The organism is Rhodococcus sp. NKCM2511, from assembly GCF_014905595.1.
Taxonomy (GTDB): domain Bacteria; phylum Actinomycetota; class Actinomycetes; order Mycobacteriales; family Mycobacteriaceae; genus Rhodococcoides; species Rhodococcoides fascians.
Genome location: NZ_BNHJ02000003.1, coordinates 1 through 56,961, shown reverse-complemented (window position 1 = coordinate 56,961; position 56,961 = coordinate 1). Strand labels below are relative to the sequence as shown.

At 64.0% G+C, this 56,961-nt stretch carries 56 protein-coding genes (1 of these 56 only partly in view); 30 read left to right on the top strand and 26 right to left on the bottom strand.

All coding sequences use genetic code 11. The annotated features are described in order from the left end of the window. Both JLZ96_RS19680 and JLZ96_RS19675 read right to left on the bottom strand, forming a co-directional pair. Positions 1-112, bottom strand: the 5' end (the start) of a protein-coding gene (locus JLZ96_RS19680) for a hypothetical protein (RefSeq protein WP_201011070.1). Its footprint begins 410 nt before the window's first position; 112 of the gene's 522 nt are visible here — the first part of the coding sequence; its start codon is at positions 110-112; its stop codon lies beyond the left edge, outside the window. Further along, entirely contained in the window at positions 109-321 is a 213-nt protein-coding gene (locus JLZ96_RS19675) for a helix-turn-helix transcriptional regulator (protein WP_027498412.1), read from the bottom strand. The genes JLZ96_RS19680 and JLZ96_RS19675 overlap by 4 nt, the downstream gene beginning before the upstream one ends. A gap of 181 nt (positions 322-502) precedes the next feature. Between JLZ96_RS19675 and urtA the strand changes: the two genes are divergently transcribed. The 6 genes from urtA to JLZ96_RS19645 all read left to right on the top strand — a co-directional run bounded on the left by urtA (position 503) and on the right by JLZ96_RS19645 (position 6,017). Continuing rightward, positions 503-1,780, top strand: coding sequence for an urea ABC transporter substrate-binding protein (gene urtA / locus JLZ96_RS19670; protein WP_032369802.1), 1,278 nt, complete (start codon positions 503-505; stop codon positions 1,778-1,780). Positions 1,781-1,852: 72 nt separating this feature from the next. After that, positions 1,853-2,737, top strand: coding sequence for an urea ABC transporter permease subunit UrtB (urtB, locus tag JLZ96_RS19665; protein WP_027498414.1), 885 nt, complete (start codon positions 1,853-1,855; stop codon positions 2,735-2,737). Further along, positions 2,734-3,825 (top strand): urea ABC transporter permease subunit UrtC, encoded by a 1,092-nt coding sequence (gene urtC, locus JLZ96_RS19660; RefSeq protein WP_032389028.1) that lies wholly within the window; start codon positions 2,734-2,736, stop codon positions 3,823-3,825. Before urtB ends, urtC begins: the two co-directional genes overlap by 4 nt. Next, positions 3,822-4,652, top strand: coding sequence for an urea ABC transporter ATP-binding protein UrtD (gene urtD / locus JLZ96_RS19655; RefSeq protein WP_201011069.1), 831 nt, complete (start codon positions 3,822-3,824; stop codon positions 4,650-4,652). Before urtC ends, urtD begins: the two co-directional genes overlap by 4 nt. Further along, on the top strand, positions 4,645-5,337 hold the full coding sequence (gene urtE, locus JLZ96_RS19650) for an urea ABC transporter ATP-binding subunit UrtE (protein ID WP_032373723.1): 693 nt from the start codon (positions 4,645-4,647) through the stop codon (positions 5,335-5,337). Before urtD ends, urtE begins: the two co-directional genes overlap by 8 nt. Before the next feature lie 11 nt (positions 5,338-5,348). Then, on the top strand, positions 5,349-6,017 hold the full coding sequence (locus JLZ96_RS19645; RefSeq protein WP_201011068.1) for a GntR family transcriptional regulator: 669 nt from the start codon (positions 5,349-5,351) through the stop codon (positions 6,015-6,017). 47 nt (positions 6,018-6,064) lie between these two features. Here the strand turns inward: JLZ96_RS19645 and JLZ96_RS19640 are convergent, their stop codons facing one another. Beyond that, positions 6,065-6,988: an ABC transporter substrate-binding protein gene (locus JLZ96_RS19640; protein ID WP_374758059.1), complete on the bottom strand. Its 924-nt coding sequence runs from the start codon at positions 6,986-6,988 to the stop codon at positions 6,065-6,067. 111 nt (positions 6,989-7,099) lie between these two features. Here JLZ96_RS19640 and JLZ96_RS19635 point away from each other — a divergent pair, with 111 nt between their 5' ends. From JLZ96_RS19635 to JLZ96_RS19625, 3 genes are all read left to right on the top strand, one after another. Continuing rightward, positions 7,100-7,660 carry a carboxymuconolactone decarboxylase family protein gene (locus tag JLZ96_RS19635; protein WP_027498420.1) on the top strand — a complete coding sequence of 187 codons (561 nt, stop codon included), beginning with the start codon at positions 7,100-7,102 and terminating at the stop codon, positions 7,658-7,660. Further along, positions 7,657-8,421, top strand: coding sequence for a class I SAM-dependent methyltransferase (locus JLZ96_RS19630; RefSeq protein ID WP_236254172.1), 765 nt, complete (start codon positions 7,657-7,659; stop codon positions 8,419-8,421). Before JLZ96_RS19635 ends, JLZ96_RS19630 begins: the two co-directional genes overlap by 4 nt. A 117-nt stretch (positions 8,422-8,538) precedes the next feature. Then, on the top strand, positions 8,539-9,588 hold the full coding sequence (locus JLZ96_RS19625) for a M48 family metallopeptidase (RefSeq protein WP_032373718.1): 1,050 nt from the start codon (positions 8,539-8,541) through the stop codon (positions 9,586-9,588). Positions 9,589-9,698: 110 nt separating this feature from the next. Here JLZ96_RS19625 and lpdA read toward each other — a convergent pair whose 3' ends face one another. Then, the gene (gene lpdA, locus JLZ96_RS19620) at positions 9,699-11,114 is read right to left on the bottom strand and encodes a dihydrolipoyl dehydrogenase (protein ID WP_032365160.1); all 1,416 of its coding nucleotides are present in this window, start codon (positions 11,112-11,114) and stop codon (positions 9,699-9,701) included. Positions 11,115-11,228: 114 nt separating this feature from the next. On the opposite strand from lpdA, the gene JLZ96_RS19615 reads away from it, so the two are divergent. Next, a complete protein-coding gene (locus JLZ96_RS19615) occupies positions 11,229-13,262 on the top strand; it encodes a prolyl oligopeptidase family protein (protein ID WP_201011067.1) in 2,034 nt (677 codons plus the stop codon). A 2-nt stretch (positions 13,263-13,264) separates the two neighbouring features. Here the strand turns inward: JLZ96_RS19615 and JLZ96_RS19610 are convergent, their stop codons facing one another. The 3 genes from JLZ96_RS19610 to ppk2 form a co-directional block, all read right to left on the bottom strand. Beyond that, a complete protein-coding gene (locus JLZ96_RS19610; RefSeq protein WP_201011066.1) occupies positions 13,265-14,281 on the bottom strand; it encodes an alpha/beta hydrolase family protein in 1,017 nt (338 codons plus the stop codon). Between the two features lie 127 nt (positions 14,282-14,408). Further along, a complete protein-coding gene (locus JLZ96_RS19605) occupies positions 14,409-15,242 on the bottom strand; it encodes an alpha/beta fold hydrolase (RefSeq protein WP_201011065.1) in 834 nt (277 codons plus the stop codon). 1,084 nt (positions 15,243-16,326) lie between these two features. Further along, on the bottom strand, positions 16,327-17,271 hold the full coding sequence (ppk2, locus tag JLZ96_RS19600) for a polyphosphate kinase 2 (protein WP_045840630.1): 945 nt from the start codon (positions 17,269-17,271) through the stop codon (positions 16,327-16,329). Positions 17,272-17,552: 281 nt separating this feature from the next. On the opposite strand from ppk2, the gene JLZ96_RS19595 reads away from it, so the two are divergent. Beyond that, positions 17,553-17,759 carry a PspC domain-containing protein gene (locus JLZ96_RS19595; protein ID WP_027498428.1) on the top strand — a complete coding sequence of 69 codons (207 nt, stop codon included), beginning with the start codon at positions 17,553-17,555 and terminating at the stop codon, positions 17,757-17,759. Positions 17,760-17,839: 80 nt separating this feature from the next. Here JLZ96_RS19595 and JLZ96_RS19590 read toward each other — a convergent pair whose 3' ends face one another. Next, positions 17,840-17,995 carry a hypothetical protein gene (locus tag JLZ96_RS19590; protein WP_155288427.1) on the bottom strand — a complete coding sequence of 52 codons (156 nt, stop codon included), beginning with the start codon at positions 17,993-17,995 and terminating at the stop codon, positions 17,840-17,842. A 162-nt stretch (positions 17,996-18,157) separates the two neighbouring features. Continuing rightward, entirely contained in the window at positions 18,158-19,570 is a 1,413-nt protein-coding gene (locus JLZ96_RS19585; protein ID WP_201011064.1) for a glucose-6-phosphate dehydrogenase (NADP(+)), read from the bottom strand. A gap of 49 nt (positions 19,571-19,619) precedes the next feature. On the opposite strand from JLZ96_RS19585, the gene JLZ96_RS19580 reads away from it, so the two are divergent. Beyond that, a complete protein-coding gene (locus JLZ96_RS19580) occupies positions 19,620-20,222 on the top strand; it encodes a hypothetical protein (protein WP_201011063.1) in 603 nt (200 codons plus the stop codon). Between the two features lie 28 nt (positions 20,223-20,250). On the opposite strand, the gene JLZ96_RS19575 is transcribed toward JLZ96_RS19580, so the two are convergent. Continuing rightward, positions 20,251-20,823, bottom strand: coding sequence for an isochorismatase family protein (locus JLZ96_RS19575; RefSeq protein ID WP_201011062.1), 573 nt, complete (start codon positions 20,821-20,823; stop codon positions 20,251-20,253). Between the two features lie 21 nt (positions 20,824-20,844). Between JLZ96_RS19575 and JLZ96_RS19570 the strand changes: the two genes are divergently transcribed. Further along, on the top strand, positions 20,845-21,651 hold the full coding sequence (locus JLZ96_RS19570) for an MOSC domain-containing protein (RefSeq protein ID WP_201011061.1): 807 nt from the start codon (positions 20,845-20,847) through the stop codon (positions 21,649-21,651). Here JLZ96_RS19570 and JLZ96_RS19565 read toward each other — a convergent pair. The 4 genes from JLZ96_RS19565 to aspA form a co-directional block, all read right to left on the bottom strand. Beyond that, a complete protein-coding gene (locus JLZ96_RS19565) occupies positions 21,616-21,936 on the bottom strand; it encodes a hypothetical protein (protein ID WP_201011060.1) in 321 nt (106 codons plus the stop codon). The two genes, JLZ96_RS19570 and JLZ96_RS19565, sit on opposite strands and share 36 nt — an antisense overlap. Before the next feature lie 62 nt (positions 21,937-21,998). After that, entirely contained in the window at positions 21,999-22,919 is a 921-nt protein-coding gene (locus JLZ96_RS19560) for an asparaginase (RefSeq protein WP_201011059.1), read from the bottom strand. Further along, complete coding sequence (locus JLZ96_RS19555) at positions 22,912-24,345, bottom strand: amino acid permease (protein ID WP_027498435.1); 1,434 nt, start codon at positions 24,343-24,345, stop codon at positions 22,912-22,914. Before JLZ96_RS19555 ends, JLZ96_RS19560 begins: the two co-directional genes overlap by 8 nt. A gap of 4 nt (positions 24,346-24,349) precedes the next feature. Further along, positions 24,350-25,789, bottom strand: coding sequence for an aspartate ammonia-lyase (gene aspA, locus JLZ96_RS19550; RefSeq protein WP_027498436.1), 1,440 nt, complete (start codon positions 25,787-25,789; stop codon positions 24,350-24,352). A gap of 102 nt (positions 25,790-25,891) precedes the next feature. Between aspA and JLZ96_RS19545 the strand changes: the two genes are divergently transcribed. Both JLZ96_RS19545 and argG read left to right on the top strand, forming a co-directional pair. Next, positions 25,892-26,596: a FadR/GntR family transcriptional regulator gene (locus JLZ96_RS19545; protein ID WP_032399576.1), complete on the top strand. Its 705-nt coding sequence runs from the start codon at positions 25,892-25,894 to the stop codon at positions 26,594-26,596. Between the two features lie 22 nt (positions 26,597-26,618). Next, positions 26,619-28,034, top strand: coding sequence for an argininosuccinate synthase (gene argG, locus JLZ96_RS19540; protein WP_201011058.1), 1,416 nt, complete (start codon positions 26,619-26,621; stop codon positions 28,032-28,034). 68 nt (positions 28,035-28,102) lie between these two features. Here the strand turns inward: argG and ligD are convergent, their stop codons facing one another. Together ligD and JLZ96_RS19530 are read right to left on the bottom strand one after the other, a co-directional pair. Then, positions 28,103-29,050 (bottom strand): non-homologous end-joining DNA ligase, encoded by a 948-nt coding sequence (gene ligD / locus JLZ96_RS19535; protein ID WP_201011057.1) that lies wholly within the window; start codon positions 29,048-29,050, stop codon positions 28,103-28,105. A gap of 72 nt (positions 29,051-29,122) precedes the next feature. Next, complete coding sequence (locus JLZ96_RS19530) at positions 29,123-30,589, bottom strand: helix-turn-helix domain-containing protein (RefSeq protein ID WP_051365423.1); 1,467 nt, start codon at positions 30,587-30,589, stop codon at positions 29,123-29,125. Between the two features lie 150 nt (positions 30,590-30,739). On the opposite strand from JLZ96_RS19530, the gene JLZ96_RS19525 reads away from it, so the two are divergent. The 4 genes from JLZ96_RS19525 to JLZ96_RS19510 are packed head-to-tail and all read left to right on the top strand — an operon-like array spanning position 30,740 to position 33,968. Further along, positions 30,740-31,783 (top strand): amidohydrolase family protein, encoded by a 1,044-nt coding sequence (locus tag JLZ96_RS19525; protein WP_201011056.1) that lies wholly within the window; start codon positions 30,740-30,742, stop codon positions 31,781-31,783. A gap of 1 nt (position 31,784) precedes the next feature. After that, positions 31,785-32,567, top strand: coding sequence for an iron-sulfur cluster assembly protein (locus JLZ96_RS19520; RefSeq protein ID WP_201011055.1), 783 nt, complete (start codon positions 31,785-31,787; stop codon positions 32,565-32,567). 5 nt (positions 32,568-32,572) lie between these two features. Beyond that, on the top strand, positions 32,573-33,598 hold the full coding sequence (locus JLZ96_RS19515) for an NAD(P)-dependent alcohol dehydrogenase (RefSeq protein WP_037188594.1): 1,026 nt from the start codon (positions 32,573-32,575) through the stop codon (positions 33,596-33,598). A gap of 46 nt (positions 33,599-33,644) precedes the next feature. Further along, on the top strand, positions 33,645-33,968 hold the full coding sequence (locus JLZ96_RS19510; protein ID WP_032365151.1) for a putative quinol monooxygenase: 324 nt from the start codon (positions 33,645-33,647) through the stop codon (positions 33,966-33,968). 9 nt (positions 33,969-33,977) lie between these two features. On the opposite strand, the gene JLZ96_RS19505 is transcribed toward JLZ96_RS19510, so the two are convergent. Both JLZ96_RS19505 and JLZ96_RS19500 read right to left on the bottom strand, forming a co-directional pair. Then, on the bottom strand, positions 33,978-34,880 hold the full coding sequence (locus JLZ96_RS19505) for an alpha/beta fold hydrolase (RefSeq protein WP_201011054.1): 903 nt from the start codon (positions 34,878-34,880) through the stop codon (positions 33,978-33,980). 30 nt (positions 34,881-34,910) lie between these two features. Then, positions 34,911-35,699, bottom strand: coding sequence for an RsiV family protein (locus JLZ96_RS19500; protein WP_201011053.1), 789 nt, complete (start codon positions 35,697-35,699; stop codon positions 34,911-34,913). A gap of 284 nt (positions 35,700-35,983) precedes the next feature. Between JLZ96_RS19500 and JLZ96_RS19495 the strand changes: the two genes are divergently transcribed. From JLZ96_RS19495 to JLZ96_RS19470, 6 genes are read left to right on the top strand one after another with little or no spacing between them, the layout of a single operon-like run. Beyond that, positions 35,984-37,048, top strand: coding sequence for an extracellular solute-binding protein (locus tag JLZ96_RS19495; RefSeq protein ID WP_201011052.1), 1,065 nt, complete (start codon positions 35,984-35,986; stop codon positions 37,046-37,048). Beyond that, the gene (locus JLZ96_RS19490) at positions 37,009-38,082 is read left to right on the top strand and encodes an ABC transporter ATP-binding protein (RefSeq protein ID WP_201011051.1); all 1,074 of its coding nucleotides are present in this window, start codon (positions 37,009-37,011) and stop codon (positions 38,080-38,082) included. The genes JLZ96_RS19495 and JLZ96_RS19490 overlap by 40 nt, the downstream gene beginning before the upstream one ends. Next, positions 38,079-39,902: an iron ABC transporter permease gene (locus tag JLZ96_RS19485; protein WP_201011050.1), complete on the top strand. Its 1,824-nt coding sequence runs from the start codon at positions 38,079-38,081 to the stop codon at positions 39,900-39,902. Before JLZ96_RS19490 ends, JLZ96_RS19485 begins: the two co-directional genes overlap by 4 nt. After that, a complete protein-coding gene (locus JLZ96_RS19480; protein ID WP_201011049.1) occupies positions 39,902-40,771 on the top strand; it encodes a glycerophosphodiester phosphodiesterase family protein in 870 nt (289 codons plus the stop codon). Before JLZ96_RS19485 ends, JLZ96_RS19480 begins: the two co-directional genes overlap by 1 nt. A gap of 10 nt (positions 40,772-40,781) precedes the next feature. Further along, complete coding sequence (locus JLZ96_RS19475) at positions 40,782-41,846, top strand: LacI family DNA-binding transcriptional regulator (RefSeq protein WP_201011048.1); 1,065 nt, start codon at positions 40,782-40,784, stop codon at positions 41,844-41,846. A 36-nt stretch (positions 41,847-41,882) separates the two neighbouring features. Then, on the top strand, positions 41,883-42,566 hold the full coding sequence (locus JLZ96_RS19470; protein WP_201011047.1) for an HAD family hydrolase: 684 nt from the start codon (positions 41,883-41,885) through the stop codon (positions 42,564-42,566). A 70-nt stretch (positions 42,567-42,636) separates the two neighbouring features. On the opposite strand, the gene groL is transcribed toward JLZ96_RS19470, so the two are convergent. Then, a complete protein-coding gene (gene groL, locus JLZ96_RS19465) occupies positions 42,637-44,262 on the bottom strand; it encodes a chaperonin GroEL (protein WP_008713461.1) in 1,626 nt (541 codons plus the stop codon). A gap of 406 nt (positions 44,263-44,668) precedes the next feature. Here groL and JLZ96_RS19460 point away from each other — a divergent pair, with 406 nt between their 5' ends. Next, on the top strand, positions 44,669-46,150 hold the full coding sequence (locus JLZ96_RS19460) for an amino acid permease (RefSeq protein WP_027498447.1): 1,482 nt from the start codon (positions 44,669-44,671) through the stop codon (positions 46,148-46,150). A gap of 65 nt (positions 46,151-46,215) precedes the next feature. On the opposite strand, the gene JLZ96_RS19455 is transcribed toward JLZ96_RS19460, so the two are convergent. Then, on the bottom strand, positions 46,216-47,133 hold the full coding sequence (locus JLZ96_RS19455) for a serine/threonine-protein kinase (RefSeq protein ID WP_032390649.1): 918 nt from the start codon (positions 47,131-47,133) through the stop codon (positions 46,216-46,218). A 289-nt stretch (positions 47,134-47,422) separates the two neighbouring features. On the opposite strand from JLZ96_RS19455, the gene JLZ96_RS19450 reads away from it, so the two are divergent. Continuing rightward, on the top strand, positions 47,423-49,288 hold the full coding sequence (locus JLZ96_RS19450; RefSeq protein WP_032365147.1) for a BCCT family transporter: 1,866 nt from the start codon (positions 47,423-47,425) through the stop codon (positions 49,286-49,288). A gap of 50 nt (positions 49,289-49,338) precedes the next feature. Here JLZ96_RS19450 and JLZ96_RS19445 read toward each other — a convergent pair whose 3' ends face one another. Next, a complete protein-coding gene (locus tag JLZ96_RS19445; protein ID WP_032365146.1) occupies positions 49,339-49,668 on the bottom strand; it encodes a helix-turn-helix domain-containing protein in 330 nt (109 codons plus the stop codon). A gap of 79 nt (positions 49,669-49,747) precedes the next feature. On the opposite strand from JLZ96_RS19445, the gene JLZ96_RS19440 reads away from it, so the two are divergent. Next, on the top strand, positions 49,748-50,095 hold the full coding sequence (locus JLZ96_RS19440; RefSeq protein ID WP_032365408.1) for a DoxX family protein: 348 nt from the start codon (positions 49,748-49,750) through the stop codon (positions 50,093-50,095). Here JLZ96_RS19440 and JLZ96_RS19435 read toward each other — a convergent pair. From JLZ96_RS19435 to JLZ96_RS19415, 5 genes are all read right to left on the bottom strand, one after another. Next, complete coding sequence (locus JLZ96_RS19435; protein WP_027498452.1) at positions 50,075-50,677, bottom strand: DJ-1/PfpI family protein; 603 nt, start codon at positions 50,675-50,677, stop codon at positions 50,075-50,077. The genes JLZ96_RS19440 and JLZ96_RS19435 overlap by 21 nt on opposite strands. An 8-nt stretch (positions 50,678-50,685) precedes the next feature. Continuing rightward, the gene (locus JLZ96_RS19430) at positions 50,686-51,363 is read right to left on the bottom strand and encodes a GPP34 family phosphoprotein (protein ID WP_057472695.1); all 678 of its coding nucleotides are present in this window, start codon (positions 51,361-51,363) and stop codon (positions 50,686-50,688) included. Positions 51,364-51,443: 80 nt separating this feature from the next. Continuing rightward, entirely contained in the window at positions 51,444-51,788 is a 345-nt protein-coding gene (locus tag JLZ96_RS19425; RefSeq protein WP_201011046.1) for a UBP-type zinc finger domain-containing protein, read from the bottom strand. Then, positions 51,785-53,218 (bottom strand): ATP-binding protein, encoded by a 1,434-nt coding sequence (locus tag JLZ96_RS19420; protein ID WP_201011045.1) that lies wholly within the window; start codon positions 53,216-53,218, stop codon positions 51,785-51,787. The genes JLZ96_RS19425 and JLZ96_RS19420 overlap by 4 nt, the downstream gene beginning before the upstream one ends. Beyond that, the gene (locus JLZ96_RS19415; protein WP_027498456.1) at positions 53,215-54,870 is read right to left on the bottom strand and encodes an FAD-dependent oxidoreductase; all 1,656 of its coding nucleotides are present in this window, start codon (positions 54,868-54,870) and stop codon (positions 53,215-53,217) included. Before JLZ96_RS19415 ends, JLZ96_RS19420 begins: the two co-directional genes overlap by 4 nt. 499 nt (positions 54,871-55,369) lie before the next feature. Here JLZ96_RS19415 and JLZ96_RS19410 point away from each other — a divergent pair, with 499 nt between their 5' ends. Both JLZ96_RS19410 and JLZ96_RS19405 read left to right on the top strand, forming a co-directional pair. Next, the gene (locus tag JLZ96_RS19410) at positions 55,370-56,146 is read left to right on the top strand and encodes a DUF1206 domain-containing protein (RefSeq protein WP_201011044.1); all 777 of its coding nucleotides are present in this window, start codon (positions 55,370-55,372) and stop codon (positions 56,144-56,146) included. Positions 56,147-56,284: 138 nt separating this feature from the next. Beyond that, on the top strand, positions 56,285-56,961 hold a 677-nt coding region (locus tag JLZ96_RS19405; RefSeq protein WP_201011043.1), incomplete at its 3' end, for an IS30 family transposase.

The following is a 56,961-nucleotide window of genomic DNA, read 5'->3' as shown; positions in this document are numbered from 1 at the left end:
ATTGAAAGCCGACGGCCGAGGCCTCGTTCCAGATGTCGCGTTGTAGTTCGTCGGCGTAGAAGTCGTCGTCCAGGTCTCCCAAGAAGCGGGCAGCTTTGGTGAATGCGCTCATGTTCGTTTCCCTTCGTCGTCGCCGAACAGTGTTTCGACTGTCGTGTCGAGTGCTCGGGCCAGTCGCAGTGCCAGGTACACGCTCGGTGCGTAGTCGCCGCCCTCGACGGAGACGATGCTCTGCCGGCTGACTCCGCAGATAGTGCCGAGTTCGGCCTGCGTGATGCGTGCCTGTTTGCGATGCGCGCGAACGTTGTTGGATCCGGGCATGACAAAAAGTCAACTCTGCTTGTCATGAAATGTCAAGCAGTCTTGTCATTCGCTCGCCTTTACCTACTCGTAACGCGAGAAACAGACTCGTCACCGCAGAAAATACCAACGCAATAAGTTGCCTTTACTGTTCGCAATCGCGAATACATCTCCGTATACACACTTTCCGAAAGGGCCGTAGATGCCTGCTGTCTCGAAGCGCATGTCCGTCAAGCGCGTCATGGTCGTTCCCGCAGCACTGGCTGCATTGAGCCTGGTTGCCACTGCCTGCGGTAGCAAGGCGAGCGACACCACCACCGCCGAGGGCGGCGGAGGCTCGTCCACCTCGTGTGTGGACACCTCCGGTGACACCATCAAGGTCGGCTCGCTCAACTCCCTGTCCGGCACGATGGCGATCAGCGAAGTGACAGTGCGTGATTCGATCGCACTGGCCGTCGAGCAGATCAACGCCGCCGGTGGCGTCAACGGAAAGCAGATCGAGGTCGTCGCAGAGGACGGCGCATCCGAGCCGACCGTGTTCGCCGAGAAGGCCGAGAAACTCATCAGCAGCGACTGTGTCGCAGCAGTTTTCGGTGGCTGGACGTCATCGTCGCGCAAGGCGATGCTGCCGGTGTTCGAGGACAACGACGCACTCCTCTACTACCCCGTGCAGTACGAGGGCCTCGAGGCGTCGAAGAACATCTTCTACACCGGAGCCACCACCAACCAGCAGATCATCCCGGCCCTGGACTACCTGAAGGAGAAGGGCGTCAAGTCCCTCTACCTGGTGGGCAGCGACTACGTGTTCCCGCAGACCGCCAACCGCGAGATCAAGGCGTATGCGGCCGCCAACGGTATCGAGATCAAGGGCGAGGATTACACCCCGCTCGGTTCGACGGACTTCTCCACCATCGTCAACAAGGTGCGCTCCGCCGACGCCGATGCCGTGTTCAACACGCTCAACGGTGATTCCAACGTCGCATTCTTCCGCGAATACACCAACGCCGGCCTCAAAGCTGCTGACATGCCGGTCATCTCGGTGTCCATCGCCGAGGAAGAGGTGGCGGGCATCGGAGCCGCGAACATCGCGGGCCAGCTGACTGCCTGGAACTACTACCAGACCGTCGACAGCCCGGAGAACACCAAGTTCGTCGCCGACTACAAGGCGAAGTACGGTGCCGACAAGCCCACCTCGGACCCCATGGAAGCCGCGTACACCTCGGTCTACCTGTGGAAGAACACCGTCGAGAAGGCAAATTCGTTCGCGGTGGCCGACATTCAGGCCGCAGCCGACGGTGTCAGCTTCGCCGCTCCCGAGGGCGAGGTCGTCATCGACGGCGACAACCACCACATCTCCAAGACCGCACGCATCGGTGAGATCCGGCCCGACGGCCTGATCTACACGGTGTGGGAGTCCCCCGAGGCCATCGCTCCAGACCCGTTCCTCGAGACCTACGACTGGGCCTCCGACCTCAACTGACCACCACCCATGTGAGTGGAACTTCGTAGCCTGCTACGAAGTTCCACTCACATGCTCCGAAGGAGCTCCCCCATGGACGTCGTGATCGGACAGTTGTTCACCGGCCTGTCGATCGGATCCATTCTCTTGCTCGCCGCCCTCGGGCTCTCACTGACGTTCGGTCAGATGGGCGTCATCAACATGGCACACGGCGAGTTCATCATGGCCGGCTCGTACACGGCTTACGTAGTGCAGCAGATCGTCTCGACCGGCGGCGCATCACTGTTCATCTCCCTGATCGTCGGCTTCCTCGTCGGCGGCGCGATGGGTGTGCTGCTCGAGGTCACGCTGATCCAGCGCATGTACCACCGTCCACTGGACACCCTGCTCGTCACGTTCGGCGTCGGGCTCATCCTGCAGCAGCTCGCCCGCGACATCTTCGGTGCCCCGGCGGTCAACGTCGTCTCGCCGGAATGGCTGAGCGGCGGCGTCGACATCCTCGGTGCCGTGGTGCCCAAGACCCGAATCTTCATTCTGGTGCTGGCGGTCGTCGCCGTTGTCGCACTGTCGATCGCGCTGAAGAAGACCGCCATGGGTCGACGCATCCGCGCGGTGGTGCAGAACCGCGATCTCGCGGAAACCTCGGGCATTTCGAGCCGCCGGACCGACATCTCGACGTTCTTCCTCGGCTCCGGTTTGGCGGGCGTCGCGGGCGTGGCACTGACTCTGATCGGATCCACGAGTTCCACTGTGGGACAGAGCTATCTGATCGACGCCTTCCTGGTGGTCGTCGTCGGTGGACTCGGCCAGATCAAGGGCGCGGTGATCGCCGCCTTCGCCCTGGGAATCCTCAACTCGTTCATCGAATACAGCACCACGGCCTCGATCGCCAAGGTCATCGTGTTCGTCCTCATCGTGATCTTCCTGCAGGCCCGCCCGCAGGGCTTGTTCGCTGTCAAGACAAGGAGCCTGGTATGAGCGACTTCATCGCCAAGCGCGGCGCTCTGCTGGGTTTCGCGCTCGCCGCAATCCTGCTGTTCGCTGTGGCGCCCGCCGTCCTCAGCGACTTCCGGTTGAATCTGCTGGGCAAGTTCATCTGCTACGCAATTGTGGCGGTCGGTATCGGATTGGCCTGGGGCCGAGGCGGAATGCTGACCCTCGGCCAGGGTGTCTTCTTCGGCATCGGTGCCTACATCATGGCCATGCATCTGAAGATCTCCGACGCCGATCTGCGCGGCGACGCGGTACCGGACTTCATGTCCATCGCCGGTATCCGTGAATTGCCCTCGTACTGGCTGCCGTTCACCTCGCCCATCACGACGATCCTGGGCATCCTGTTCGTGCCGGCACTGGTGGCGCTGGTGCTCGGCCTCGGCGTGTTCAAGCGTCGAGTCAAGGGCGCGTACTTCGCGATCCTCAGTCAGGCACTGGCCGCCGCCTTCGCGATCCTGCTCATCGGACAGCAGACCACCGGTGGATCCAACGGACTCAACAGGTTCCGCACGTTCTTCGGGTTCAACCTCAACGACCCCGCCAACAAACAGATGCTGTTCTTCATCGCTGCCGGCGTACTGCTCGTCGTCGTCGCCATCACCCGCCAGCTGATGTACTCGCGCTACGGCGAACTACTGGTGGCCGTCCGCGATCAGGAAGAGCGAGTGCGCTTCCTCGGCTACGACCCGGCGAACGTGAAGATCGTCGCGTACGTCGCCGCAGCGTTCTTCGCCGGTCTCGCCGGTGCGCTGTTCGTACCGATCGTCGGCATCATCTCCCCCAACGACGTCGGCATCGTTCCGTCCATCGCGTTTCTCATCGGCGTCGCCATCGGCGGCCGCACCACTCTGCTCGGCCCGGTTCTCGGCGCGCTCGGAGTCGCGTGGGCGCAAACCACGCTGTCCGAGCAGTTCCCGTCCGGTTGGACGTACGCGCAGGGTCTGCTGTTCGTCGTGGTCGTCGGATTCTTCCCCGCCGGCATCGCCGGACTCTTCGCACTGCGCAAGCGAAAGAAAGAGCCCGAATCGGTCCCCGAGGCCAGCGCGGAACCAGAGAAAGAGCTCGCACGATGATCCACGTCGAAGGCCCGCAGCCCACGTTCGGCGGCAACGCCGGCATGTCCAGTCAGTACCTCGAAGTCCACGATCTGACAGTCAGTTTCGACGGCTTCAAGGCCAACACCAACGTCGATCTGACGCTGATGCAGGGCGATCTTCGCTTCCTCATCGGACCGAACGGAGCCGGCAAGACCACGCTGATCGACGCCATCACCGGACTCGTTCCGGCCACTGGCTCGGTCACCAAGTCCGGAGTGGAACTGCTGGGCAAGAAGGTACATCAGATCGCCCGGCTCGGTATCGGTCGAACCTTTCAGACCGCCAGCATCTTCGAGAATCTGACGGTGCTGCAGAACCTGGACATCGCCGCCGGGTCCGGACGATCCGTACTGACGATGCTGCGCCGTCGGGCATCGGTTCTGCCGCAGATCGAGGAGGCCCTCGAGACGATCGGCCTGACGGCCCAGAGAGACAAGGCCGCAGGAATTCTGGCGCACGGACAGAAGCAGTGGCTGGAGATCGGAATGCTGTTGGTGCAGAACGCCGATGTGCTTCTGCTCGACGAGCCGGTCGCCGGCATGAGCCACGAGGAACGTGAGGAGACGGGCCAGCTGCTGCAACGCATAGGCGGTGAACGGACCGTGGTGGTGGTCGAGCACGACATGGACTTCATGCGGATGTTCGCGACCTCGGTGACAGTGCTGGCGGCCGGACGCGTTCTGGCCGAGGGCACCGTGGCCGAGGTGCAGGCCGATCCGAAGGTTCAGCAGGTCTACCTCGGCACCGCCGCGGCGGGCGAGGAACTCGAGCACATCGCAGAAGAGGGAGCCGATCATGCTTGAACTGGTCGACGTCAGAACAGGTTACGGCCGCAGCGAGGTCGTTCACGGTGCGTCGCTGACGGTTCCGGCCGACGGTGTCGCGGCGGTGATGGGCCACAACGGTGCGGGCAAGACGACGCTGCTGCGCGCGGCGGTCGGGCTGTTGAAAGTGAACTCGGGCAAGGTCATGTTCGACGGTGAGGACGTCAGTGCGTTGCGGCCCAGCGCCCGCGTCGCTCGGGGTCTGGCGTACGTGCCACAGGGCCAGCAGTCGTTCGGTCAGTTGACGACAGCGGAGAACCTGCAGGTGGTGGCCGACGGGCGCAAGCGCGGCAAGGCACTGATCGACGAGGCACTCGACCTCTTTCCGGCGCTGAAGGAATTGCTGAATCGCAGAGCCGGCCTACTGTCCGGCGGCCAGCGCCAACAGCTCGCCATCGCAAGAGCCTTGATCACCGAACCGCGGATGCTGATTCTCGACGAGCCGACCGAGGGCATTCAGCCGTCGGTCGTCGCCGAGATCGAGCGCACCGTCATCGAGCTCACCCGCCGCGGCGGTCTCGGAGTTCTGTTGGTGGAGCAGCACATCGGCTTCGCATTGGAATCTGCCCAGAAGTACTACATTCTCGAGGCCGGCCGGATCACGTCCACCGGTGTGGGCGGATCCGATTCCGAGGCCGACGTGCGCGCAGCCATGGCGATCTGACCGGGCGTATCGTGCCGCGCAAGGACCTTCGCGAGAAGGTCTATTCGTCACTGCGCCGGGATCTGATCTCCGGTGCGATCGGCTCCACGGAACGGCTCGGCGAGGAGCGTCTCGCCGAGCTGTACGGCGTCTCGCGCACTCCTGTGCGGGAGGCGCTGGCACGTCTGCAAGCCGACGGTCTGGTCGTGCGCGACGAGGCCGGTCTGCACCCCTATCGTCCCCGGCTCGGCGACCTACCGGATCTGTACGAACTGCGGTCGACTCTCGAGTCCCGCGGAATCACCCGCTCGACGCCGCAGTCCTTCGATCGGGCGGCCTTGTCGTCGTTGGCGGCGACGTGGGCCGGGTTGCGTGCGCACCCACCGGAGACCACCGACGACATGGTCGCCATGGACGAGCAGTTCCATGTCGCGTTGTCGGCCGCGTCGGGCAATGCGGCTCTGACCGAGGCCCTGTGCGCCGTCAACGCCAAGGTGCGGCCCGTGCGTATTCTCGGTGGTCTCGACGCGTCGGCCGTGGTCTCGGCGATCGATGAACATCTCGCGATCGTCGAGCACCTACTGGCCGGGCAGCTGGACACGGCGCTGGATACGCTTGTTGCACATATCGATTCGTCCCGCGACCGAGTGGTCGAGCGCGCCCGTCAGGCAACGGCGATGGCCGGCGCGGTCCAAATCTGACGCGTCAGTTGGCATCCGACAGGAGTGGAGCCTGCGGAACGACCCAACTAGCCAGCCGACAGAATTCGGTCGATGTCGTCGAGCACGGTTTGCCCGCCCATGGGCCCGACGCCGGTGATCCAGTAGGACAGGTCCACCGCATGCGGATTGGGCAGTGTCGCAGCATTGTCGGTGATCGACGACGGGATTGCGCCGGGGTCCGACGGGTTGTCGGCGGTGACGACGATCAAGTCCGCGGCCGCCTGAGCCGCGAGCTCGGGCGAGAGGTCGACCGAGATCTCGTCGGCCCATTCCGGCCGCGGCGGGGTGGTGAATCCGGCGCATTCGAGCGTGCTTCCGGCGAACGACGACGGCCCGTACAGGGTCAGCTCACCACTGCGCGGCCTGATCAACTGCGCTGTTTTCCCGGCGGTGTCGTGCTTTTCGGCGATCTCGGCGCACCGGTCGTCGTAGGCGGTGAGCAGTTCCTCGGCCTTCGCTTCCTTGCCGAGAACGCGCCCGACGAATCGGACACTGTCGCGCCACGGATCGGACTGGGAGGCGATGAACACCGTCGGCGCGATGGCGGAGAGTTGGTCGTAGTACTGCGCGTGCCGAGTCTCCGTCCCGAGAATCAGGTCGGGTTGCGCGGCCGCGATGTCCTCGATGGTCGGTTCGGCCACCGTGCCCACGGTCGCGATGTCGGCCGCTTCCGTACCGAGATAGGCCGGTACGCCAGCGGTTTCGCTGAGCACCGCCGTGCCGACGGGCACGATGCCGAGCGCGACCGTGGTGTCGAGTTCCACCGGTTCCAGGGTGACGACCCGCAGAGGATTATCGGGAACGTCGATCGAGCCTCGAACGGTCTCGACCGTTCGAGTCGCTTCGCCGGCGGAACCGTCGGCGGTATCGGCCGACGAGCATGCCGTCGCTCCTGCCGCCACCGCGAGCGCGGTGATGGCCAACGCTGTCAGACCGAGCTTGAACTGCACCACTTCGAGGAACCTCCGGGTAGAACAATGCGAGACACAAAGGAGGTTAGCCTACCCTCTAACGCGTTGCGAACCTCGTCCCCGGACGGCGGAGCTACCAGTCGGTAAGATGTGATCGTGACCACTCCACGCATTCCGTCCGGTACCGCCCGCACCCTCGGCCCCGTCAACTGGGTCATCTGCAAGGTCATCGCCAAGGGCGCGGGAGTCCCCAACCCCCACCTGTTCACCACTCTCGGTCGAACCGGCGGCCTGTACCGGGCGTGGCTGTTCTACAGCGGCCATCTGATGCCGGGCGGAAAGATCTCCCGCAAGGAATCGGAAATGGTGATTCTCCGGGTGGCGCACCTGCGCGAATCGGCATACGAGATGGACCACCACATCCGCCTGGGCCGTCGAGCCGGCATCGACCGAGACCTGCTCGAGCTGATCATGACCGGCCCGCACGCCCCTGGGCTGTCGACTCGCTACCGCACCATCCTCACTGCCGTCGACGAGCTGATCGAGACCAAGACGCTCACCGACGCCACGTGGTCCGAACTGGCGACCCAGTTCGACGAACGTCGCCTCATCGAATTCGTCTTGCTGGTCACCCAATACGACGGGCTGGCAACCACATTGGGCACCCTCCGCGTCGAACGCGACTACGGCGACCGGCCACCACGACGATGAACGAGACACCCGAGACTGCACTGCGCCGCGCTCTGGCGATGATCGAACCGGAGTCGGTGCGCACGAGCGCCCGGATCGACGGCGGCTACGTCGAACTCATGGGCGACGCCAAAGCCCCCAATCCCACGATGGCCAGCCGAGCGATGAACAACCGCGGTGTCGCGGCGATCTACGAGAACATCTGGCGCCCGTTCGGAGTATCGATGATGGGCATCGGCGGGCTGCCCATGTCCGCCGAACGCGCCAAGGCCGTCGCCGATCTGCGGTTACGCGGGCCGCAGCGAGTCCTGGACGTCGCCTGCGGCCCCGGCAACTTCACCAGGTTCCTGTCGGAGCAGCTGACCGAGGACGGTATCGCCGTCGGCTTCGATATCTCCGAGGCCATGATCGCTCGCGCAGTGCGCGACAATCGGGGGCCGCGTGCGGCATACGTTCGCGGCGATGCGGCCGAACTCCCGTACGCCGACGCGACATTCGACGCCGTATGCTGTTATGCCGCACTGTATCTCGTGCCACATCCACTGCAGGTGGTCAACGAGCTCATCCGCGTCCTGCGACCGGGTGGACGCATCGCCATCATGACCAGCTGTCAACTGGGCCTGGCACCGCTGCGTACCGTCGTCGGCCTGGGATCTGCCGCCGTCGGGGTACGCATGTTCCCGAAGGGGCAGTTCACCGAGATGTTCGCCGCTGCGGGCATGACCGACATCGAGCAGGACATCCGCGGTCTCGCCCAATTCGTCAGTGCCACCAAGAATTAGCGCTACCGACCCTGCTGTACCCCCGGCGATGCGAGACCTGACCGTGGTCAAGAACGAACCGGAAGGGCTTTTTACTGATACTTTGGCAAACAGACCGATCAGACTGGGAGCCACACAGTGACACACGCACCGGACCGTACTCGTATCGAGTTTCCCGATATCTCTTCTCGCACTTGGGAACATCCTTCGGACCGAGCAGCCTTGGTCACTCTTCGTACCCTCAAGGGCTTCGACACGGTGCTGCGAACGCTGTCCGGACTGCTGCGCGAGAGACAGCATCGCCTGATGTACTTGGCCACCGCGGTGCGTGTCGACGAACGCCAGTTCAAGGATCTGAACGATCTTCGAGCCGATTGTGTGCAGATTCTCGGCGCGGAGGAAACTCCGGAGCTGTTCGTGGTTCAGTCGCCGATGGTCAACGCGTTCACCATCGGGATGGATCGACCGTTCATCGTCCTGACCACCGGCATGCTCGACATCATGACCTACGAGGAACAGCGATTCGTCGTCGGCCACGAACTGGGCCACGCCCTGTCCGGCCACGCGGTGTACCGCACCGTTCTCATGCACCTGATGCGCCTCGCCGGCACGGTCGGCTGGGTTCCGGTGGGCGGCTGGGCCTTGCGCGCGGTGATCGCGGGACTGATGGAATGGCAGCGCAAGTCCGAATTATCCGGCGACAGAGCAGGTTTGCTGTGCGGACAGGACGTGCACACCGCGATCAGCGTGCAGCTCAAGTTGGCGGGCGGCGCACGTATCAGCGAAATCGACGTCGACGCCTTCCTCGCTCAGGCCGCCGAGTACGAGGCCAGTGGAGATCTGCGCGACGGCGTGCTCAAGCTGCTCAATCTCGAACTCCTCTCGCACCCGTTCTCGGTGCTGCGAGCTGCAGAACTGAAGAAGTGGGTCGACAGCGGCGAGTACGCGGCGGTCCTCCGCGGCGACTACCCGCGCCGGTCCACCGACCACGAGGCGAAGGTGTCGGAGGAGTTCCGTAACGCGGCCCGCACGTACAAGAACAACTTCGACACGTCGGAGGACCCGCTGATCAAGACGGTCCGCGACATCGGCAGCGGCTTCACCGGCGCGGTCGACGCCGTCGGCAACGGAATCGGCGACGTGGCGTCGGACATCAAGGGCAGGTTCGATCACTGGCGAAAGTCCTAGCACCCGACAACAGTCCTAGCACCCAACAACGAAGCGAACGGCGGGGGGCACCCCGGGGGGGGGCCCCCCTCGGGGGGGCCCCCCCGCCGTTCGTCGTTCTACAGCAGAGATCAGAAGTTGATCATGTGGCCTGCGAGGCCGTGGATCGCTTCCTGCAGTGCCTCCGACAGCGTCGGGTGCGTGTGGACGTTGCGGGCCAGCTCGTTGACCGTCAGGTCCCACTTCTGGGCCAGGGTCAGCTCCGGCAGCAGCTCCGAGACGTCGGGGCCGATGAGGTGGCCACCGAGCAGCTCGCCGTGCTCGGTGTCGGCGATGAGCTTGACGAAGCCCGTCGCGTCGCCGAGGCCGTGTGCCTTGCCGTTGGCGGCGAACGGGAAGTTCGCGACCTTGATGTCGGATCCACGAGCCTGCGCTTCTTCGCGGGCCTGGTCCTCGGTCAGACCGAAGCTGGCGACCTGCGGCTGGCAGAACGTGGCGCGCGGCATCATCCGGTAGTCGTCGATCGGCAATGTCTCTGCGCCGCCGATGGTTTCGGCAGCCACCACGGCCTGCGCCTCCGCCACGTGGGCGAGCTGGAGCTTGGCGGTGACGTCGCCGATGGCGTAGATGTGCGGGACGTTGGTCTGCATCGTGTTCGTGATGCCGATGGCACCGCGATCGGTGAGCTCGACACCGGTCTTCTCGAGACCGAAGCCCTCGACGCGAGGGGCGAATCCGACGGACTGCATCACCTTGTCGACGGTGAAGGTCTCGCTCTCACCGGACTTGTTGTGCTTGATCTCGACGGTGACCTTGGAGCCGTCGTCGTCGATGCTCTGCACACCCGCGCCGGTGATGACCTTGACGCCGAGCTTCTTGTACTGCTTCTCGATCTCCTTCGAGACGTCCTTGTCCTCGTTGGGGAGCGCGCGATCGAGGAACTCGACGATGGTGACGTCGACTCCGTAGTTCTTCAGGACGTACCCGAATTCCATACCGATGGCGCCCGCGCCGACGATGAGGATCGAGCCCGGCAGATCCTTGGTCATGATCTGCTCTTCGTACGTGACGACGTTCTTGCTGAGCTCGGTTCCCGGGAGCAGCTTGGTGGTGCTGCCGGTCGCGATGATCGCGTTGTCGAACGTGATCGTCTCGGTGCCACCCTTGGACAGTTCGACCTCGATGGTGTTGGCATCGGTGAACGTGCCCTGGCCGTCGTACTCGGGGATCTTGTTCTTCTTCATCAAGAAGTGGATGCCCTTGACGCGTCCGTCCGCGACCTTGCGGCTGCGGTCGAATGCTGCGCCGAAGTCGAAGGATGCTTCACCCGAGATACCGAACAGCTTGGCCTCTTTGGTGAAGAGGTGCGCCAGCTCGGCGTTACGGAGAAGCGCCTTCGAGGGGATGCAGCCCACGTTGAGGCACACACCGCCCCAGTACTTCTTCTCGATGATGGCAGTGCTGAGTCCGAGTTGTGCCGCGCGGATAGCAGCGACGTACCCACCGGGACCGGCTCCGAGGACAACGACGTCATAGTGTGAGGTCACGAGTCCCCAGCGTAGTCGTGCCCTCCGACACTGTCTCGACCTGGTCTTCGTTACCAGCCGGTAGCCTCGCACGCGTCCTGCACCCGACCGCACGTGTGCTGCTAGAACTGTGCCATGGCTTTCTCGGACGACCCGTACCTCTGGCTCGAAGACGTCACCGGCGACGACGCACTCGCGTGGGTACGCGAGAAGAACGAGGTGACGATCGAGGCGCTGGCAGGCGAGCGTTTCGACGCCACCGTGGCGGGTGTACGCGAGATTCTCGACACCGATGCGCGGATCCCGTACGCACGCAGGCGCGGGCAGTTCCTCTACAACTTCTGGCGCGACGCCGAGCACATCCGCGGAGTGTGGCGGCGCACCACGATGGACGAGTACCGCACGGACGAACCCGCATGGGACGTCCTGCTCGATCTCGATGCCCTGGCCGCCGACGAGGGCGAGAACTGGGTATGGGGCGGCGCTCAGGTACTGCGCCCCGACCAGCTGCGCGCTCTGGTGACGCTGTCCCGAGGCGGTGCCGACGCGACGGTGGTACGCGAGTTCGATCTCGACTCCCGCACGTTCCGCGCTGCGGAGGACGGCGGTTTCACGCTGCCCGAGGCCAAGACCGACATCGGCTGGATCGACGCCGACACCGTGTTCGTCGGCACCGATTTCGGACCGGGGTCCCTGACCGAATCCGGCTATCCGCGGATCACCAAGCGATGGCACCGAGGCACACCGCTCGCCGACGCGGAGACCGTCTACGAGGGCGAATCCCAGGACATCTCGATCTCTGCGTGGCACGACCGCACGCCGGGATTCGAGCGCGACTTCGTGCAGCGGTCCACCGACTTCTACAACTCCGAGACCTACGTGCTCGACGGTACGGCGGTGACCCGCATTCCGACGCCGACGGACGCATCGACGTCGGTCCACGAGAACTGGCTGCTGGTTCGGACGATGACCGAGTGGACCTACGACGGTGTCACCCATCCGGCGGGCGCGCTGCTCGCGGCCGACTTCGACGAATTCATGAGCGGCACAGCATCTCTGACGGTTCTGTTCACTCCGGACGAGCACACATCCCTGCATCAGTACGCCTGGACCGAGAATCATCTGCTGCTGGTGACGCTGCAGGATGTCCGGACTCGTCTGCATGTACTCACACCCGGTGCGCACGGTTGGGATACGACCACCGTCGACGGGTTGTCGGAGTTGGCGTCGACCGAGATCATCGGTACGGATGCCGAGGAGAACGGGGACGAGTTCTTCCTCGGCTCCTCGGGTTACCTCACCCCGGCCACGCTGCTGGTCGGCACGGTCGGCGGCGCGCTCGAGGTACTCAAGCAGGCTCCTGCATTCTTCGACGCGGACGGCATGACGGTGCAACAGTTCTTCGCGGAGTCGGACGACGGCACCGCGATCCCCTACTTCGTCGTCCGACGCGGCGACGCAGGCCCCGGCCCCACACTGCTGTACGGCTACGGCGGCTTCGAGATCTCGATGACGCCCGGCTACAGCGGAGCGATGGGTCGAACGTGGCTCGAGCGCGGCGGCACCTACGTCGTTGCCAACATCCGCGGCGGCGGTGAGTACGGACCGTCCTGGCACACCCAGGTGTTGCGAGCGGGCCGGCATCTGGTCCACGAGGACTTCGCCGCGGTCGCCCGCGATTTGGTGGCCCGAGGGATCACCACCGCCGATCGCTTGGCCGCCCAGGGCGGCAGCAACGGTGGCCTGCTGATGGGCATCATGGAAACGAAGTACCCGGAACTGTTCGGGGCGTTGGTATGTCAGGTCCCGCTACTGGACATGAAGCGGTACCACCTGTTGCTCGCGGGAGCGTCCTGGGTGGCCGAGTACGGCAACCCCGACGACCCCGCCGAATGGGAGTTCATCTCGCAGTACTCCCCGTACCAGAACGTCGTGGCCGCGTCCGAGCGGAAGTACCCACCGATACTCATCGCCACGTCCACCCGAGACGATCGAGTCCATCCCGGACACGCCCGCAAGATGGCTGCGCGGCTGGCCGAGCTCGGTCAGGACGTGAGCTACTACGAGAACATCGAGGGCGGCCACGGCGGGGCGTCGGACAATGCGCAGCTGGCTTTCAAGACCGCACTGACGTACGAGTTCCTGTGGCGGCACCTCGAGAGCCGGTGATGTCAGTCGGCCAGAGCCTGCTCGAACATCGGCCAGGAATTGTGGAGATCGTCCTGCCAGTATCCCCAGGAGTGCGTCCCGCGTTCCCGTAGCTCGAAATGGGCTGGTATATCCAGCTTTTCGAGAGCGCTCTCCAGTCGACGGGTGCAGTCGCCGGTGGCGACCTCGATGGCGCCGCCCACCACCATCTGGTTCAGCAGCACGAAACCGGGGCCGTTGGGGTTGGTTCCGTCGAAGGTGTCCGATGCCCCCGCCAGGCCACTGCCGTTGGAGATGTACAGCGCGGTGCCGCGCAGCTTGTCGGCGTTGACGACAGCGTCGTTGTGCACCCAGTCGGGGTCGTCGTCCGCGCCCCACATGTTCTTCACGTCGGCTCCGAGCGCCATCGATACGACGGTCTTGACGTACGCGCGGCCCAACGGATCGGTGGTCGAGGCGCAGCCGCTGTAGGAGCCGACCGCCCGGAAGAGACCGGGGTTGTGCGCCGCCAGATTGAGCACCGACGTCGCAGCCATCGAGATTCCGGCAATGACGTTGCGGCCGTTGGTCTTCAGCAGCTGGTCGACGAGTGGAGGCAGTTCGCGGGTCAGGAACGTCTCCCACTTGTTGCGGCCGAGCACGCGATCGTCGTGCTGCCAGTCCGTGTAGTAGGAATAGGCCCCGCCGACGGGTGTGACCACATTGACGATCTTGTCCGCGAAGAACGACACGACATCGGTCTGGGTGTACCAGTCCATACCGTCCACCCCACCGCCCGCGCCGTTGAGCAGGTACACGGTAGGGCTCGGTTTCGCACGGTCCGGCGATCGAAGAATTTTCAGGGGGATGGTCCGATCCATCGCGGCCGAATGCACGAACGCCGTCATGGCGACGGCGTCGGTCTCCTCCGTACGCACCACGTACGACGTCGACGCGTCGGGCGCGGCGAGGGCCGTGCCCTGCGCGGCCGACGCAGCGATACACGCGGCCACGAGCACAGCCCTACCGATCCGACGAGCTGTAGCCCCCAGGCCGTTCATACACGTGCTCGCTATCTTCGGCAGAACAGAAGTTGAGTCACTAGCGTTGTACACCAGAACGGGCGCGGAGTTGGAACTTATCGCATGAATTGGTCCAAACGACCGTATCGTTCGGCACGGGGTTGTGTCAGCGGTGCATCCACCGCTCGACCAGGTCGGCCACCGCGGTGGGATTGCGGATCCATCCGTTGTGGCCCAGCGGCTCGTCGATGTGTTCGGTGGTGATGTCGGCGTTGGCAAGCTTGGCCGTCAGATTCTCCATCGAACCCTTGGGGGCCAGATCGTCGCCCTCGATGGTCACTGCCAGCACCGGTAGGGTCAGCCGGCCCATCCGTTCCTCGTAGTCGATGTCGGCACCGGCCGGCTCGATCGAGCCCGTTCGGGCGAACCTCGACCAGTCGTCGATCAACACTCGTGATTGACGACCGAATCCGCCGACCCCGATGCGGTCCCCCGGCCAGAATCCGGCGATGTTGCTGGTGATCGCCATCGCCGCCGCGCCGAAGTACAGCGGGACCCCGCGAGTGGTGCCGAAACCGCGGTGGTACGGCGACCCGGATGCCACCAGGATCAAGCCACCGAGCCTGCCTCGAATTCGGGCTGCGTACATCGCGCCCAGTTGTCCGCCCATACTGTGGCCGAGCAGATACGGGGTTGCGGCGGGGAACTGCTCGCGCACCACCTCGAAGATCGCCGGAAAGTCGACCGACACCAATTCCTGATATCCGTACCTGCTAGACGAACTCGGCTTCGGCTTACTGTCCCCCTGGCCCCGAAGATCGCCGATCGCAGCATGAAATCCGCGTGCGACGAGCGCTTCGGCGAACAGCCGGTAGTAACCGCCGGGTATGCCGAGACCCGGGAGAACGACGATGACGGGCGCATCGTCTCGGCCCTCACTCGGAAACAGCGTCACCGGCACCGTCGAACCGTCGGGCATCTGAATCTGAACCGTCTGCATCGGCCAACCCTATGACGGTGCGACCGCACCTTCCCCAGGGCACTACCTCACAGGATGATCGGGTGGTAGCTACCGGTCGACCAGCTGAACCAGAACAATTGACTGTTGATGAATCCGACTACGGCTTCGAGCATGGCACCACCTCTATTACCGTCGATACCGAGCGCATCGAGGATGAGGTTCAGGTCTACCCGGTCGGCGGCGAATCATCGACCGCTGGAGGATATTTCGGTCGAACGAATGACACTTCGAAACCACGAAAACCGGGCCCGACGGTAGTCGGGCCCGGCTTCGGGGTCGCGCTTCAGCTGGGGAGCGTGCCGGGGATGTTGACGACCGAACCTGTTCCTTCGGAGCTGCCGACAGCGAGCAACTGCAGCAACAGCGAGAGAAATTCCATCAAAACTCCTTCGAGAGAGGGGGATTCGCCGCCGACGCGGCGTCGCGAGCCTTACTGTTCATCGATTCGGCTCCAGTCGGCCGTCCTGGCCGAGGCCTACGGCGCGGAGCCGGGATGTCAGTCGGAGGAAGAACTGATACCCGAGAAGAGCTGGATGAAGATTGCCAAGAGGTCACCGAGTTCAGCGGACATGCGACAGGCTCCTTGTTGTTCGAGGGATGTGCAGATCGAACGTGACGGTCGTCACTCGATTACCTCTGCATGAAGATTTCTACCCGAACGGATAACGTTTCGTACACGCATTGGCATCGAAAAGTCAGAAATCTTGGTGAGCTGTCACAAAACGGTCACGGAGACGAAAAGTCGCGGCCGCCCCCGACAGCGACCGCGACTCGTGGACCGACGAATTACGCGGCGCTACCCGACGTCAGCACGCCGACGATCTGCTCGACGATCGCGTCGACGATGCCGTCGTAGACTCCGGTTGCAATGTCGGTGATGAACTGCGCAGCTGAACCCATGAGAACTCCTGATGCTCGTCTCTTCGTACAGCCGTAGGTAATACGGCCTACCACTTTCCTACCGCAACCACCGGCGCGGTGCACAACGCGGCACGAACTCGCTGCGCGGATACCGAAGCGACGCAGGACGTTCACCGAGCAGACCCCGGTATGTAGCCCAGAATTATTCTCCGAGCACGTCTTTCGCGCGTCCGACGAGCAGCGGGTCTGTTTCGCCCACGATCTCGGAGTCCTTGTTGGCGTAGTCGAACTTGTTGAGCACGAACCGCATCGCGTTGATCCGCGCGCGCTTCTTGTCGTTGCTCTTCACCACGGTCCACGGTGCTACGTCGGTATCGGTGGCGCGGAAGTTCTCTTCCTTCGCCGCGGTGTACGCATCCCACTTGTCCAGTGACGCAAGATCCATCGGCGACAGTTTCCACTGCCGTACCGGATCCACCTGCCGGATCGCGAAGCGAGTGCGCTGCTCGTGCTGCGACACCGAGAACCAGAACTTGGTCAAGCTGATGCCCTCGTCCACCAACATCTGCTCGAACAGCGGTGCCTGCCGAACGAATTGTGCATGCTGCTCCTCGGTGCAGAACCCCATGACCCGTTCGACACCGGCACGGTTGTACCAAGACCTGTCGAACATCACAATTTCGCCGGCCGCAGGCAGATGCCCGATGTACCGCTGGAAATACCACTCCGTCGACTCCCGCACCGACGGCTTCTCCAACGCGACGACGCGTGCGCCGCGGGGATTGAGGTGCTCCATGAACCGCTTGATCGTGCCGCCCTTACCGGCGGCGTCGCGACCCTCGAAGATGATGACGTGGCGTCGTCCGGTGTCCTTGGACCACATCTGCAGCTTGAGCAGTTCGATTTGCAGCAGCCGCTTTTCGAGTTCGTACTCGGCGCGGGTCATACGCTCGTCGTAGGGGTAGTTCTCCCGCCACGTGTCGACGACGTGACCGCCCGGTACCGTCAGCAGCACCGGGTCGTCGTCATCGGAGTCGTCGACGACGAACCCCGAAGTATCGGCAAGATCCACGGCGGTCGTGATGTCCCGCACGTCGCTGAGATTCTTGCGTGCAGCCACGCCGTTGCGGAGATCGAAGTCGGTCATGCGCCGAAAGTTAGTGCTCATCGGTGACCGGTCCATGGCGATTCGGTGAACACCGAGCGCAACCGGACGCATCGGACACGCTTCCGGTCTGCAAGGGGGACGGACCGGAAGCGACCGACACATCCGACCGTAATCCTCGCGCCGACAACAGGTCGAGCGTCTGCGTCGTAAAAGTCACCGAACTTGCATATCGACCCGTTTCTCGATCGTTCGATTCTCCGGGTCGATATGGGTGAAAGCCCCGATGTGCCCACAGGCGTCGGCGACGCAGACTTCTCACCATGACATTCGAGAGCAATTCCCCCAGAGAATTCACCCTGTCCAACTCGCAGAAGATGATCGGAGGCGTCTGCGGCGGTATAGCCGACTACTTCGGTTGGGACGTCAACCTCGTTCGCGTCGCCACCGTCGCCGGTGCAGTGCTGAGCGGTGGCACAGTCGTGCTGATCTACCTGGCGGCCCTGATGCTGATGCCGCGCCGCCCGTGAGCTCTCGCGACCGCGGAAAGGCCCCGCATCCTCGCCGGTGGAGGAACGGGGCCTTGCCGTCGGACTTCGCGGAATGGGGTCTAGCTGGAGCCGAAGCTACCGGTGCTTCCGCCGAGCAGTCCGTCGAGGAGTTCACCGAGACCATCGGTGAGGCCACCGGTGATGGGTCCGGTGATGCCACCGTCTTCGCCGCCGCCGAGGATGGGCAGGAGGCCGGTGAGGAGATCGAGGAGCATGGGTAAGCCTTTCGAAAGACACGTCGTGGCCCGAGTCGGAGGGTGACCAGGCCACAGGAACATAACGTTCCAGACGCAATCCATTCCATCGTTTCGGACAAAAAGGACCCACCGGCTGTTTCGGGGCTCGAAAGCCGACCCGGTTCTTCGCCGTTCCGGTGATCAGTCCTCGGTTTTCCCGGTGATCAACCAACCGCAGGGCGCAGCCAGATCGTCGGCTTCCGTCGGTCCCATCGAGCCCGGCGCATAGTTCTTCACCGCGGGCGGATCGTTCAACAGCGGCGCCGCCACCTCCCACACGTGGGCCAGGCCGTCGGGTCTGGTGAACAGCGATCGGTCCCCGTTCAGTACATCGAGGATCAGCCGGGAGTACGGGCTCAACGGCTCCGCGTCGGGCACCGATTTCAGCGGCAACGACAGATGCCCGACGGACAGGTCGAAATCCGGTCCCGGTTCCTTGACCGTCATGGCGATATCGATGCTGCCGTCACCGGACAGGTCGAACGAGAGCACCGCGCCGTCTTCGGGCAGCGTCGACAGTGGACTGTCGGCGGGCTTGCGGAACACCAGCGATACCCGCTGCGCTCCGGCACCGAGCATCTTGCCGGTACGAAGCAGGAACGGCACCCCACGCCAGCGATCGGTATCCACCCACAGCTTCGCGGCCACGAACGTGTCGACCGTCGAATCCTCGGCAACGCCGTCGACGTCGCGGTAGCCGTCGTACTGCCCCAGAACCACCTCGTCGGTGTCGAGTGGACGGAACTGCCCGATCACCGTTTCGCGAGCCGACTGCAGATCCTCGGCCTTCAACGACGCAGGAGGTTCCATGGCGACCTCGGCGGCCACCTGGAACAGATGGGTCACCAGCATGTCCAGAACGGCACCGGTCTCGTCGTAGAACTCGGCGCGGTCGTCGATGTCGAGTGTCTCGGGCACGTCGATCTGCACGTGCTCCACGTGCTCGGAGTTCCAGATGCCGCTGATCATGCCGTTGGCGAACCGCAGCACGTGCAGGTTCTGCGTTGCTTCCTTACCGAGGAAATGGTCGATGCGATAGACCTGTTCCTCCTTCACGACCTCGTGCACGGCCTTGTCGAGTTCCTCGAAGTTGTGCTGCGAGGTGCCGAACGGCTTCTCGTACACCACTCGGGAACCCTCGGCGAGATCGTGTGCACCCAGGGCCTTCGTGTAGTCGACGAACGTGCTCGGCGGCAGCGCGATGTAGTGCACCAGCTGTGCGTCGTCACCGATCTCTTCCCTGGCGTCGGCGACGACGTCGGGGAGCTTGCCGGGATCGTCGACGGTGAAGCCGTTGCCCGCGAAACGGATTCGCTTCGAGAACGCCGACCAATCGTCGTCGGCCACGTTCTCGGCGAACTCGTCGAGCACATCTTTCACGTGGTCGCGGAACTCGTCGTCGGACGAGTCCTTGCGACCGTTGCCGATCAGGATCCATTTCTCCGGCAGCAGGCCTTCGACGTGGAGTTGGTAGAACGACGGCAGAACCATTCGCTTCGCGAGGTCTCCGGTCGCGCCGAACAGGACGAATACAGTGGGTTGCGAGGACGCCATGACCTCCACTATGCACCGCATAGTGCTACCTAGGTGAGAGTGCACGAAGATGACCAGATCACGGTTTCACGGAGAGATCTACGGGGTAGGTACGACGTCGGGAGTGCGCATCGTCGTCGGACACTGGACGCGTTCGCCCCTCGGCGAATTCACCGATGTGATGGTCCAATTCGCGGACGGTCGACGCCTACTCGTGGCCCCGAACGAGGCGGTACGTGAATTCGTCACGGCGACATACTCGTTCGATTCCACCGAGCTGGTACCGGTCACCTTCTCCGACCAGCCCGACGGGTGGCGGTCCGTCGTCGCCGGGAATCTGTCGGTACGCATCCGAGTGGCCGGACCGACGGTTCTCGGCCGCGCCCTGAGCCTCGTCCCCGACGCCGTGTCCACCGCACCGTGGTTCTGCACGATCAGCGACCCCATCGCCCGAGTGATACTGCGCGGAGTGCGAACTCGCGGCAGCGCCGGCGGAGGCAGGCGCGAATACTACGGAGCCAGGCACCAGCACCGCGTCGTCGACGTCGTCGCGTCCTGGCAAGAAGAGGACCTCGGCTCGCTGACGCCCGTCACTCCCCCGGTGACGTTCGGATTCGGCAGCACCCCCGCGGCACCGTCGGTCACGTCCATCACCACCACGATCGACTCGTAGACCACTGTAGTTTCACACCACTGCTGTTTCACACCACTGCTGCTCCGACTTCGCGCAGTTCGTCGAGAGCTGCTGCGGAGGTCTCGGGAGCGACCCCGGCCACCAGATCGGTGAGAACCCGAACGTCCAGGTGCTGTGCCACTGCATCTTTCGCCGACGCCAGCACGCAGTAATCGGTGGCGAGACCGACGATGTCGACGGCCGTCACCTCGTTGGACTTCAGGATCTCGGACAGGGATGTTCCGTCCTCGGTGACGCCTTCGAACGCCGAATACGACGGTCTGCCCTGCCCCTTGTAGACATGCACGTCGACGCTGCCGGTTCGGTAATCCGGGTGATATTCCGCGCCGACCGTTCCCGCGACGCAGTGCACGGGCCACGTGGTGACGAAATCCGGAGCAGCGTCGGTGGCGAAATGTCCACCGTTGTCGCTGTCGCCGTCGTGCCAGTCGCGTGAGGACACCACGAGGTCGTAGTCGTCGCCGCTCCGGGCGAGGTACGCGCTGATCCTGCGCGCCACCTCCCCACCGCCGACCACGGCCAGAGCACCACCCTCGGTGAAATCGTTCTGAACATCGACTACCAACAGAGCACGAGTCATGTGTCCCAGTATCCTCGACGGGTGCGCGTGTCGTCTCTGGTGACCTATCCCGTCAAAGGATGTGCCGGTACGGCACTGGACTCGGTCCGGGTGAGCGCAGCCGGTCTCGAACACGACCGAGCGTTCATGATCGTCGACGCGGACGGCTCGTTCCGCAGCCAACGCACCGATCCCGTGCTGGCCGTCGTTCGCTGCTCGGTGGAAAACGGCTCACTGACACTGCGCCACGAGAGCGCAGGGAGCGTCACCGCCGTCGTCGATCGCGATTCCGCGGGCCGCGAGGTCACGATGTTCGGCACGCCGCTGCGGGGCATCGACCAGGGCGACGACATCGCCGCCTGGCTCACCGACGTCATCGGCGAGCCCTCCCGCCTCGTCGCCGCGCCCCGCGATCACGGCCGCGTCACCGACGGAATCCGTCCCGGCTCGGCCCAATTCGCCGACAGCGCCGCCGTCCACATCCTCTCGACCGCCACGCTGGCCGGTCTGAACTCCCGCCTCGACGCGCCGCTCCCGATCGACCGATTTCGGCCCAACATCGTCGTCGACGGCTCGCAGGACGCTCATGTCGAGGACGAAGTGCGCGACATCTCGATCGGCGACGCACGATTGACGTACACGAAGCTGGCGATCCGCTGCGCCGTCACCACGGTGGAGCAGAGCACCGGTGTTCGCACCGGACCCGAACCTCTGCGCACTCTCGGCACCTACCGCCGGGCCCGGCAGAAGGGCGTCGCCTTCGGTTCGAAATTCTCGGTGATCGAGGAAGGAACCATCTCGGTCGGGGACGAACTACGCGTCGAGACCTGGGGCGAATCGGAGCTGTAACTCGAACGGCATGTGGTTCGCCCACCCGTTTCGAGCTCGCAGCCGAAGATGCTGTTCTGCACCGAGTTCGACGCGTCGCCGCCCGGTGCCGAGTGCGGATGTCGTGCCGCGATAGCGGATGAATGCGGTGAGCTCGTGGCCACCCGGTGCCAGCTCGTGGGTCGACGGTTCCGACCACGACTGGCGATGCTCCACGCCGTCGATCGTCACGAACGGCCGCGCCAGCGTGCGCACCAAGGACGCGTTCACCCAATGTGGAGCGAACTCGATCTCGATCGTGCTCACGTCACGCCTCCCTGGTGCGCTGAGTGTCCACTATTCGGCTCCGTGGGCGGGATCGATCCCGCCTACGAGAACGAATTGTGGACAACCACGTCAGTGGCTCCGGTGGCAACCAGCGCCGCCAACTGGATGCGCGCCTGCCCGGCCCGGAGTTCGCGGGAGAACACCGCGCCGGCGTCGAGCAGATCGTGGCCGCCGCCTCCGCCGCCGTACGTCGGCGAGGTCTCACCGAACGGCACCCGCGTCGTGACGACCACGTGCAGCCCAGCAGCAACGGCCTCTTTCACCGCGTGCACCACCAGAGCGTTGGTGTTTCCCGAGCCCAACGCCTCGAGCACGATGCCCGACGCCCCGGCTTCGCGACAGGCATCGATCTGCACCCCGTCCGCGCCCGGGTACAGGGCCACGACGTCCACGCGCACTCCCGCGACGGGCTGCCACCGCAGCGGGTCCGGCCTCGGCACTGCTGCCGACCGAAAGGCGTCGAGTTCGGAAGTGTGCTTCTTGATCGCCCCGCGGGCCGGCAGTACTCGTCCGCCGAACGCGATCAGCACTCCCTGCGCGGACCGCGCCGCCGTCACCGCTGCGGTGATGTTGGCGGGGCCGTCCGGGTCCGGATGATCGGCGGTGCGTTGGGCCCCGGTGAACACCACCGCACGCGCGTCGTCGTGGAACAGGTCGACGTACAACGCCGACTCCTCCATGGTGTCGGTGCCGTGCAACACCACCACTCCGGCGCAGCCGTCCTCGGCCAACGCGTCGACCACGGCAGTGCGAATGGCGTCGAGATCGGCGAGGTCCAGGGCGGAGCTGTCCTTCGACATCACCTCGCGCACCACCACGCCGTCCATGTCGACGCCGACGCCTGCGACCGGCCGAGAAACCCCGTGCTCGTCGCGACTACTGGCGATCGTCCCACCGGTGGTCAACAACGCGACGAACTCAGCACTGTCGGGTCGTTCCGGCAGGCTCCACTCCTCAGTCATTACGGGCGGCTACCTCTCGAATTCTGTTGCGGCACATGTACCATCCGGCGATCAGCATCGGCGCGATGAGCAGGATGGACGCGACGGTCCACGTACCGACGGGTTTGTCGAAGGCCATCAGTACCAGTACACACGCCAGAAAGCCTAGCGTTGCGTAGCCGGTGTACGGGGCACCGAACAACCGGAACGCAGGCCGGGTGACCGCACCGGTCTTGGACAGAGACCAGAACTTGAGCTGGCACGCCACGATGACGGCCCACGCGCTGATGATGCCGAGCGCAGCGAGGTTCAGCACGATCTCGAACGCCTGCGCCGGGACGACTGCGTTCAGGACGACCCCGAGCAGCGTCACCACCGACGTCAATGCGATGCCGCCGTACGGAACTCCTTGCTTGTTCATGCGGGCCGCGAATTTCGGTGCCGAACCGGCTACCGCCATCGAATGCAGGATGCGACCGGTGGAGTAGAGCCCGGCGTTGAGAGACGACAGCGCTGCGGTGAGCACGACGAGGTTCATGATCGCGTCGGCACCCTCGACGTCGATCGCTCCGAAGAATGTGACGAACGGGCTCTCCCCGGCCTGATACGCGGTGTACGGCAGCAACAGCGAGAGCAGCAGCACCGAGCCGACGTAGAAGACGACGATGCGGACGATGACGGTGTTGATCGCCTTGGGGATGACCTTCTCGGGGTTCTGCGTCTCTCCGGCGGCGGTACCGACCAATTCGATGGAGGCATAGGCGAATACGACGCCCTGGATCACGACGATCGCCGGAAGCAGTCCGTTGGGGATGAGACCGCCGTTGTCGGTGAGGACGCTCAGACCCGGAGCCTGGCCGTCGATGGGGGTGCCGAAGATGACGTAGTAGGTGCCGATCGCGAGGAACGTCACCAGGGCCACGACCTTGATGAGTGCGAACCAGAATTCGAGCTCACCGAACACCTTGACCGACACCAGGTTCAGACCCAGAACCAACACCAGTCCGGCCAGCGCGAACACCCATTGATCGACGTTGCCCAGTGGTGCCCAGTACTTCTTGAAGAAGTTCATGTACAGCGCCACTGCCGTCACGTCCACGACGGCCGTCATCGCCCAGTTCATCCAGTACAACCACCCGGCTGCGAACGCGACCTTCTCACCGAAGAACTCGCGGGAGTACGAGACGAACGATCCGGACGACGGGCGGTGCATCACCAGCTCACCCAGCGCGCGCAGGATCAGGAATGCGAAGAAGCCGCACAGTGCGTAGACCAGAACCAGCGCGGGCCCGGCGTCACGCAGTCTTCCACCGGCACCCATGAACAGGCCGGTGCCGATCGCGCCGCCGATGGCGATCATCTGAATCTGGCGCGGAGCCAGCTCTTTTCGATACCCCAGCTCCTCCTCGCGGAAGGCCTGCTTCTGGATCGGGTTCTCGGTGCTCATCGCATTACCTCGTCGACGTCTCGGGAGCAACGGAATGCTCGGTGGGAGCCACCCGCAGATTCGCGAGATGCTCGGGGCTCAGCAATCGATCCAGCTCTTCTCGCGCCAGCAGGCCCTTCTCGAGCACCAGGTCGACGACATTGCGGCCGGTGACCAGCGCTTCCTGCGCAATGGCCGTCGACTCCACGTACCCGAGGTACGGGCTGAGCGCGGTGACCAGACCGATCGAGTTCTCCACCCGCTCACGCAGCAGATCGACGTTCGCGGTGATGCCGTCGACGCACCGATGCGCGACGGTCCGGCAGGCCGCACTCAGATGCGCCATACCGTCGGACAGGGATTTGACGATGATCGGCTCGAAAGCGTTGAGCTGCAACTGTCCTGCCTCGGCGGCCATCGTGATGGTGACGTCGTGGCCGATCACCTCGTAGGCAACCTGATTGAGAACCTCGGGAATGACGGGGTTGACCTTGCCGGGCATGATCGATGAACCCGCCTGCATCGGAGGCAGATTGATCTCGTTGAAGCCCGCGCGCGGCCCGGAGGACAGCAGCCGGAGATCGTTGCAGATCTTCGACAGTTTCACTGCGACGCGCTTGAGCACACCCGACAGGTGCACGAACTGACCGACGTCCTGCGTTGCCTCGATGAGGTCCGTTGCGGTGACCAACGGCAGGCCGGTGATGGTGCGCAGGTGCGCGACGGCCGATTCGGTGTATCCGGCAGGAGCATTGAGCCCGGTGCCGATGGCCGTGGCCCCGAGGTTGATCTCGTGCACCAGCAGCGCGGCTTCCTCGAGCCGTGAGCAGTCCTCGTCGATCATGATCGCGTAGGTGCCGAACTCCTGACCGAGTGTCATCGGCACCGCGTCCTGCAGCTGGGTGCGGCCCATCTTGACGACGGTGGCGAACTCGCTTGCTTTGCGGGAGAACGAATCTCGCAGGACCTTCATCGATGCGATCAGCTCGTGCACCGCGAAGATGGTCGCGATGTTCACCGACGTCGGATACACGTCGTTGGTGGACTGCGAGGCGTTCACATGCTCGTTGGGGTGCAGCATCGAGTAGTCACCGTGCGCGTGGCCGAGGATTTCCAGGGCACGATTGGCGATGACCTCGTTGGCGTTCATGTTGGTCGACGTACCCGCGCCGCCCTGAATGACGTCGACGACGAACTGTTCGTGCCACTGGCCGTCGAGAATTTCCTGGCACGCGGCCCGGATCGCTTCCCCGCGGGTGGCGTCGAGTATTCCGAGGTCCTGATTGGCCGCCGCGGCCGCCCACTTCACGGCTGCGAGCCCGCGGACGAGGTGGGCGTTGGTGGAGATCGGCCGCCCCGTGATGGGAAAGTTCTCCAGCGCGCGCAGGGTATGGATTCCCCAGTAGACGGTCATCGGAATCTCGCGTTCGCCGAGAAGGTCTTTCTCGATGCGGGTATCGGCCACGGTGGGTGCGCTCCTTCAGAGGGTGTCCAGCTGTCCGGCTGTCTGACAGGTAGAGTGTGGCGTAGAACACCTCGTCGGTCAACCCCGGGATAGGATCACTGCATGAACCTGTCGGACAGCTGGGCAGTCAGTGCGCCCACCAATGCCCGCATGAGCGCCGCCGAGGCAGTCTTCGCCGACCTGCGTGCCGCGATCTCGTCGGGAAAGCTCCCCGTCGGGCAGAAGCTCCCGTCCGAGGCGGCGCTGGCCGCGAGGCACAGCGTCAGTCGTTCCGTCATCCGCGAGGCGCTGCGCTCGTGCCACGCGCTCGGTCTGACCGAGACCAAGACGGGCCTCGGCACCTTCGTCGTCCGTGATCGAGTGGGTAGCGACCTCGACATCGGCAATTACGAGGCCCGTGAACTCATGGATGCCCGACCCCACGTCGAGGTACCCGCAGCCGGGTGGGCGGCCGAACGACGTACCGACGACGAGTTGGCGGTGCTCTCCGGCCTCGCCGACGAGATGCGTTCCGAGGACGACCACGAGGCCTGGGTCCTGTTGGACGCGCAGTTCCACACCGCGATCGCGCGGGCCAGCAGGAACCGCGTGTTCGAGTCGATCGTCGTCGACATCCGAGATGCCTTGACGCGGCAGTCCGAAACGTTGAACCTCGTCGCGCACCGGCAGCAGCAGTCCAACGTCGAGCACGACGCCATCGTCGCCGGTATCCGATCCGGCGATTACGACGCAGCAGCCCGCGCCATGACCGCCCACCTCGATGCCGTCCGTGGTGCAGTGGAGTCGCTCGCCGATCGGCCCAGCTGACCGTACGACTAAGCTGCGGGCCGTGACGAAGGTATTGAACTCTCTCCCGGTCGGTGAACGAATCGGCATTGCATTCTCCGGTGGTCTCGACACCTCGGTGGCCGTGGCGTGGATGCGCGAGCACGGCGCGATCCCGTTTGCCTACACCGCCGACATCGGCCAGTACGACGAGCCGGATCTGTCCGACGTACCCGCCCGCGGCCTTGCGTACGGTGCCGAGCAGGCCCGGCTGATCGACTGCCGCGAACCGCTGGTCGAGGAAGGCCTCGCGGCACTGACCTGCGGCGCGTTCCACATCCGATCGTCACTGCAGACGTACTTCAACACCACTCCCCTCGGCCGCGCGGTGACCGGCACGCTGCTCGTGCGCGCGATGCAGGAGGACGGCGTCTCCATCTGGGGCGACGGCTCGACGTACAAGGGCAACGACATCGAGCGGTTCTACCGTTACGGCCTGCTCGCCAACCCCGAGTTGCGCATCTACAAGCCGTGGCTCGACGAGGCATTCGTCGCCGAGCTCGGCGGCAGGCACGAGATGTCGCAGTGGCTCACCCAGCGCACCCTCCCCTACCGTGACTCGGCCGAGAAGGCGTACTCCACCGACGCCAACATCTGGGGTGCCACCCACGAGGCGAAGCGTCTCGAATACCTCGACACATCCCTCGAGATCGTCTCGCCCATCATGGGTGTCCGCTTCTGGGACCCCGAGGTCGAGATCGCAGCCGAGGACGTCACCGTCGACTTCGAGCGTGGCCGTCCCGTTCGGATCAACGGCAAGTCCTTCGACAGTGCCGTCGACCTGGTGATGGAAGCCAACGCCATCGGCGGACGCCACGGGCTCGGCATGTCCGACCAGATCGAGAACCGGATCATCGAGGCCAAGAGTCGCGGCATCTACGAGGCCCCGGGCATGGCACTGCTGCACATCACGTACGAGCGGCTCGTCAACGCCGTCCACAACGAGGACACCATCGCCTCGTACCACAACGAGGGCCGCCGCCTCGGACGCCTGCTCTACGAGGGCCGTTGGTTCGATCCGCAGGCGCTCATGCTGCGCGAGGGCCTGCAGCGCTGGGTCGGCAACGTCGTCAGCGGCAGCGTGACGGTTCGCCTGCGCCGCGGTCAGGACTTCACCATCGTCGACACCCAGGGCAGCAACTTCAGCTACCACCCCGAGAAACTGTCGATGGAACGCAGCCAGGGCCAGGCCTTCTTCCCCGGCGACCGCATCGGCCAGTTGACGATGCGCAACCTCGACATCGCGGATTCGCGCAGCAAACTCGAGCAGTACGCCGCCCAGGATCAGCTGACCGCCTGGGGCGACCTGATCGGCGAACTCGCCCCCGGTGGAGCCGACGCCATCGCCGCCAGCAGCGCCGAGAACTCCGTGGACTCCGCCGCCCTCGACCACGCCGCAATCGAGTCCGGCACCGACTGACTTCTGGCTGCCGAACTCGAAGTTATGGACGGATTTCTGCCGATTTCCGTCCATAACTTCGAGTTCGGCTACTCCTCGGGCTCCGTCAGGCCCTGATGCTCGTCGCGCTCCGCCCACTCGAGTAGCTCGTCGATGGCGAACACCGCGTCGTCGATACCCGCATGCAGGTCGCCGAGTTCGGCGAATCTGGCCGGCACGGTGAAGATCGTGAACTCGCGTGGATCGACGTCGGGTACCTCGGCCCATGAAATGGGTGTCGACACAGTCGCTTTCGGGTTTCCCCGCACCGAATACGCGCTGGCGATCGTGTGGTCGCGGGCATTCTGGTTGTAATCGACGAACAACTTCGACGGGTCGCGATCCTTGCGCCACCACGTCGTCGTCACGTCCTCGGGTGCGCGGCGCTCCACCTCCCGCGCGAATGCCAGTGCAGCCCGTCGTAAATCCTTGAAGCCGTGGGCGGGGTCGATGCGAACGTAGATGTGCAGACCGTGACCGCCCGAGGTCTTGGGCCAGCCGACAGCGCCGAGATCTCCCAGAACGTCCTGCACCACGCCGGCGACGCGTTGGACCCGGTCGAAGGGGCAGTCGGGCATCGGATCGAGGTCGATGCGCCATTCGTCGGGCATCTCGACGTCGGCGCGGCGCGAGTTCCACGGATGGAACTCCACCGTCGACATCTGCACCGCCCACGCCACGTGCGCCAATTCGGTCACGCACAGCTCGTCCGCGGTGCGGTTGTAGCGGGGGAACGTCACCTCGACGGTCTCCAACCACGGCGGGGCTCCGTGCGGCACCCGCTTCTGGTGCACTTTTTCACCGGCGAGGCCCTTGGGGAAGCGATGCATCATGCACGGCCGTTCCCGCAACGCGCGGACGATGCCGTCGCCGACGCTCAGGTAGTAGTTCACCAGGTCCAGCTTCGTGGCACCGCTCTCGGGGAAATACACCCGATCGGGGTTGGAAATGCGCACCGTGCGCGTGCCCACCTCGAGTTCTATTGCCGGAGATGCCATACCAGCGACACTAGATGTACCCGCGGCCGCGCGCGCTCGGAAGTCGGAGATTTTCTCGCAGGTCCACCGGAGCTACGTGTGGGAACGCAGCGTGATGCCGTAGCGGTCTCGCTTGCGGTAGATCGTGGCCCGACTCATTCCCAGTTCCTCGCCCGCCTGATTCATCGTGATGCCGGGCCGGCTGAGTACTCGAATCATCTCGTCGCGCTCGAACGTCTCGATTCGTGTCAGACGTTGGGTGGTCCGCGAAAGCACCTCGGGCGGCAGGTGATTGACGCCGACGACGTCGGCGCGGACCGCCGCCTCGTGCATCACCGTCGCCAGCTCGGTGACGTTTCCCGGCCACGAATATCCGACGAGGGCTCGTTCGGCGTCCCCGGTCAGGCTGACCTCGCGTCCACGTGCCCGCAATGCCAGATGCCGAGCGAGCGGAGCGATGTCCTCGGGCCGATCGCGCAGCGGCGGGACCTCGACGACCGAACGCACCAACTGCGCCAGGGCAGCGGGAACAGCGTCGTAATCGGAGGCTGTCAGGGTGACGGGCACGCCGTCACCGACACGAGAGATCAGTTCCGCCAACGCGTCTGCCCCTCGCGCCGGAAGACGGTCTACGTCGCGGACGATGACTGCGGTGTCCGGCTTGGGCAGCTCGGGCGTCCACAGGTCCAGCCAGGCATCGACGTCTCGTGCCGCCGGAACTCCGGCACTCAGAATTCGACCCCGTGGGCGGATGGTACGCAGCGCTCGGGCCAGAATCGTGGCACGTCCGGTTCCCGGTTCTCCCACCAGCAGGACCGAATCATGTTGGCTCAGAGCTGTTTCGGAGGACGCGAGAGCCTGATTCCACCGCGTCGACAGCGTCGGGACGCTGCCCGCGCCCGGCCGACCCGATGACGCTTCGACGCGAAAGACCGTCCCACGTGGTGCCGGACGCGCGTGCTGTCCCTGCGCTCGCGCGAGCATCATCGCCGCGGTGTTCCCTGCCGCCGACTGAGCAAGGGCCAGCAGCAGATCCGTCGACGACTCCGACCACGTGGTCAGGTTGACGCAGCCCTCCACGGTGCCCGTCATCGGGTTCAGCACCGGCGCCGCGGCGCAGGTGTACCCGGTGAGCGAAAGCGAGTAATGCTCCGAGGCACGCACCACTGCGGGAATTCGATCGGCGAGCGCGAGGGCGAGGCCGTTGGTGCCCGCCTGGTTCTCGCCGTACGAGAAGCCGGGGGCCAGATGCACACGGTCGAGCGCGGCCAACAGCTCGCGGTCCGCGCTCACTCGATCGAGCACCAGACCGTCGGCGTCGGTCAGCATCATCGACACCGGCTCGTTCGCCAACGTGTCGCGCAGTCCGTCGAGCACTTCGCGTCCACATCGGTAAAACAGCGATTCGCCGTCGTAGGTGCCCGAAAATGCGGGTACGACGTCTTCGAGTGGCACTCCGAATTCCTGGCTTCGGTGCCACGATGCGAGCAACCGATGCGACACGGCAGCAAGGGGCTCCGAGTGCAAGCGGGCCCGTACGAGACCCTCGGGATCTGCCATGTGATTCAGGTTACATTCGCTGGTCGCCATGGATCCGAAACCAGCGTCTCGAATTGAGACATCACGCCACTTCGTCGAGCCTCCGCCGCGCCTACCGTCATCCACAGATCGCTTGTGACAGACGTCACGCACAGTCTCTGGAGGTCAGCCATGTACAGCAAGAACGGCGAGAACTACTTCATCGTGGACGCCCACGTCGCGCTCTGGGATGCGCGGCAGGAAAACCAGCGCAACATCCACGGCAAGCAGTTCATCGACTGCTTCTACGACTACCACCGCAACCTCTCCCCCGAGAGCGAGCTGTGGACCTACGACGAGTACCTCTACCAAGGCGGCGATCGGTTGATGCGCGACCTGTTCGAGATCGGATACGTCGACCACGCCATCTTCCAGCCCGCTCACCTGGGCGAGTTCTATCACCGCGGGTTCGGCCAGACCGACGAAGCATCGGCGCTCGCTGCAGCTCACCCGGACAAGCTGACCTACAACCATCACTTCGACCCACGCAACGGCGAACGTGGCCTGGACCAGCTGCGTGCCGATGCAGAACGCTTCGGGCTCAAGGGCGTCAAGCTCTACACGGCCGACTGGCACGGCGATTCTCGCGGTTACAAGCTCGACGACGACTGGACCCGGCGTTACCTCGACGTGTGCCGCGAGGTCGGCATCAAGAACATCCACGTGCACAAGGGACCCACCATCCGCCCGCTCGATCGCGATGCGTTCGACGTGGCGGACGTCGACCACGTGGCCACCGACTTCACCGATCTGAACTTCGTCGTCGAGCACTGCGGCCTTCCGCGCCTGGAGGACTTCTGCTGGATCGCCACCCAGGAGCCCAACGTGTACGCCGGCCTCGCGGTCGCCATCCCGTTCATGCACACGCGCCCGAAGTACTTCGGTCAGATCATGGGCGAGCTGCTCTACTGGCTGGGCGAGGACCGCATCTTCTTCTCCTCGGACTACGCGCTGTGGACGCCCAAGTGGTTGGTCGAAGGGTTCGTCGACTTCCAGATCCACGAGTCCCTCGACGAATACGCACCGATCACGCTCGAACAGAAGAAGAAGGTGCTCGGACTGAACGCCGCCAAGCTCTACGACATCCCGGTGCCGGCCGAACTGCAGTTGCCCGACGCGAACGAAACCGAGACCGGACCGCGTCAGCCCGAACGCGCCGACCTTGTGGCGGTGTGAGATGACGGTCGTTGCAACCCTGTCGAGGCACGACGAGGCCTACGCCGCCCTCGGAGTCGTCCTGGATCCCGAATTGGACGAGCCGATCACCGATCTCGGGTTCGTGCGATCCCTCGAGGTCGACGACGGGACAGTGCACGTTCATCTGCGGTTGCCCACGTCGTTCTGCTCACCGAACTTCGCGTACCTGATGTCGGGGGATGCGAAAGATGTGTTGACGGCGTTGCCGTGGACCGAGCACGTTCTCGTCGAACTCGACGATCACCACGACTCGGACAAGATCAATGCCGGCCTCGCCGCCGACGCCGGCTACCGCGGCACCTTCGGGCACGAGGCCGAGGAGGACCTCGAGGAATTACGCGCGACGTTTCGCCGCAAGGCCTATGTGGCGGCGATGGAACGGTCGCTCATGGCGTGGTTGCGCGCCAATCCCGACTCGACCGAGAACGACTTGGCCGCAGTGGTTCTCGGAGATCTACCGGACGATCGCACCTCGACCGCGCTGCTTCGCCGCCGCGAGGCTCTCGGCCTGCGGACCGATCCGGCCGCACCGGCACTGGTCGATCATGCGGGTCGCCCGCACACCGGCGACCTGACGATGGTGATGCGACGCGCCCGCGCCACCCGAGTCTCGATCGACGGCAACGCCCACTTCTGCCGCGGATTGCTGCAGACCCGCTACCCCGGCGCGGAGGAACAGCAAGTCCCCCGCGAGGAGGGTGCGTTCGTTCCTCTCACCACTCTCACTGTCCCCCTCCGCACTACACAGGAGCATGTTTCATGAGTTCGATGCGCGCCGTCCAGGTCGTCGGATATCACAAGAATCTGGAGATGACCGAGGTTCCGATTCCAGAAGTACGGGGCCCACTCGACGTCATCGTCAGGATCGGCGGTGCCGGCGTATGCCGTACCGATCTGCACATCCTCGAAGGCCAGTGGGCCGAGAAATCCGGCGTCACACTGCCTTACACGATCGGCCACGAGAACGCCGGGTGGGTACATGCCGTCGGATCGGCCGTCACCAACGTCCGCGAGGGCGACAAGGTGATTCTGCATCCACTCGTCACGTGCGGGTTGTGTCGGGCGTGCCGCTCGGGCGACGACGTCCACTGCGAGACGAGCGATTTCCCGGGTATCGACACCAACGGTGGATACGCCGATTACCTACGGACCAATGCGCGAACCGTCGTCAAGATCGACGATTCGCTCGAACCGTCCGCGGTCGCTGCGCTCGCCGACGCCGGACTGACGGCCTATCACGCCGCAGCCAAAGCAGCCCGGCGGCTGACTCCCCGCGACAAGTGCGTCGTCATCGGAGCAGGCGGCCTCGGCCACATCGGCATTCAGGTACTCGAGGCACTCTCCCCCGCCGAGTTGATCGTCATCGACCGCAATGCCGACGCCGTGAAACTCGCGCTCACCTTGGGGGCCGATCATGCGGTGGTCGCCGACGGCAGTCAGGTCGATCAGGTCATGGAACTCACCGGCGGCTTCGGAGCCGAGGTGGTACTCGACTTCGTCGGCGAGAACGGCTCCACCGCAGAGGGATTGGCCATGACGAGGCGGGCCGGCGACTATCACGTCATCGGGTACGGAGAGAACGTCGACGTGCCGACCATCGACCTGGTGTCGGCGGAGAAGAACATCGTCGGCAATCTCGTCGGGTCCTACAACGACCTGTGCGACTTGATGTCCCTCGCCGCCCGTGGTGCCGTCAACCTGCACACGCAGACATACGCACTGGACGACTTCCAGAGCGCCATCGACGACCTCGACAACGGACGGGTTCGCGGCCGCGCGATTCTCGTACCGTGAAATCGGGTACAACCCAGATTCGTCACTACAACCACAGGGAGCAACGTTGATCTTCATCACCGCCAAGTTCAAGGTGAAGCCCGAGCACGCCGACAACTGGCCCGAGATCTCGCGCGACTTCACCGAGGCCTGCCAGGCCGAGGAAGGATGCCTCTGGTACTTCTGGTCCCGCACCCTCGACGACCCCACCGAGTACGTCCTCGTGGAGGCGTTCAAGGACCCTGATGCCGGTGCCGCCCATGTGAATTCGGATCACTTCAAGCAGGCCCAGAAGGATCTCCCGCCGTATCTGGTGGAGACGCCGAAGATCATCAGCCAGGAAGTCGACGGCACCGACTGGAACGAACTGGGCGAGCTCGCGGTCGACTAGTTCGTTCGTCTAATCCCTTTCGCGATCCCGGATCACCTGGCCGAGCGTCATGACGGCGTCGGCGAACTGCCCCGGCAACTCCTGGGGCGGGTTGTGGCCGCACTCGACCTGACGAACATCGATCAGGTCGGTGAAGTGCGCCGTGTGGTCCGGGCGGCCGTACAGCGAGGCGACGGTGTCCTCGGTCGGATCGATCACGACCGTGGGCACCGTGATCGCCGGTTGCCGTGTCAGTAACTCCTGCGTCGCGGCGTAAGCGGCGTCGCCCGCCTCGATGCCGTATCGGTGCCGATAGGAATGCACGGACACATCCACGAAATCGGGGTTGTCGAACGATGGCGCGGTGGCCGCGAATTCGGAGTCCCCGAACCTCCATGTCGGCGACCAATCCGTCCACAGTGTCTGCGCGATCTCGGCGCGGTAGGCCGCGAGCCCGGCCCGGCCGCGCTCGGAGTGCAGGTAGTACTGATACCAATACCGCTTCTCGAGGTGCGGCAGCACGGGCGTGGACACCGCCGCCTCGATGTCCTGCACGAGGTACCCGGACACGATCACCAGACCGGACACCAATTCCGGCCACAGCGCGGCGACGACGCACGCCGCTCGGCCACCCCAGTCGTAGCCCGCGACGATGGGGTCGTTCAGCTCCAGGGCGAGGATCAGCTCGCGAAGATCGTGGCCGATCGCAGCCTGTTCACCCGAGCGCATCGTGTCGGCGTCGACGAAGCGAGTCGGTCCGAAACCGCGCAGGTAGGGCACCACCACGTCGTAGCCGGACTGAGCGAGCAGCCTGGCGACGTCGTCGTAACTGCGCGGGTCGTACGGAAACCCGTGCATCAGCACTACCGATCGACCCGACGGATCACCGACGCGTTCGTACGCAACCTCCAGCACCCCTGCGCGAATCATCATGGGTCCATGCTCGCATTGCCGGGCTGAGGGTCAGCTGCTCAACACGTCCTGCATGCCGGGAGCGAGAACATCCGAGAGGTCGGTCCAGGGGATTGTGATCGTGACGAGGCCGATGCCATAGGCCCCCACCTGGTAGTCACCGAAGTGAATGTTCATACCTTCCGGCGATGCCGTCCAGTTGCCGAAGTTGGCCACCGTCGGCTCGATGCCCGAGCGCTCGAAGCTCGCGCCCGCGCGGGTGGACGGGAGAATTGCCGCTGCTCGATCGGACAGTCGAGACAGACCGACATCGAGGTCGGTGAAGGCATCACCGAGCGTGATCGGCTGTGCGGTATCGGCATCAATGGTCACGGTTGCAAGCAGTGAATTACCGTGCGCTCCGGGCGGTACGGCGATCCAATCGGTGATCTGTTCGGCACTGATCACGCGCCGCCCGACATAGGTCGTACCCGTCGAGTAGCCGTCGCTGAGGGCGAAGTCGTTCCCGTACTCGCGGTCGATCTGATCCTGGAGCGCGGCGCGCATCGACTCGTTGAACTCCGCCGTCACGGCCGGATTGCCGCCGCTCAGCTGTGGAATCGCGACGTCGTAGGTCGCACGCGCTGTCGATCCGGTGATGCGCGTACTGCCGACGACGTACGGCTCGGCGGCACTCGAGGTGGGAGGCGGAGTTGTGCTCGTCGGCTCGGCGCGCTCGGTCGTGACCCTGACTTCGGTGATCGTCGGAGCCGACGCCGGCGTGGCGGTTCCCGAGGTGGAGCAGCCCGTTAAGGCCGCGGTCACGGCCACTGCCGCGACCATCGAGCAGATACGAGTCATGCCCGACCCTAACCACATCGCGGCACCGGGTACCACGAATCGGGTGCAGCTGACCGCGCTCAATCTCGACTCACAAGCAGCCTGGCAAAGAGGGTCAGCGCGGCTGCCCGCACCCGATTCGGGCAATCCAAAACTGGAGCTCCGCGAGGATGCCCAAATGAACGCGCTTTCATTACTAGTTTCCTTTGCGTTCACTTTCACGGTTGGTGCTGTATACATTGCGCCGTCAAGCTTCAGAAACACGATGAAAGCGCGTTCACTGGCGCACGACTTGAAAGACCGAGATGAACCACACGAAAAAACTGTTCACGGGATTGATCGTCACGGCAACGCTTCTGACCGGCGCATGTGCCCCACCGAGCGACAAAACCGACAGCGAACAGGGCGAATCGCTGGTGATCTACAGCAACTCGGTCGGCGATGGGCGTGGCGAGTGGCTGTCAGAACAAGCAAAGGCAGCCGGCTTCACCTTGAACTTCGTGGATCTGGGCGGCGGAGACGTGATGAACCGGCTGACCGCAGAGAAGAACAATCCGCTCGCGGACGTCACCTTCGGACTGAACAACGTGTACTTCGAGAAGCTCAAAGCGCAGGACGTTCTCGAGCCCTACACGCCGGCATGGTCCGACGATGTCGACGCGTCATTGGGCGACGCGGACACCGATCTGTTCTGGCCGATCGTGCGCGAGCCGGTCATGCTCGTCTACAACAAAGCCGCGTACCCCAGTGCGGCAGACGCCCCGCAGGACTGGTCCGATCTCTGGACCAAGCCCCAGTTCGAGAACCGCTACGAGGTGCAGACGACTCTCGGCGGCGCGACCACCCAAATGGTCATCGCCGGAATCCTGGCTCGCTATCCAGACCCAGAAGGCGAGCTCGGTGTGAGCGCCGAGGGCTGGTCACAGATTGAGTCGTACTTCGCGAAGGGGAATCCCTCGGTCCCGGGTACCGATCTCTATGCACGCATGAAGAGTGGTGAGGTCGACGCCGGACAGATGTGGTTGGCAGGCAAACCCGCTCGCGAAGCTCAGTACGACATCGAATCCGAGGCTGTCGAGCCCGCGATAGGTGTCCCCTACGCGGTCCAGCAGGTCGCGCTGGTGAAGGGGACCAAGAAGACAGAGGAAGCGAAACGGTTCATCGACTGGTTCGGATCCGCCGACGTTCAGGCCGCCTGGTCCAACAAGTTCTTCACTGCCCCGACCAACAGAATGGCGCTGGCCACTGCCGACCAGGACGCAATCGCACAGACGGACTCGTTCACCGTTCAAGACATCGATTGGGACCTCGTCGCGCGGAACATCGACAAGTGGATCGAGAAAATCGAGCTCGAATACTCGAAGGGCTGACGGCGGTGATCACGTTCGACAAGGTCGTCGTCCGCTACGGCGACGTCACGGTACTGCCGGAATACGATCTCACGGTCGAAGAAGGTGAATTCTTCACGCTGCTCGGCCCGTCTGGATGTGGGAAGTCGACGGCGTTGCGCACCCTTGCGGGATTCGTCACGCCGCATTCGGGTGAGGTGCACGTTGCCGGTCAGAACGTGACCCACTTGCCCAGTCACCGACGCCAGATCGGGATGGTGTTCCAGAACTACGCATTGTTCCCCTCCCTCTCCGTCCGCGACAACATGGCCTTCGGCCTGAAGGCAACCGGGGTATCGGCGTCGGAGCGGGACGAGCGTGTCCGTTCCATTGCTCGCGACGTCGACCTGAGTGAGGCCATCCTGGACAAGGGCATCGCCGAACTGTCTGGCGGACAACAACAACGCGTCGCCATTGCGCGTGCTTTGGTGCTGCGCCCACGCATTCTGCTGCTCGACGAACCGCTCTCGAACCTCGACGCGAAGCTCCGCGGACAGTTGCGCGGCCAACTCAAGGAACTACAGACGCAATTCGGCATCACCACGGTTTATGTCACCCACGATCAGGACGAAGCCTTGGCCCTCAGCGACCGCATCGCAGTCATGAACGGCGGACGCATCGAACAGGTGGGCACCCCGAACCAGGTCTACACGCGGTCCTCCACCGAATTCGTCTGCAACTTCGTCGGTGAGTCGAACCGGTTGAGTACCGACATGATCGATGCTCTTCGCGCCGGCGGTGCGCAACATCTCGACCCGAGCAAGCCCAGCTACGTCCGCGTCGAGAAAGTCGCTCTCACCCCCGCGTCGGAGGCACGCCTGTTGCACGAGACGATGCGAGGCGAAATCCGTTCTCGGAGTTACCACGGGCTGTACAGCTCGTACCACATCGATACGGCCGGTGGACCGTTGCGCAGCATCGTTCCGGAAAGCGCCGGCCGCGTTTTCGACAAGGGTGACGTGGTGGACATCGACGTCGATGCTCGCGACGTCCTTCAGTACGAGGACGCGGCATGAACAGATCTGCCGGGCAACTCCTCCGTTCACCGCTGTTCTTGATTGTCTGGGCCGCGCTGCTCTGGTTCATCGGAGCGTTTCTGATCTATCCGAATCTGCGCATGCTCGGCCAAGTCTTTCTCCCCGGCGGAAATCTGAGTTTCATTGCAATCGAACGTCTTTCGTCCTCGGATCGAGCAATGGCGTCATTGCGCAACAGCCTTCTGCTGGCGATCGTATTGTCGGTCACCGTCAACGCAGTGGGCATCTTCATCGTGCTGGTGACCCGCTATTTCGATATCCGCGGCTCGAGGATTCTTTCCATCGGCTATGCCACGACGCTGATCTACGGTGGCATCGTTCTCGTCGCCGGCTACAAGTTCATCTACGGACAGAACGGAATCGTCACCACCGCCGTCCGGCGACTGTGGCCCGGTCTCGATGCCGGCTGGTTCAGCGGAATGTTTGCTGTCGCGTTCGTGATGACGTTCGCCTCCACCGGTTATCACCTACTCTTCTTGAGCAGCGCCATGGCGAAGGTCGACTTCTCGACCATCGAGGCCGCGAAAATGATGGGCGCGTCCAATTGGTCCGTACTGCGATCTGTAGTTCTACCGACGCTGCGGCCGATGATCTTTGCCATCACCATCCTCACCTTTCTGGGCGGTCTCGGCGCACTGGCAGCACCACAGGTGCTGGGCGGTCAGGACTTTCAGACGATTACGCCCTTGATTCTCGCGTTCGCCAGCGCTCCGAGTTCGCGTGATCTTGCGGCTACGCTCGCCATCGTCCTCGGCCTTGCCACAATCGTGCTGCTGATGGTGATGAACAAGCTGGAAAAAGGGGGGACGTACTTCTCTGTCTCGAAAGTACCTGCCACGATGAAAAAGCAGAAGATCGAAAATCCGGTGGTCAACGCGATCGTGCATGCGGTGGCTTACGTGCTGTTCGCCGTGTACACACTGCCGCCTCTGCTGATCATCATATTCTCGTTCACCGACTCCGCCGCGATCCAAAGTGCCAGCCTGTCGTGGGACAGCTTCACGCTGAGCAACTACGCGCAGGTGTTCACCGACTACACCCACCTGTGGCCATTGCTCGTCAGCATCGGTTACAGCGCCGCAGCCACGGCCGTCGTGGTCTTCGGAATGCTGTTCGTAGCGCGGATCGTGCAGCGCTATCGAAATCCGATCACCAGCGCGATTCAGTACCTGCTGCTCATTCCCTGGATTCTGCCGTCCACCATGATCGCGCTCGGACTGATCATTGCGTTCGACCACAGCGAATGGATGGTCGGCAACGCAGTGCTCACCGGGACAGTGTCGATCCTCGCAATCGCGTACGTGATCGTGAAGATCCCGTTCACCATGCGGGTATTGCAGGCGGCGTACGCGTCGGTGCCCGATCAGCTCGAGGAAGCGGCGGCAATCCTCGGCGCGAGTACGTTCACCACGTTTCGCCGTGTGCTGTTTCCCATCGTCGCACCCACTGCGGCTGCCGTCGCCGCACTGAATTTCAACAGCCTGCTCGACGACTACGACATGGCCGTCTTCCTGTCTCACCCGCTTTATCAGCCGCTCGGCATCGTGATCAAGAACGCGACGACCTCGGAAACACTCAACGACGCCACCGCCCTGACCTTCGTCTACACCGTCATTCTGATGGTGATCACAGGAACGACGATGTATCTGGTGTACGGAAGAACGAGCCACTCCCGTGGTAGCGAAAGACACCGTCGCGCACAGGCTCTCGAACCCGAAGGCACTACCCACACCCCGACGCGGACGCTCGTGACCACCGTCGCAGCACCAGTGTTGTCCGGCGCAATACAGGAGAAATGATGTTCGGTTCACCGCAGTACGCCCAGGAGAACGCCACTATCAACACCGCACTCGCCCTTCGGCGTCCACTCGTCGCGGTGCACCGGGGAACGGGACTCGGGTCGATCGCCGAGAATACCCAGGCAGCTGTTGTCGCTGCGGTCCGGCAGGGCGCAGACATGGTCGAATTCGACGTCGTGCGATCGACCGACGGCGAGTTCTTCCTGTTTCACGACGGGTACGAGGCCCTCCATTTCGGCTTCGAGGACAAGATCGGCACACTGACGGCCGAGCAGATTCGGGCGCTGCGTTACCGGTGGAATTCCGACGAACCGTACGGGGTCACAGCGCTTGCCGACGTCTTGAACAACCACCCCGACACCCTGTTCAACGTCGATCGGTCGTGGTGGTTCTGGGATACGCTCCTGCCCTACCTGGACCGGTTCGCAATCGACGGTCGAGTGCTACTGAAATGTCCGGTCGAGACCGTCTGGCTCGACACGTTGGCGGCACATCCCGTCAAGTACAGCCTCGCCCCCATAGCGCGCACCCACGAAGAGGTGCTCCAGGTACTCGCCCGAGATGACGTCAACACCATTGGAATCGAATTGATCGCGGATCGGCCCGGTCACGAATTTGCGACGCCCGACTACACCGAATGGCTGCACGCGCAGGGCAAGCTGGTGTTCCTGAGCGCGTTGACCATGCGCAGTCGGGACCACTTGTTCTGTGGGTGGGACGACGAGACATCGATACTCCGCGGCCCGGAGTTCGGGTGGGACCGGCTGACCGCACTCGATCCCGACATCATTCAGACCGATTGGCCGGGCCTGCTCATCGGCCATCTTCGTTCGACCGCGACGTACGACTCGCCATCGCGGTCGCAGTAATGTCCGCGGAGTGAGCGACAAGAACGCGGGCAAGCCCGATTCCCGAAACGGCAGTTCGACGCTCGGCGTGAAAATGGACGACGTAGCTCGTCTCGCGGGAGTCTCGCGCGCCACGGTCTCGCGGGTGCTGACCGGCACGGCACCCGTCTCCGAGGAAACCCGAGAGCGAGTGCATCGCGCGGTCCGGGAATTGAGCTACGTGCCGAATATGAATGCGCAGGGGCTGGCCGGCAAGGCGTCGGGCCTCATCGGTCTGATGCTGCGAGATCCGGCGAACCCGGCCTACGGATTGCTGCATGCGGAGTTGCAGACTGCAGTCGCTAGACGCAACCTGCAGCTGATCACCACGAGCCCTGCCGTAGGTGAGCGGGCCGACAGTGAATTGCTTGCGCTGCACCGAATGCTGGGGATGCGCGTCAGCGGCCTCATGGTCGCTACCGGGGTGGTGTCCGCCCACGACCTCGAGCCGTTTCTCGCATCTGTACCCGTGATTTCGGTAGGCAGGGTGGAGGATCATCCCGCCATTCATGCCGTGTCCAACGACGAGGACACCAACGGCGCGATCATCGCCGATCAGGTCGCGTCGAACGGGCACCGAGACGTTGCCGTTGTCATCCCCTCGCGCATGCTGTCGGTCAACGAGAACCGGCGCGGCACGGCCATCGCCGCGCACCTCGACGGGCGGGGAGTGCGTGTACGCCGCTTGACGGCAGACGTTTTCGGATCGACCCACGATCGGCTCGACGACGTCATGACATTGGCTCGCAGCCATGACATCACCGCCGCCATGTTTCCGAACGACGCACGCGCTGTGTCCTGCCTCGAACGTGCGCGTGCAGAAGGCCTCGACGTTCCACGAGACCTCTCGGTCACCGGCCTGGACGGCGCCGCCATGGGCATCGAACTCATCGGTCTGGCGACAGTGCGACTGTCGGTGAAACAGGTTGCCGAGCGCGCCGTGCAGTTGATGGCCGAACTGCTCCACGACCGCGCTTCGGTCCCGGTTCGACACGAGGTCATTCGCGGCACCTTCGTCCCGGGCACCAGCCTGTCCGCCCCCAGCCGTACCTCGTGATGGCACTGATCTCCGTATCCGAAAGGCCGCACATCAATGACCGAAATCCGTACCCCGATCGAGTCCGTCGTCTTCGACTTCTCGGGAACACTGTTCCGCCTCGAACCGACGTCCGACTGGAACATCCCTGATCTCAGTCCCGACGAACTCGACACCGTCGTGAGCTGGCTGACCGAACCCGCAGGTCCTCCCGTGCCGTTGAACGACAAAGACCACCGAGCGTGGGAGCTCCGCGACCTCGACCCGTCCATGCATCGCAGTGTTTACACCGAGATCCTCGAAAGATTCGACGCATCCTCGGGAGTCGACGTGCTACCGATGCTCGACCTCCTCGTCGATCCTCTTCGGTGGACGCCGTACCCCGACACCGGTGCAGTACTCGAAAAACTCTGCACCGCAGGAATTCCGGTCGCGGTGCTGAGCAATATCTCGTTCGATATCCGTCCCGCGTTCGCATCGCGCGGCTGGGATCGGTGGATCGAGAGCTTCGTCCTGTCCTACGAACTCGGCGCAGGCAAGCCCGATCCGACCGCGTTCACCGCGGCGATCGAACGAATCGGAGGACGACCGGAAACGACCTTGATGATCGGAGACAGTCCCGGGACAGACGGCGCAGCAGCGTCGGTCGGTTGCGCCGTCTCGCTCGTGGAGTCGCTTCCGACAGGCCTGCGGTCCGACGGTCTTGCGAACGCACTGGCAAAACACCACATCGAAGTCTGACGCCGCGGTTCGAACACGAAGAAGCCCGGCACCTCGAAAGGTGCCGGGCTTCTTCAGTGCAAGACGGGACTCAGAAGTCCATGCCGCCCATGCCACCGGTCGGATCGCCAGCGGGCGCTCCGGCCTTCTCGGGCTTGTCGGCGACGACGGCCTCGGTGGTGAGGAACAGAGCCGCGATGGACGCTGCGTTCTGCAGTGCCGAGCGGGTGACCTTGACCGGGTCGTTGATGCCTGCAGCGAGCAGGTCCTCGTACTCGTTGGTCGCGGCGTTGAGGCCGTGACCTGCGGGCAGGTTGGAGACCTTGTCCGCAACAACGCCGGGCTCGAGGCCTGCGTTGAATGCGATCTGCTTGAGCGGGGCGGACAGTGCGACGCGAACGATGTTCACGCCGGTTGCCTCGTCACCGTCGAGCTTGAGGTTGTCGAGTGCGGGCGCTGCCTGGAGCAGTGCCACGCCGCCACCGGCGACGATGCCTTCTTCGACGGCTGCCTTGGCGTTACGCACGGCATCTTCGATGCGGTGCTTGCGCTCCTTGAGCTCGACCTCGGTTGCCGCTCCGGCCTTGATGACTGCAACGCCACCGGCCAGCTTGGCCAGGCGCTCCTGCAGCTTCTCGCGGTCGTAGTCGGAATCGGAGTTCTCGATCTCGGCGCGGATCTGGTTGACGCGACCGGCGATGGCGTCGGAATCTCCCGAGCCCTCGACGATGGTGGTCTCGTCCTTGGTGATGACGACCTTGCGTGCCTGACCGAGCAGCTCGAGTCCGGCGGTCTCCAGGGAGAGGCCGACCTCTTCGCTGATGACCTCGCCACCGGTGAGGATGGCGATGTCGGCGAGCTGCGCCTTGCGACGGTCACCGAATCCGGGAGCCTTGACGGCGACGGACTTGAAGGTGCCACGGATCTTGTTCACCACGAGGGTGGAGAGAGCTTCGCCCTCGACGTCCTCGGCGATGATGACGAGCGGCTTGCCGGACTGGATGACCTTCTCCAGCAGCGGCAGCAGGTCCTTGACGGTGCTGATCTTGGAGCTGACGAGCAGGATGTACGCGTCTTCGAGGACGGCTTCCTGACGCTCTGCATCGGTGGCGAAGTACGCCGAGATGTAGCCCTTGTCGAAGCGCATGCCCTCGGTGAGCTCGAGCTGCAGGCCGAAGGTGTTGGACTCCTCGACCGTGATGACGCCTTCCTTGCCGACCTTGTCCATTGCCTCGGCGATGAGCTCGCCGATGGACGGGTCGCCTGCGGAGATGCCAGCGGTAGCAGCGATCTGCTCCTTGGTGTCGATCTCCTTGGCGGACGCGAGCAGCGACTCGGTGACGGCTGCAACAGCCTTCTCGATGCCGCGCTTGAGGCCGAGCGGGTTCGCGCCGGCTGCGACGTTGCGCAGGCCTTCACGGACGAGTGCCTGAGCGAGAACGGTAGCGGTGGTGGTGCCGTCGCCTGCGACGTCGTCGGTCTTCTTGGCGACCTCCTTGACGAGCTCGGCACCGATCTTCTCGTAGGGATCTTCGAGCTCGATCTCCTTGGCGATGGAAACACCATCGTTGGTGATCGTGGGAGCTCCCCACTTCTTCTCGAGTACGACGTTGCGACCCTTGGGGCCCAACGTCACCTTTACTGCGTCGGCGAGGGCATTGAGGCCTCGCTCGAGGCCACGGCGTGCCTCTTCGTCGAACGCGATGATCTTGGCCATTGCGAAGTGATCCTCCGGATTGGGGGTGACACATTGCTGGCCGAGCTCGGTGCCCGCGACGGACGACCAGGGGTGTCGTTGATTCCCCGGCCTCACCGTGTCCCGACCTGGCACTCACGTGTCGAGAGTGCCAACTGCATTTCTAGCACTCGCCCATGGTGAGTGCAAGGTCGTCCGCCGCCGGCGAACCGCCGCACCCCCCATGCTCGACGCCACCGCGGGACGCAGGTGCCGAGCAGATGCTCGGCCGAGCCGGTATCCGTCACACACTGTTCACACCTGTACGCATTGTTAACATCCGAATACTGTGCATCGGACCCGTGACGCTAATACCGTTGAGCGACAACGGTTTCGACACCCGAAAAATTCGGACAAACCCCCGCAAAAGCGACAGTGAGGATCGAATATGTCCGATACGGTCGACACGTCGTACGACAACTCGGCGATGGACCACGAGGAAGAGGGCTACCACAAGGGCCTCAAACCTCGACAGTTGCAGATGATCGCGATCGGTGGCGCAATCGGCACCGGCCTTTTCCTCGGCGCAGGCGGACGCCTCGCCAGTGCCGGGCCTGGCCTGTTCCTCGCCTACGCCCTCTGTGGAATTTTCGTCTTCTTCATTCTCCGCGCCCTCGGCGAATTGGTGTTGCACCGCCCGTCGTCGGGCAGCTTCGTCTCGTACGCTCGCGAGTTCTTCGGCGAGAAGGCCGCATTCGTCGCCGGGTGGATGTACTTCCTCAACTGGGCGATGACGGCCATCGTCGACGTCACGGCCATCGCGACCTACATGCATTACTGGGGAAGTTTCGAGGTGATTCCGCAGTGGGCCATCGCGCTGGTCGCACTGGTTCTGGTGATGAGCCTGAACCTGGTGTCGGTCAAGTGGTTCGGTGAAATGGAGTTCTGGGCGGCCATGATCAAGGTCATCGCGCTGGTGACCTTCTTGATCGTCGGCATCGTCTTCTTGGCCGGCCGCATCCCCGTCGGTTCCGAGATGCCCGGAATCAGCTTGATCACCGACAACGGCGGCCTGTTCCCGTCCGGCGCGTGGCCCCTGGTCATCGTCATCTCGGGTGTCGTGTTCGCTTATGCCGCAGTGGAACTGGTGGGGACCGCGGCCGGCGAGACCGAGAACCCGGAGAAGATCATGCCGCGGGCGATCAACTCGGTCATTGCCCGTATCGCACTGTTCTACGTCGGCTCGCTGGTACTGCTCGCACTACTGTTGCCGTACACCGCATATCAGGCCGGTACCTCGCCGTTCGTGACGTTCTTCTCGAGCATCGGCCTCGGCGGCGCGGGCACCATCATGAACATCGTGGTGCTCACCGCGGCGCTGTCCAGCCTCAACGCCGGTCTCTACTCGACCGGCCGAATTCTGCGGTCGATGGCGATGAACGGCAGCGCACCGGAATTCACCAAGAAGATGACCAAGGGCGGAGTACCGTTCGGCGGCATTCTGCTGACCTGCTTCATCACACTGTTCGGTGTCGCCCTCAACGCCATCGCCCCGGGCGAAGCGTTCGAGATCGTGCTGAACATGTCCGCACTGGGCATCATCGCCAGCTGGGCAACCATCGTGCTGTGCCAGATCCAGCTGTACCGCTGGTCCAAGAAGGGCATCCTGAAGCGGCCCAAGTTCCGTCTGTTCGGTGCGCCGTACACGAGCTACGCGACGCTGGTCTTCCTGTTCGGCGTGCTGGTCCTGATGGCCTTCGATGCCCCGATCGGCTCGTGGACCATCGCGACCCTCGTCGTCATCATCCCCGCACTGATCGGCGGCTGGTTCCTGGTGCGCACCAAGGTGCTCTCGGTGGCCGAAGAACGAATGGGCTACACCGGCCAGTACCCGGTGGTGGCCAACCGTCCGACCGAACCGGAGGAGTGACCCTTCCCAACCCCCTCTCGAGCCAGGGCCCCGCATCGACCCGATGCGGGGCCCTGCTCATGGAGTCACGAAAACCTGAGCCATCGCGAGCGGGTGAACGGTGAGCGTCGCGCCGGCGGCTCCGGCACTCCGGCAGAAACAGCAGCAGCCACGGCATCGGCAAGCTCCACGCAGGTCTGGAATCGATCTGCCGGGTCCTTGGCCAACGCGCGTGCGACCACCGCGTCGAGACCCCGCGGCAGTGATCGCCGACGCCTCGTCACCGCAGGCGGTTCGGCCGACAGATGGGCGGCCGTGATCGCGAGCGGCGTGGCCAACGGGTACGGCGTTCGCCCGGTCAGCAATTCGACCAGCGTCGCCCCCAATGCGTAGACGTCGGTCTGCGCGCTCAGCACTCCCCCGCGAAGCAGTTCCGGTGCCGCGTAGTGGATGGACGCCAGTACAGTTCCGCCGACGACCAGCGGCGTCGAGTCGTCGACCAGACGCGCAATTCCCCAGTCGGACAACAACACCTGCTCGTACCCGTCCACCCGCTCGGTGGAGATGAGGATGTTCGACGGCTTGACGTCGCGGTGCAGGACGCCGTTCGAGTGGGCGTAGTCGAGGCCCTTGGCCACCTCGGCGACGATGCGTGCCACGCGGGAGACGTCGAGAGCGATCTGACCGCGAGCGACCAACCGCGCCGCGCTGTACCCGTCGACGTAGTGCATCGACATCCACAACTGGCCCTCGAACTCACCGTGTTCGTGCACCGACACGATGTTCGGATGCACCAGCAGCTCGGCCACCGTGGCCTCGGTCCGAAATTTGGTGCGCAGTCGCGGCGAGCGCGAGGCGTCGCGGTCGAGGATCTTCAGAGCTTCGAGCCGATCGTGTCCGCGGCCGAGTACGAGGTACACCTCACTCATGCCGCCGACCCCGAGGCGACGCTGCACCCGGAAGCCGGCGAACTCCGCACCCGGCTGCAGCTGGCCGGGATTCACGGAATCTCCTGTGCAGCAGTGCTACTCGCGGCACATCGACTCCACAAGGGGACGACCGGGCGAGACCGCAACATCGACAGAACTGTAGTCCGTTCGGGTGCTCGCGGCGACTCGGCAGACTTTCGACGCGGGCCTGTCTCCCCAGCTCACCGGCTCGGTCACGTTTCGCCGCCCGCGCCGACGTCGTTTATGGTGATTACCGGTACTTGACCAAAACAAGGGAAAAAGAACGGCATACCGATAGTGGTCAGCCGATCACCTCGACTCGAGTTGTAAGGAAGTCAAGTAAGTGAAAGCAGTAAAGGAAGCGTGGGGCGGCCTGCTCAAGCCGGTTTTCGTCCCCGCATCTATCGTCATTTTTGTGATGATCACCTTCTCGGTGATCTATGCCGGCACTGCCGCCGACGCGTTCGACAAGCTCAACAACGCCATCACCAGTGGCGTCGGCTGGTGGTACATCCTGGCCACCACCGGTTTTGTGGTGTTCGCGCTGTACTGCGGCCTCAGTAGGGTCGGCAACATTCGCCTGGGCCGCGACGACGAGAAGCCGGAGTTCGGCGTCCTGTCCTGGTTCGCGATGCTCTTCAGCGCCGGCATGGGTATCGGCCTGGTGTTCTACGGCGTCGCCGAACCTCTCTCGCACTACGTCACGCCACCCGAAGCCGGGGGCATTCCCGGCAGCACCGACCCGGCCGCCCGTCAGGCGATGGAGCTGACCCTGTTCCACTGGGGTCTGCACGCCTGGGCGATCTACGTCGTGGTCGGACTCGGGCTGGCCTACATGACGTACCGCAAAGGACGCCCACTGTCCGTGCGCTGGTTGCTCGAGCCGCTGCTGGGACGCAAGCGCATCGAGGGCGGCATCGGCCATGCGATCGACTCCGTCGCCATCATCGGCACGTTGTTCGGTGTGGCCACCTCGCTCGGATTCGGTGTGCAGCAGATTTCGGCCGGTCTCGAGTACCTGGGTTGGGTCGACACCAACAACTGGGTGACGGTCCTCATCATCGCCGGCGTCACCGGCCTCGCCACGTTCTCTGTCGTATCCGGCGTCTCACGAGGGCTCAAATGGCTCTCGAACATCAACATGGGAATGGCCGCGGCGCTGGCCGTCTTCGTTCTGATCGCTGGACCGAGCCTGTTTCTCATGCAGTCCTGGGTGCAGAACCTCGGCGGCTACGTCCAGGCGTTGCCCGAGTTGATGCTGCGCACGTCGCCCTTCTCCGACGATGGCTGGGCCGGTGCCTGGACCATCTTCTACTGGGGCTGGTGGATGAGCTGGGCACCGTTCGTCGGCATGTTCATCGCCCGCATCTCACGCGGCCGTACCATCCGCGAATTCGTGTTCGGAGTGCTGCTGGCACCGACCATCATCGGTTCGCTGTGGTTCACGATCTTCGGTGATGCCGGCATTCTGCGTCAGCGGGACAACGGTGACCTGCTGGTCGACGGTGCCGTCGACACCAACACGAGTCTGTTTCAGCTGCTCGACACGTTGCCGTTGGCTACGATCAGTAGCGTGCTGGCGATCTTCGTCATCGTGTTCTTCTTCGTGACCTCCTCCGATTCCGGCTCGTTGGTCATCGACATCCTCTCCACCGGCGGTGACCTCGAGCCCCCGAAGATCACCCGCGTGTACTGGTCGATTCTCGAAGGCGTGGCAGCAACGGTGCTGCTCCTGATCGGCGGGACAGGATCGTTGACGGCTCTGCAGACGATGTCGATAGCCACGGCAGTACCGTTCTCGATCATCCTTGTGCTCGCATGCATATCGATGCTCAAGGCCTTCCGCTACGACGTCGCCACCACCCCGCGGTACTTGCGCGTCACCGCGACACCCGATGTGGGGCAGGACGAGCCTCAGGCAGCACCGGTGTCACCGGCGGTACGCAAGCGAGTGAGTGCCGGAATTTCGTCGACATTCTCCGGCCTGGCACCGTCTCGAGAAGGGGTGACGCCGCCGCGCACGGACGGCAGCGTCGTGCTGGCGGTGCACGAGGTGCCCACCGAACAACTCGAGATTCACCCCGAGACGGGTGCGGTCGAGTACTCCGGTGACAACGCACCGGTCGATCCCCTGGGCGGCGAAGTGTTCGACACCCAGGAGTTCGCAGATTCGGCCGAAGGCCAGAACGTCAGCAAGAACGCGGACTGAGCACCTTCTCAACCACCGATCTCTGGCCCTCGCGACATTGTTCGCGGGGGTCAGAGGTTTTTCGAAGCCCAGTCGGTCAGTGCTTGCAGGGACGGCAGCAGCGCCGCACCGGACGGCGTCAGGCTGTACTGCACCGAGAGCGGCGGTCCGTTGTCCACTGTTCGCTGGACCAGGCCGGCCTTGCCGAGCTCACCGAGCCGCTCGGACAGGACCGAATCGCTGATACCACCGACGGCCCGGCGTAGGTCCGCGAATCCCATCGACCCGTTCATCAGGGTGGCCAGCAGAATTCCGTTCCATCGCTTGCCGAGGAAGCCGAACGCTTTGGTCAGGGCTCCGTCGCAGGCACGAGGTTCGTGAGTGGGTTCGTTCGCGGCCATGACCCCACCGTACCGAAGTGCTACTGTCTGCCTTGCCACTTCTGATTCACTAGTGGCCTCAGAAATGAAAGCAGGGCTCATGTTCATCGCAACAGTCGTCGTGTCGGTGCTGCTGGCCGTGGCACTCACGTTCTCCGCCGTCGGAAAGCTGACGCGCAACCCCTCCGTCGTCCCGATGCTCGAACAGGTGGGCGTGCCCGCAGACAAGATTCCGTGGTTGGCCTACGCGGAGATCCTCGGTGCCATCGGCCTGCTCGTCGGCCTGTTCGCATGGCCGATCGGGGTCGCGGCAGCCATCGGCGTCATCGCGTACTTCGTCGGAGCAGTCGTCGCGCACCTGCGCATCAAGGACAAGGAATTCGGTCCGGCGGCAGGCCTGGCCGTGTTCGCCGTCGTTGCCCTGGTCCTACGGGTGCTCAGCGCCTGACCAGTCGTAGTCCATCTGGCCCGCGGTGGCGAGAGCCTGATCGGCGCTCGTCCACCGCGCGACCAGATGCAGCGCAAGGTCCAGGCCTGCACTGATACCGGCCGACGTCGCCAGATCACCGTGGTCGATGTATCGAACTCCCTCATGCACGGCCAGCGCGGGCCAGCGGGTGCGCAACAGGTCGAGGTCCTCCCAGTGCGTGGTGACCGGACGCGAATCGAGCAGGCCCGCCGCGGCGAGAACGAAAGCACCGGTGCACACCGATGCGACAACTTCTGCGGTGGGTCGAAGTCGCTGCAGCCACTGAAGCACTCGGCCGTCCGCTTCGACCGCGTCGACGACACCGCCGGGAACCAGGACGAGGTCGTAGGTCCGTGGATCGTCGATCGTGGTGTCGACGCCGATCCTCATCCCACCTCGCGCGCGTACCGCTGCGTCGTCGAGCCCGACGAGCGTCACGTCGAAAGGCACCGCGCTACCGGCACGTTGGGCCACCCGATTGGCCACCGAGAACACCTCGAACGGCCCGCAGGCATCGAGCACCTCGACGTCGTCGAACAACAGAATCGCAATACTTCTCATTTTCGCCCTCAGCTGCTCGTGGTCGAAACGATGACGGGCACCATGATCGCTGCCGTCACCGCGGCATTGACGTCCGAGACCGCTTTGCGGACAGCTGCACCCGCCCACTCACCCTCGGCGATCTGCTTGGCCCTCGTCTTCAGCACCTTCTTGTCGGCATCGACGATGACCTTGTGCGTCAGATCGACTGCCGAGATCAGTGAGATCAGAGCAGCCGAATGCGGCGTCGGCGTCGTGCCGTCGACGAGAGCGCTCCGCAGTGCATCCCGCAGCACCTTCTCCCGCGAGGTGTCGCGAGCCGGCCACGTCGTCGTCGGGAACAGCCCCCAGACCTTGTCCTGCTTCTCGGTGACGAAGCCCTGCGCGACCAGACGCGCAGCCAGTTCCTTCGCCAGATTCTTCTGCGACTTCTCGATCACCTTCTGCGGCTTCATCGGCCGCGACGCCGTTGCCACCAGATCGAACACCCGGCGCAGCAACGGGTCTGCGGGCGGATCTCCCGCGACGACGACGTGGTCCTTCTTGGTCTGCTCACCGGGACCGGTGATGCGGAGCGACCCGCCCAGGGCGAGCTCGACGACCAGCGCACCCGCGAGAACACGGGGCAACTTGGTGGAATCGGCCGATGGCTTGCCCGATTCTTCGTCGAGCAACAACAGCAGCAGGTCCTCCGCAATCAAGGTCATGCTGCGAGATTACCCACAGTGCGCGCTGGATTTGCGGTGTTCATCCGGGCGAAATCGACTGTTCAGTCGGCCCAGCCCACTCAGTTGATCAGACTCTGCCAATTCGAGGGCACCCGTTCACGGGGGCCCGGAACCGTCTGATCGAGCGGATGATGTTGCGGCGGAGCAAGTTCGGGCCCGTCGTACATCTGCTCGTCCTCGTAGTTGTAGAACCAGTCCTCACCGGGCTCGTAGCTGCGCACGAACTTGTGCCGAGTGGATTCGGCGTGCTTGCTGGCGTGCTGCGACGGAGACGAATCACAGCACCCGATGTGCCCGCACTGCGCACATCGCCGCAGATGCACCCACCACCCCTGCGTCTGCGTGCACTCCACGCAGCCCGGGCCGGACGGCGGGACTGTCGGATCGATACCGTCGATTGTCATAATGCCTCCTCGATTGCTGGATGAACGGGCAGTCGCACGATGAATCGGGTGTCCCCCGGCTGGGACACCACTCGCAGATCGCCCTGATGTTTCTTCACCACGATCCGCCACGAGATGTCCAGACCGAGCCCCGTGCCCTCACCGACGGCCTTGGTGGTGAAGAACGGCTCGAATATTCGCGACCGAATATCCTCCGGCACACCGGGTCCGGTATCGCACACCTCGATCTGCACCTGATCGTCGTCGAGAAGTGTGCGGACGGTGAGCGTGCCGCGGCCCTCCATGGCCTGCACCGCATTGTCGATCAGATTGGTCCATACCTGATTGAGCTCGGCGGCATACGCGGGAATGGGAGGTACCGACGGGTCGTATTCCTTCACCACGCGGATATCGTCACCGATCTTGCGCCCCAACATGATCAGCGTGCTGTCGAGCAGTTCCCGTACGTCGACGGTCTGGTAGGGCGCTCGATCCATCTGCGAGTACTGCTTGGCCGCGCCGACCAGAGTGGAGATCCGAGTGGTCGAATCCGAGATCTCGTTCATCAACAACTCGGTTTCCACCGTGTAGTTGAGCCACCTGATCGCCCCTTCGAGCATGGCCGGATCCCCCACCGTCGCCGACACCCGATCCAGCCACGGCACGTCGAGACCCGCCGAGACGAAAGTGGGGGCCAGATCCCATCCCCCGTCGATTCCGTTGTCGTCGAACCACTCTCCGAGCTCGTCCTCCCGGTCCGACGCTTCCATTGCGGTGAGCTTCGGAGCCTTGGCCACCAGTTCCACGGCCTCGTTCTGCAGTCCGACCAGATGCGACAAACTCGAGCGATCGAGAGTCCCGCCGGCGATCATCGCCAGCTTCTGCCGCATGTGCGCCACCCGATTCCGCAACGCGGACGTCGCCCGCACCGCGGCCGCGGCCGGATTGTTCAGCTCGTGCGTCAACCCGGCCGACAGAGAACCCAACGCCAACAAGCGTTCTCGCTGCTCGACGACCTGCTTGGTGTTCTGGTTTCCGAAGAACAATCCCTCGAGCAGATGCAACGCCATCGGGAACCACTCGCGCACGATCGAGGCGAAGCAGTCGGCATCGAGGACGAAGAACCGGGACCGCGCGGTCACCCGCATCGAACCCTGATAGGTCTGCGGCACTCGATCACCCAGATACGCCTGCCAAGCACCGGCATACACCCCACGCTGCGAGGTGCGATTGACCACCAGGTCTTCCCCGCCCGAGAGCTTCGAGAGCACCACCGAGCCCTCGATCAACACGTAGAAGCACGTCGCTGGGTCGCCCTCCGCGTACACCGGCCCCGGCTCGATCGTTTCGATACGGCCGTCTCGACACAGCTCGGCGAGCTGTGCGTCGGTGAGCTGCTCGAACAAGAACAGCGTCCGCAACTCCTCCGGATCGCACAGGGGCGCGTTCACGGATTTGCCAGGTATCTGTGCACCAACATCACGGCCATCGCTCCTTCTCCCACTGCCGAGGCAACCCGCTTGGCCGAGTCCGACCGGACGTCACCGGCCGCGAACACTCCCGGCACGCTCGTCTCGAGGTGATGCGGCAACCGCGCGGGTGTCCACCCGGCAGGACCGCGGCCGTCGACCACCAGATCGGGGCCCGTCACCACGAATCCGTGATCGTCACGCACGAGCACGCCGTCGAGCCAATCGGTACGCGGTGCCGCGCCGATGAACAGGAACAGGTACTGCGCGTCCACCGTCGTCGTCTCGTCGGTTGCCCTGTTGTGCAGCACGATCTGCTCCAGGTGCCCGTCACCGGAGACGCCGACGACCTCGGTGCACGGCCGAACGCTGATCTTCGGGTTCTCCTCGATCTGCTTGATGAGGTAGTACGACATCGATGCTTCGAGGGACGCCGCGCGGATCAGGATCGTCACCGACCTCGCGCCTCGCGAGAGATAGACCGCTGCCTGGCCGGCCGAGTTCGCGCCGCCGACGATGAAGACGTCCTGCTCGGCGCAGCGAGCTGCCTCGGTCATCGCCGACCCGTAGAACACCCCGCGGCCGGTGAAGTCGTCGATTCCGGGGGCCTCCAACCGGCGGTAGGCGACGCCGGTGGACAGGATGATCGTCTGGGCACTGATGCTGCGGCCGTCGGCGAATCGCACGGTCCGCGCAGCGCCGTTGGTCTCCAAGGCCACGACGTCCTGCGTGGTGACCACCTCGGCACCGAACTTCAGCGCCTGCCGCCGAGCCCGCTCCGCAAGTTGTGCACCCGAGACGCCGTCGGGAAAGCCGAGGTAGTTCTCGATGCGTGAACTCTGCCCGGCCTGCCCGCCCGTCGCGGTGCGCTCGATCAACGTGGTGCGCAGGCCCTCGGACGCGCCGTAGAGCGCAGCGCCGAGACCGGCCGGGCCGCCGCCGATGACGACGAGGTCGTAGAACTCTTCCGACGGCGAGACCGTCAGCCCCAGGCGGTTGCCGAGTTCGGCATCGGACGGCTCGATCAGCGCGTCACCTTCGGTGGTGATGACCACCGGGAGCCGGTCGTCTGCCACTCCGGCCGCGGCCAACAGACGCGCGCCCTCGGATTCGTCGGACATGTACCAGCGGTACGGCAGTTGATTTCGTGCGAGAAACTCCCTGATCTCCGAGGACCGCGCAGACCAGCGGTGGCCGACGATCTTGGTGTCCTCCACGGCCCGGTGGTCGTACGCGCACCAGGCTTCGAGCTGAGCGTCGAGGACGGGGTAGAGCTTTTCCTCGGGTGGATCCCACGGCTTGAGCAGGTAGTAGTCGAGATCGATGACGTTGATGGCGTCGATCGCAGCGTCGGTGTCGGCATAGGCGGTGAGCAGGATTCGCCGCGCCGTCGGGAACAGATCCATGGCCTGTTCGAGAAATTCCATGCCGCTCATGTTCGGCATGCGGTAGTCGGCCAACAGAATCGCGACCGGAGTGCCGCGCAACGTCAGCTCCTTGAGCGCATCGAGCGCCCCGGCACCGGATTCCGCGCGCACGATGCGGTACTGCTCGCCGTACCGGCGGCGCAGGTCGCGGGCGACCGAACGCGATACTCCGGGATCGTCGTCGACGCTGAGAATGACCGGTTTCATGACCCTCCAGGACTGGTGCTCGTCAACCTCATGAGCATGCCACCACCGGACCCCCTATGGGAGGTGAGTGACGGCGTCGAGCCTGGGAACAGCAGGGTCAGATTCGGCCGCGCCTGATCAGATCGATCTCCTGCGGGGTGAGCAGCCGCTCGAGCTTCTCGGCAGGCCAGGTACGCGGACTGCCGCTCATCCTGGCGGTCTTCAACAGGGGCAGATCACTGCTGGTACGACGCATTATCGACTGTAATTTCACGGTGGATCACTCCGAACAATTTCTTCGTTGGTCCCGACACTCCGCTTGCTACATCGATCAGTGTCCGCCCGGCGTTAACGCCGGGCTGGGATCTCGTACGGCGTTTCGCGCCGAAAGACCGTTTCTCCCCGCACTCCGTGGGGTAAACATCGGCCCACATCAACTGATCGGGGAACGTTCGTGAACACGTCGGGAAAATCCACGTCGGGACATTCGGGAACAGGCAAATCGGCTACAGGAAAATCATTGGCCAATTCGTTTCAGGACAACGGTGCATTCGAGAAGGCGGCCCGGGCCGGACACTTCGTCAGCGGAGTGCTGCACATCCTGATCGGATACATCGCCATCCGATTGGCGTTCGGTCAGGGCGGTAACGCCGACCAGTCCGGAGCACTCGCCGAACTGGCCGAGAAGCCCGGCGGCAAGATCGCGCTCTGGGTTGCCGTCGTCGCGTTCGTGGCACTGGCCCTGTGGCGCATCGTCGAGGCCATCGTCGGCAAGAAGTCCGATTCCGACGAGGGCAGCGCGATGGATCGACTCAAGGCGGCGGCGCTGGCCGTCGTCTACATCGCCTTCGCATTCTCTACCTACGGTTTCGCGACCGGATCCGGTAAGTCCAGCGGACAACAGAACGCCGGCTACTCGGCGCGACTGATGGAATCCGGTGGCGGCAAGCTCGTGCTGATCGTCATCGCCCTGGTCGTCATCGGCGTCGGCGGGTACCACGTCTACAAAGGCGTCTCGAAGAATTTCCTCGACGACCTCGAAGGCAGCCAGAGCGGAGCGGTCGTCAAACTCGGTATCGCCGGATACGCGGCCAAGGGCACGGCGCTCGTGGGGGCGGGAATCCTCGTCGTCGTAGCGGTACTGCAGTCGGACCCGTCGAAGGCCACCGGAATCGACGGTGCCGTCAAGACCCTGGGAGCCCAGCCGTACGGGCAGGTTCTGTTGATCCTCGCCGGCGTGGGAATCGCGTTGTACGGCCTGTATGCATTCGTCTTGGCTCGCTTCGCTCGCATGTGAGTGGAAGTTCGTAGTGGGCTACGGGCGGATTCGAGCGGTGGTTGCAACGTGCCTGATCATTAGGGATGTTTGCGATGGTTCACCCGGGTTTCTCACATCAGGTTCGGATGACGTTCTGGTCACTTGCGTAGCAGTGGCGTGACGATCAAGGACGCTGCCCTCGCAGTCGGTATCAGCGAGGGCAGCGGCTGGAACTGGGTGTACGAACGTGGTGGTGTGCGTCCACGCTCGACACCGGAGCCGACGGGCCGTTTCCTCTCGCTGGAGGAACGCGAGTTCATCGCCGACGGTGTCCGGGACGGCTGGACGATGACCGCGATCGCGACATGCCTGGGGCGAGCGGTGTCGACGATCAGTCGAGAACTCAAGCGGCACAAGTACTTCCGTGGACAGTACAAGCCGCATCAGGCCGAGCGTGATGCCCGAAAGGCAGCCAAACGCCCGAAGAAGGGCAAGCTCGAGCTCACGCCGTTGCTGCGCGATCGGGTGCAGGCGCTGCTCGAGTTGGACTACTCGCCCGAGCAGATCTCGGCGACACTGAGGAAGGAATTTCCTCACTCGCCGGAGATGCATGTGTCGCACGAAACGATTTATCAGACCCTTTACGTTCAGAGCAAAGGTGGCCTGACCAAGGAGCTGACCAGGCATCTTCGGACGGGCCGGCCGGTGCGGCTGGCGCATCGCCGCACCACCGAACGGCGATCGAAAATCCGCGGGATGATCAACATCTCCGAACGCCCCGCCGAGGTCGCCGACCGCAACGTTCCCGGCCATTGGGAGGGTGATCTGATCATCGGCACCAAGGGCGGGTCGGC

Bases quoted from the DNA above. Each gene is read 5' to 3' on its own strand.
- JLZ96_RS19675 (WP_027498412.1), bottom strand. From the start codon at position 321: ATGCCCGGATCCAACAACGTTCGCGCGCATCGCAAACAGGCACGCATC.
- urtA (WP_032369802.1), top strand. From the start codon at position 503: ATGCCTGCTGTCTCGAAGCGCATGTCCGTCAAGCGCGTCATGGTCGTT.
- urtB (WP_027498414.1), top strand. From the start codon at position 1,853: ATGGACGTCGTGATCGGACAGTTGTTCACCGGCCTGTCGATCGGATCC.
- urtC (WP_032389028.1), top strand. From the start codon at position 2,734: ATGAGCGACTTCATCGCCAAGCGCGGCGCTCTGCTGGGTTTCGCGCTC.
- urtD (WP_201011069.1), top strand. From the start codon at position 3,822: ATGATCCACGTCGAAGGCCCGCAGCCCACGTTCGGCGGCAACGCCGGC.
- urtE (WP_032373723.1), top strand. From the start codon at position 4,645: ATGCTTGAACTGGTCGACGTCAGAACAGGTTACGGCCGCAGCGAGGTC.
- JLZ96_RS19630 (WP_236254172.1), top strand. From the start codon at position 7,657: ATGAACGAGACACCCGAGACTGCACTGCGCCGCGCTCTGGCGATGATC.
- JLZ96_RS19615 (WP_201011067.1), top strand. From the start codon at position 11,229: ATGGCTTTCTCGGACGACCCGTACCTCTGGCTCGAAGACGTCACCGGC.
- JLZ96_RS19610 (WP_201011066.1), bottom strand. From the start codon at position 14,281: ATGAACGGCCTGGGGGCTACAGCTCGTCGGATCGGTAGGGCTGTGCTC.
- JLZ96_RS19605 (WP_201011065.1), bottom strand. From the start codon at position 15,242: ATGCAGACGGTTCAGATTCAGATGCCCGACGGTTCGACGGTGCCGGTG.
- ppk2 (WP_045840630.1), bottom strand. From the start codon at position 17,271: ATGACCGACTTCGATCTCCGCAACGGCGTGGCTGCACGCAAGAATCTC.
- JLZ96_RS19595 (WP_027498428.1), top strand. From the start codon at position 17,553: ATGACATTCGAGAGCAATTCCCCCAGAGAATTCACCCTGTCCAACTCG.
- JLZ96_RS19590 (WP_155288427.1), bottom strand. From the start codon at position 17,995: ATGCTCCTCGATCTCCTCACCGGCCTCCTGCCCATCCTCGGCGGCGGC.
- JLZ96_RS19585 (WP_201011064.1), bottom strand. From the start codon at position 19,570: ATGGCGTCCTCGCAACCCACTGTATTCGTCCTGTTCGGCGCGACCGGA.
- JLZ96_RS19580 (WP_201011063.1), top strand. From the start codon at position 19,620: ATGACCAGATCACGGTTTCACGGAGAGATCTACGGGGTAGGTACGACG.
- JLZ96_RS19575 (WP_201011062.1), bottom strand. From the start codon at position 20,823: ATGACTCGTGCTCTGTTGGTAGTCGATGTTCAGAACGATTTCACCGAG.
- JLZ96_RS19560 (WP_201011059.1), bottom strand. From the start codon at position 22,919: ATGACTGAGGAGTGGAGCCTGCCGGAACGACCCGACAGTGCTGAGTTC.
- JLZ96_RS19555 (WP_027498435.1), bottom strand. From the start codon at position 24,345: ATGAGCACCGAGAACCCGATCCAGAAGCAGGCCTTCCGCGAGGAGGAG.
- JLZ96_RS19545 (WP_032399576.1), top strand. From the start codon at position 25,892: ATGAACCTGTCGGACAGCTGGGCAGTCAGTGCGCCCACCAATGCCCGC.
- ligD (WP_201011057.1), bottom strand. From the start codon at position 29,050: ATGGCATCTCCGGCAATAGAACTCGAGGTGGGCACGCGCACGGTGCGC.
- JLZ96_RS19530 (WP_051365423.1), bottom strand. From the start codon at position 30,589: ATGGCAGATCCCGAGGGTCTCGTACGGGCCCGCTTGCACTCGGAGCCC.
- JLZ96_RS19525 (WP_201011056.1), top strand. From the start codon at position 30,740: ATGTACAGCAAGAACGGCGAGAACTACTTCATCGTGGACGCCCACGTC.
- JLZ96_RS19520 (WP_201011055.1), top strand. From the start codon at position 31,785: ATGACGGTCGTTGCAACCCTGTCGAGGCACGACGAGGCCTACGCCGCC.
- JLZ96_RS19515 (WP_037188594.1), top strand. From the start codon at position 32,573: ATGCGCGCCGTCCAGGTCGTCGGATATCACAAGAATCTGGAGATGACC.
- JLZ96_RS19505 (WP_201011054.1), bottom strand. From the start codon at position 34,880: ATGATGATTCGCGCAGGGGTGCTGGAGGTTGCGTACGAACGCGTCGGT.
- JLZ96_RS19500 (WP_201011053.1), bottom strand. From the start codon at position 35,699: ATGACTCGTATCTGCTCGATGGTCGCGGCAGTGGCCGTGACCGCGGCC.
- JLZ96_RS19495 (WP_201011052.1), top strand. From the start codon at position 35,984: ATGAACCACACGAAAAAACTGTTCACGGGATTGATCGTCACGGCAACG.
- JLZ96_RS19485 (WP_201011050.1), top strand. From the start codon at position 38,079: ATGAACAGATCTGCCGGGCAACTCCTCCGTTCACCGCTGTTCTTGATT.
- JLZ96_RS19480 (WP_201011049.1), top strand. From the start codon at position 39,902: ATGTTCGGTTCACCGCAGTACGCCCAGGAGAACGCCACTATCAACACC.
- JLZ96_RS19470 (WP_201011047.1), top strand. From the start codon at position 41,883: ATGACCGAAATCCGTACCCCGATCGAGTCCGTCGTCTTCGACTTCTCG.
- groL (WP_008713461.1), bottom strand. From the start codon at position 44,262: ATGGCCAAGATCATCGCGTTCGACGAAGAGGCACGCCGTGGCCTCGAG.
- JLZ96_RS19460 (WP_027498447.1), top strand. From the start codon at position 44,669: ATGTCCGATACGGTCGACACGTCGTACGACAACTCGGCGATGGACCAC.
- JLZ96_RS19445 (WP_032365146.1), bottom strand. From the start codon at position 49,668: ATGGCCGCGAACGAACCCACTCACGAACCTCGTGCCTGCGACGGAGCC.
- JLZ96_RS19440 (WP_032365408.1), top strand. From the start codon at position 49,748: ATGTTCATCGCAACAGTCGTCGTGTCGGTGCTGCTGGCCGTGGCACTC.
- JLZ96_RS19435 (WP_027498452.1), bottom strand. From the start codon at position 50,677: ATGAGAAGTATTGCGATTCTGTTGTTCGACGACGTCGAGGTGCTCGAT.
- JLZ96_RS19430 (WP_057472695.1), bottom strand. From the start codon at position 51,363: ATGACCTTGATTGCGGAGGACCTGCTGCTGTTGTTGCTCGACGAAGAA.
- JLZ96_RS19425 (WP_201011046.1), bottom strand. From the start codon at position 51,788: ATGACAATCGACGGTATCGATCCGACAGTCCCGCCGTCCGGCCCGGGC.
- JLZ96_RS19415 (WP_027498456.1), bottom strand. From the start codon at position 54,870: ATGAAACCGGTCATTCTCAGCGTCGACGACGATCCCGGAGTATCGCGT.